Here is a 57,671-nt window from a genome sequence, read left to right on the forward strand (position 1 = left end):
CTTTTTGTTATTATTGCAATAATAACAATTACTGCTGGGTTAGGTGGAGTTATTTACTCAATTATTGCTGCTTCTTTTTATCATGATAAAAATCCGTGAGCAAATGCTATTTTGTTAGATGATAAAATTACAAAAAAGGTTAATTCACAATTGTCAAAAGCATTAGTTGATTCTAATGGGGTTGCAAAACCAGATCATTTAACTAGTTATGTTTGGTTTAATGCTGGTGAAAAAGATGGAATTGATATTTATGCTAATCTAACTAATATTCAAATTATTCAAGATATTTTTGCAAAAAATAATTGAATTGAAGATAATTTAAGTATTGTTGAAACAATGCTAAAAGGAACAGGGGCTAGTTTATCAGGAACCAAAGTAATTTATCAAAATAATCTTTTGAATTTAGTTTTGCGACCAAAAATTTTATCTTATCCATATAATGATGGTGATGATAAATATGGTTTAGTAACAATTGTCCCAGTGGATTATCAACAAGGACTCTTTACATATAAAGTTCGTTTTGCTTTGCAATTAATTGCAACTGATTTTGCTGGTTATTATATTGATTTAAAGAAAACATTTGATTATACATATGATACAACAGAGGGTGCTTATCCAGTTGCTTTAACATTAAGTCAGCTTTTAAATTTAATTAGCAACCAAAAAATTATTAATTTAGTTCAGAAATATCATATTAAATTAGATAGCGACAATGAAGTAATTTTAAATAGTCTTTTAAGTGAATATTATCCAATTGCAAAACCAGATAATAGTATTCTTATTAATGAAGAAATTGCAAACAAAGATGGTGTTCCTTTTGCACCAATTGTTAAAACACCGTCGGGAAGTGACTTAACATTAAATATTAAGTACGATTCTAAAAAATTTAGTTCATTGCACCAATTTGGTGCTAATCTTTTTAATTATCATAATAAAAATTATTCAGCAATTGCTAATATTTTTACTAAAATTGGAGTTACAATGCCAACATTTGAAAATGTTAAAAATAGTTATGATTTATATGATCGAAACAGTGAAGATACTTTTCTTGATGATGGAATGATTGACCAACGAGTAAACTCTTATCGAGGATTTATTAAGGAAATGGGGATTGATTCCGATAATATTACTGATAACTTTAATTATGTTACTAATGATAATAGCCAGTATGTTTGAGGCTCAGAACATCAAATTTTTTATAATGAAGTTAAAATTAAATTTTTAAATATTAATAACAATTTAGGAAATAATATTTATCGAAGTCCAACTAAAATTTACTATGATCAACAACGTTATACAAATACTTCAATTAATTTCCAAGCATTTGATTTATCGGCAAATGTTAAAGATGTTATTGAAAAAGTTCAATATGATGATTCTGCAGTAGAAATTGATCGTCGTTTAACAAATCAAAGTGGAATTATTAAAACTAATTTAAAAGATTATTTATTAAAGCAATTAAATAATCCCTATATTAAAATTGATAATATTGTAAAAGAGATTACTGTTGGTGTTACAAATAATGTTTCTACAATTGAAGGAACCGTTTTTGTAAAACAGTCACCTATTAATGGAACTTTGCGTGGGAATGATAATAAAGTATATCAAGATAAATTGTTAACTTTACCAAAAATTGATATTACAGTACGTTTTTCTTATGATGGTACTAACAGTAACACCTATAATTTATCTTATCAATATGATGCTGCATCTAAAGTAGTTAAAGATTGACGTGGTGTTGAAAAAAATAATCTCAGTGTTTTACAAAGTGATTTTAATTTTTTTGAAAATTATACAACCCTTGATAAAATAACAAGTTTAGAAAATGATTATCGTGAGGAAATAATTGGTGTTGCTAATATATGAGAAAATAATAATCCATTGGGAGCAGGAAATAAAGATAATAATTATCCCGTTGAATTTTCAAATCGAAATTCGTTTGCAATTAAGTTAAATCAAGTTAATGTTGGACGGAATAATAACAATAATTTACGAGTTGGAACCTATAATGCTAGTGTGACAGCAACAAAAGGATCACTAAATTATCAAGGAACATTCACAACTAATTCAATTTATGTAAAAGCAGCGCCAATTGAACATCTTACAGTACCATCATTGTTTGCAGATAGTTCATGGACACAGCAACAAGCTTATCGACAAATTAAAACTAGTATTTTAAGTCAAGCTGCAAGATATGGTTTAAATTTAACAGATAGTGATTTTAGGATTAGTGGAATTTTAGAAAATAATGTTGAAAAATTACCAACTGGGAATAAAGCAATTACCATTACTGCTGTGGGAAATGATAATGTTGTTACTGGAACAGCAGTTGTTGATTTAATTGTAAATTCAGTTAATATTAGAAAATATAATAGTGCACTTAAACTAGGCTTTCAAAAAGTAAATGATTCAATTGGTAAAACAATAAACAGTATTTTTGCACAATTACAACAAGTAGTTAATAAAGATGGTTATAACATTGTAAATTTCCGTGAATATTTTAATGTTATTATTTTGACTAAAGATAATCGTGAATTAGATGCTAATGATGTCTTTTTAGAAGAAGGTAATTATTGATATTATATTAAAGTAACAAGTTTTGGAGCAAAATATTTTGAGGGAACAATATCAAATATTTTGATTGTTTAAAAATAGGAAAAAAATAATTTAATTGCCTAAATTTAGGGAAAATGTTAAAATGTTTACACAAATTAAAATAGAATTAAATACCAAAGGGGGAACAAAATGTTTAAAAATAAGCCAACATATGGAAGTAAATTTCCAGATTTAGAGTTGCTTGATACTGAAGAAGAACGCCGAAAATATGAGGAGGAAGTTAAAGAATTATCTAAACAGGAGCAGAAACGTTTTAGTTATTTGTCACCAACTCAGCACAATGATTTTTCACAACGACGAATGTTTTGGGATAGTCCACTTGAACGAGTAGGGCGAAGTTTTATTGTTTTTGGACAGTTAGTAGCAATTGTTTTAGCTTATTTTATTGGTCAAAAGGCAATTTTAGTTGCTTTAAGTAATTATCTTGATCCAAATATTAAAGTTTTTGCTGAGATTTATGTTAAAGACCTTTTAAGTTATGGGTTCTTATTTCTTAGTTTATTATTTAGTTTATTATATTTTATTCCGATGACAATGGTCCGAACTGCGGGTGCTATTTTTGGATGAGGTATTTCTTATATTATGTTAGCAATTTTATATTTTTTATTTGTTGAAATTTTATGTGCAATTTTATTGATTCTAGGAAGTATTAAAGGAAATCCCACTGAACCAATTAATATTTGATTATTAGTTTTTATTGTTTTGGTTCTAATAATTACTTCTATTTGAATTGTTGGAGCATGCCTCTTAATTGTTAAATCAGATGATGTTAAACGAAGAATTAATTTAGAAGTTTAGGAGAAAAAAAGAAAATGATGACACTTACAGAAAGATTAGAAGAATTAACCAAACAATTACAACAAAATGTTTATGAAAAAGAAGAAATTTTTAATTTAGCAATGTTAGCCATGCTAAGTGGTGAATCAATTTTTCTTTTAGGAAAACCCGGAATTGCTAAATCGTTAGTTTCACGTCGTTTAAAGCATGCTTTTAAAAATGGTACTATTTTTGAATATTTAATGAATCGTTTTTCAACACCAGAAGAAATTTTTGGACCAATTTCAATTGAGGATTTACAAAAAGGAGTGTATAAGCGCTTAATTGATAAATATTTACCAACGGCTGAAATTGTATTTTTAGATGAAATTTGAAAAGCAGGACCATCAATTCAAAATACTTTATTAACAATTATTAATGAAAAGATTTTTCGTAATGCTGGAGTAGATATAAAAGTGCCAATGAAATTATTAATTTCAGCGTCAAATGAGTTGCCAGCAGAAGGACAAGGTCTTGAAGCTTTATATGACCGTTTTATTATTCGTTATATTGCACAAGGGTTAAAAGACGAAGAAAACTTTAATGATATGATTGCTGGAGTAACTGAATTGGATGCAAAAGTTGATGAAGCTTTACAAATTACACATGAAGAATATGATACATGACGAAAAGAAATTAATAAGATTAAAATAACACCAGTAACTTTTGATTTTATTTCTCGATTTCGAAAAGCAATGTATATTGCGACTGAAGGTGAATATTATATTTCAGATCGTCGTTGAAAGAAGATTGCTCATTTAATGAAAGCTTCAGCATTTTATAATGGTCGTGATACAGTTGATAAAGCTGATTGGTTAGTCATTCCATATTGTATTTGAGATGATGAACAACAAGAAAAAACATATAATGCTATTTTTAATGAATTTTATTTAGATGCTTTAACGTATGATGTTCGTGAAAAAAAGAATCGTTTAAGCAAAGAATTAGAAGAATTATCAGCTCAGTATGAAGATATCCAAGAAGTTAATAGTCGCAAAAGTGAATATTTGGATGTTTTTGATGGAAAATTACAAGGAACATTTCATCGAATTTTTTGAAAAAATCAACAGTATCCAATTTGTTTTATTCGTGTTGAAGATTTTATTGATGCTCGCCATAATAAGACACAACCCATATTAATTGAATTATATTATGGTGAAGATTTAGATAATATGGCAGATGTTTTGCAAACAGAGATTAGTTATGTTAATGATAGTACTTTTAAAATTATTAAAACAAATGAAGAAATTAAAATTGAAATTAAGAATTCAAAAGTGGATAATAATTCAAAACTTGAAAAAAGAATTTTAGCTGTTGAACGAGAAATTGATAGTTTAACAACTGCTTTTCTGGATGAAAAAGAACGATTATTATCTTTAAATTGCCTCTTTTTTAAAGAACGTTTTATGTTGGCAGTTAATAATGCCTTTAGTGATAATAAAATAAATTTTAATGAAAATTGGTTAGAATTAGAACAATTTTCAAATTCAGAGCAAAAAATAAATAATAGTAATTTTGAACAATTAACAAAAAATTAAATGAGTAAAACAAGGGAGGATTTAATGTGAATCCATATTTAGAGCAAAAAGCGGGAGTTCAACTAGCTAGTAAGTTAACAGCATTAAAAAATACGGATTTAGTTAATCCAAGGTTTGCTCTGATGAAAACAACGAACCGGTGATTAAGTGAAATGTTTGACCAAGCTGTTAATAATTTTTATGATCGTCAAATTGAAAATGAAATTATGAAAATTAAGTTAGATTCAAATATCGAAAAAGAAATTTATTTATTTCATTGGATTAAAGTTAATGGTTATGATGGTTTAAAAAAGAATTATGCTTCAACACAAAATTTTTTATTTAAAGTTAATTCACCATTTTATGATCGGCTAAATTATTATCGTTATGAATTTAATAAAAAACATAACAATAATCCAAATATGTTATTTCGTGATTTTATTGGAATTTGAGAATCCATTTTAATTAAAAGAATTAATGATTATCGTTTTGCAAAAATTGAAGAATTAAGAACAAAGTTTATGCAAGATTTATATAATAAAGTGGAAATTTATAATAAAGCTAATAGTTTATTAAAAACAGTATGAAATTTTTTTGGCAAAATATGAAATCCAGTAGAACTAAAAAAAGGTGTTAATATGTCAGCCGTTGATAAATTTGCAAAATTTTTGGAAACTAATCCAGCAATTATGGAAATTGCAACATTATTAGGGCGTTTTCAAGGTGAAAGTAATTTAATTGAACAACGAATTTTAGAAGAAATTGTAATGGATTATGAATGAAAATCAATTGGTTCTTCACCAGAAGAAATTATTGGAGCAACTGAATCTAAAGATTTAGAACATATGTTTCCCGCCGAATTAGTTTTATTAAAAGATCCAGTTTTAAAATATATTTTTTATAAAAAATATATTGAGGGCAAATTAACAACATTTGAATTTTTATCACAAGATAAAGTTCCCAAAGAACAAATTAAATTACGAACAATTGAAACATATGTTCCTGAAGAAAAAGGACCAATCATTTTATCAATTGATACCTCTTCTTCAATGCGAGGTAGTCCCGAACAAATTGCCAAAGCTCTTGCTTTAGCAATTGCAAAAATTGCTTTAGCAGAGCATCGCCCTTGCTACATGATTAATTTTTCTAAAAGTTTAGATGTTTATAATTTATCTTCTTTAAAAGATTCACTACCAAAATTAATTGAATTTTTGTCAAAAAGTTTTGCTGGGGATACAGATGTTGAGCCAGCATTAGAACATACTTTAACAGTAATGGAAAGTAATGAATATTTTAATGCTGATTTGTTATTAATTAGTGATTTTTTAACTTCTGATTTATCACCTGATTTAATAACAAAGATAAATTTATTAAAACAGCGTCGGAATCGCTTTCATGCTATTGTTATTGGGACAATGGGTGCAGAAAATGTAGAAACAATTTTTAATAATGCTTGAATTTATGACCCACGTGATCCATTTGCTTCAGAACAAATAATTGCTTCGTTAACAGGGCAAATTGTAAAGAAATATGATAAAGTTCCTAATGCAAAAGAAATTTTAGGACAAATGAGAACTGCAAAGGAGATTAGCAAAAATGTTAAGTAACAATACTTTTAATTATTTGTTAGAAAACCAAAAAAAATTAGATAAGCATATTTTAACAAAATTTAACTTAAATGATAATGAAACATTTGAGAAACGAATTTTGGCTTTTTTAATTGAGTTAGCAGAATTTATTAATGAACAACGTGATTTTAAATATTGAAATGTCAAACCGGCTTCAGCAAAAGATATTTTATTAGAAGAATATATTGATGGAATTCATTTTTTAATTAGTATTGGTAATAGTTTAACCGTTGACTTTAAAACATATCAATACCATAATGAATATTGTCAGGAAAATATTAATTTGACAAAACTTTATTTAGATTGTTTTGCAGTTGCTACAGAACTAATTAAAAATCAAACATCAGAAGTTTATTTTAAAGTTTTAAATCAGTATTTAATAATTGCTGAACAGTTAAAATTTACTGAAGATGATTTACTTACCGCTTATAATAAAAAAAATAAAATTAATTTTACTCGCCAAGAAAATAATTATTAAAAAAATGTTTTATAAAATGTATAGTGTAAATGCAATTAGTTATTTCCTACTCTTATTAATTAAAATAATAGCACTTAAAAATAAGTTTGCAAGTATTTTTAAATTATTTTTTTAATTTATTTAAAATTAGTATATTTGGGCACACTAAAAAATAATTTATTAAGTTTTTTTATTTAATAAATTTATTTAATATATTTATTAAATAACTGTGTTGGTGTTTCTTAATTTAAACAAGGTCTTATCTTATCATTAATTGTATTAATTATTCAATCTATTTTATCTTGTTTAATAATTCTAAAATCAGTACTTTTTGGTAATTCTCGCCTTATATCTCTATTCATTCTTTCTACAATTGGTTTTTGTGTAGGACTACCTTTATCACAAAAATATACATTTGTTTTAAGATGTTTTTCAATATCTTTTCAATTTCAAAATTCTTTTCCTTGATTAGTTATAATTCCCTTTAAATGTTTTTTTAAAAGTTTATTTTTAAAAATTTGTTTTAAAGTTTCTAATACTTCTGTTGAATTTTTTTTAATTTTTTTAAAAAGGTAAATTTAGTTAATTCTTCTGTTAATGTTAAACATGCTGATTTCTTATCTTTACCAACAATAGTATCCATTTGAAATCAACCAAAAGTACCTTTTTCATGTTTTGTTTGTTTAATAGTTTTAAAATCATTGCTTAAATTACCACGTTTATATTTTTTCCCTTTATGTATCTTTTTTTTACTATGAAAATACAAATTACGTTTATTTAAACCAAATAAACCTAAATAAATATATTTATAAAGTGTTTTAAAACACATAGGGAATTTATCATTAAATTCAATTTCATATAATTTACATATTTGTTTAGGTGTATAATGAAATTTATTAAATTTTTCATTTAATCATAATCATTGTTTAAAAGTTAAAGTAGTTTTCTTTTTACAATTTTTACGATTTTCTAAATATCGTTTATGTTCTTGCATAGGATGATATCGTTTAATATGTTTATAATGTTTTAAGTGATATTTAATAGTACTTTTACTACGACCCATATATCTTGCTATTTTTGATATATTAAGAGTGCCATTTTTTTTAAAAAAATATCAGATTCTAACGCTTCTTTTAAATTACATCTTTCAATAAAACTTAAATGTTTAAACTTTTTCATTTTTTCCTACCCTTTCTTAAAATATTTACATAATACAATAAAAAAAAGTAAATTATTGACATTAAATTTAATGATGATAAGATAATATTGGAAATCTAAAAAGGCAGAATTTTCCTACTTTTAACCTGTTTTAGAAAATTATAAAAATATAGACTTGCAAAAGTCTTTTTTTTTATGTAAAATATAGATAATAAAAAAAGAACTTGTGAGTAGAGTGCACCCCAAAAAGTAAGTAAAATAAAAAAAGATTTTGCTAAATTTTTATAGGGGGTGCATTTTTATATGGCAAAAAAAGGACAAAAATATAACAAATATACATCAGAATTTAGAACAAAAATCATTGAGGAAATTAAACAAAAAAGTTGTTGAATAGTAGCAAAACAATATAATATAAATGCAAATACAGTAGAATCTTGATGAGCAAATCATAAAAAAGGAAAATTAAACAATCCTAAAGGACCTAAAATTTCTTTTGGCAAAAGAAATTTAGAATATTATAAAACAAGGTATGAATTATTAAAAAAGCTCCATGACTTTTACAATTAAGCAAACTAAGAATTGTCTCTTTTATTAAACAAAATTTTTGTGAATATTCAATAAAATTATTACTAGAAGTAACAGGGTTAAAACGTAGTTATTGAGATAAATATAAAAATTATGACAGTAGCAAAAAAGAAAAAAAGGCAATAAATGATATTGTAAAAGTCTATGAAGAAAATTTAAAACAATTTGGTTATCGAAGAATTACTAAATATTTAAAGGAAGATTATGGTATAAAATATAATTCAAAAAAAGTTTTAAGAATTATGCGTGATAATCAAATACAACCTGAATATGTAAGAAAAATGAGAAGAAAAATGAAATATAAACAGAATAAAGAAAAAAGCTTATTGCAATATCCTGATTTAATTAATCGTAAATTCAATGATATAAAAACAAGGTTTTCAGTACTATATACTGATGTAACATATTTAATTTGAAAAGGAGAAAGATATTATCAATCAACAATTATTGATGGATATACTAAAGAAATAGTTGATGTAAAGTGATCTAAATATAATGACAATAAATTAGTAATGGATAATTTAAATGATGCAATTAATAAAATAAAATTAATAAAAAAAGATCTGAATGGAATAATAATTCACTCAGATCACGGATATCAATATACATCCACTATTTATCACGATAAATGTTTATCTAACGGTATTACAATTTCAATGGGAAAAAATTACCACTGTGCAGATAATATTGTTATAGAAAGTTTTCATTCATTACTTAAGAAAGCTACAATCCATAATAAAATATATAATTCACATGAAGAATATATACAAGATGTTATAAAATGAAATACATGATATTCAAATCGTAAAGAAAAAGATATAATTAAAAAAATAGTAAATACTTTTTTATTAGTACTTACTAAAATGGGTGCACTCTAGAGAGTTCTTTTATACATTAATACAGTTTTTTACTCTTTTATTTAATCATATTGTTTAAATAATAGCAATTTTAATATGCAAAAAAGAGTAAAAAATGGCCAAAAAATGCCAAATTGTAAAAGAAAGGTATTAGCAAGATTTAAAAAAGATAAAAATGGTGATTTAGTAAGAAAAATGCAAGGTGATTGACCAGTGCAATTATGTATTAGTCATTTTAAAGAGTTTCAAATTAAAATGAATGAAACTATTTTATATATGGAACAAAAAAATAAAGAGTATAAAGATATGATTAACACAATGATTGTAAAAAAGAATTAAATTATGGTATGATATTTTTATAAGGTTAATCTTCCTTTTATAAAAGAGTCCTACCTATAATTTGTTAAAAGTGTTAATCCTACACTCAAATAAGGAGCGAAAAATAATGGCAAATTTAGAAAAAATTAAAGAAATTTTAGAAATTGATGATGAAAAAGCGAAAGCAGTTGATGAATTATTATCTGCTCAGGCTAAACAAATTCGTGAATCAATTAAAAATCGTGAAGATGTAGTTGATAAAACAGATTTTGAAATTGTTAATACTCAATTACAAGAATTAAAAAATAAAAGTGATTTATTAGAAAATGAATTATATTTAAAAAATTTTACAGATAAAGATAAAAAGATTATTTCTTCGTTAATTAATAATGATGAATATAAAGATTTATCTAAACAAGAAAGAATAAACAAAATAGCAGAAGAATATAATATTAATTCAGTAAATGGTACTGTTGATGGTGGGTCAGTTATTGACCAAATGCTAAAAAGAAGTGAAGAAATTAAATCTAATTGTTTAGAAGAAATTAAGAAAAATGGTGCTAAAACTGACCAAGATATTATTGATTATGCTAAAAGTTTAACATGACAATAATAAGGAGGATAATAACATATGGCAAAAGTAGGTGGAAAATCAAGTATTGCATTACCAACAGTTTTTCAAGTTGGTGGTAATACTGCAACAGAAAAAGCAATTGGAGATGTTGCTGTTTTACAAATTAAAAAGATTTTAGAAGCAGATAGTGAATATATTGATGCTACTGAAATGATGATGTTAACTGCTCAACAAGTGTCAATGGCAGAAGGTTTTGAAGCAGGACAATATGTATTCCCAGAGCGTATGGTTTGGGGTAATGATTATGATAAAGATTCTGGAATGGAACAACAATCCGTAGCAGTACGAAGAGCAACTGTTATGATGGATCAAATGTTAACATTTAAATATGATGTTCCTATATTTGATGTTGTTCGTTTTATGGAATCACCAGTTGAAGTACGAACTACTACAATTGGAGAGTGAATGAGAACAATTACTCGTAATTGATATTCAAATATAAATGCAATTTATTTACAAGGTGTTGTAGATTCATGTATTGCAACAGGTCAATTTATTAAATTACCTATTCCAAAAGATACTGATACAGCACAAGAAACATTTTATAAAATTAATGATATTTCAATTAATTTAGTACAAAAAGTAAATGCTTTAATGTTTGGTACTAAAAAAGACGATTTAATGGTACATGTTGCAATGCCAGCATTTGCTCAATTTACAAAAGCATATACTAAAATTTTAGACCAAATAGGAGCAGATACATTAGCAACTGGTCAATTATGGAAAAAAGTGATTGTAAGCAATTAAACTTGTTGTACTTGTTGCTACTAATAAAATTGTTCCTATTATACTTAATAATTTTTTCATTCCAATTAACCCTCTTTCTATTAATTTCTTACATTATATATACAAGGTTAAGTTAGTTAGAATTATTATCTTTATCACTTTTGTTGTGACTTATATAAAAATTAATAAGATATTCGATTCGTTGTGAATAAGTAAAGTCATTAAATTCATTTCAAACTTTTTCTTGGTTTTCATTTAAGTAAATATTAACATTACGAATTAATTTAGAATAATATTTTCCTGTTTTTTTTGATTAAATGAATGTTTCATAATATTAACCCTTATAATTAGCAATAATAATGGCATCTCATAAATGATTACTTATTTTATCATTATTATAAAATCAACCCTTACCATATTGATAAGTTAAATTACTATCAATTCCCCAATAAATTTTATTTTCATAATACTTACTTTCATTTTCTATATTTTTAACAACTGATTTAGTATGGCGTGGTGAAACATTAGCAATATATCCTTGTGTTTCTAACGAACCTAATAATTTCAATAAATCATCTCTATCTTTTGAGCCATTGGCATTTGTATATAAACAATTTTTTATAAAAACTAAATATTCTAGTTTATGATTATTTGATAATATTTTCCCAAATGGTTTTTCATTTTTTAAATAATTTATAATAAATTTAGAATGTTTTTTTCAATCTTTATTTATAAACTCTTGTTTATCTAATAAGATATTATTTTCAAAAACAACAATAGCCGTAGTACCAGATCCAGAAGGGTCAATACCTATTTTTATCATGCGTATACATCCTCATCATTGTTAATTGCTGGTACTACATTAGAGATATCTTCTTCTTTAACTACATTATCGTTTGTGTACGCTATTTCATCATTACATGGGGTAAAATTTATATTATTTGATAATGGTTCATGGCTCATATGCCCCTGATTTTTAACGATATTACTATCATTATCAATATAAATCTTTTCATCATTAGTTGTAATAACTGCTTGATCTGATTTATATGCTTGTTGTAATTCAACTGACATAATACCTCATTTTCTTAATAATGATTTTAATACTGTTTTTAATGCCATTTCATCAAAAGTAGCAATCATAAACTTTTTATTTTTAGCATAAGTTTTAGAATATTTCATAAAATGATTTTCCATTTGTTCTCTTGTCATATATAAAGTTTTTTCAAAACCATTAACCATTTTAAAATATGCTGCATAACCTATAATTGGTAATTTTTCTTGTTCATCTTCATTTTGTATTTAATTAAAACTAGTTCCTTTTAAACGATCATAATTTATTAATTCACCATCTTTGACATCAGATACTGACATATCTAAATATTGACCGCTTCTTTGGGCTAATTGAATATAACCTTTATAACCCATTTGAAATTGTGCTTGAATAACTCATTCTTGTATTTCGCGACCATTAATAATTCTTGTTATTTTAGTATTATATGGAACTACATAAGCATATCCAAATTATTTTTCCATCGGTAAGTTTAATAATACTCCTTGATAACAAGCAGTCATAATTGTTTTTGGATCTGCTTTTTGTAACAATTCATTACTATTTGTTATTGCTATCAAATTACTTTTAAATCTTACAATTTCATTTTCATTTGAAAATTTACTTTTAATTCAATCATTTGCTACATCTTTTCTTAAAAATTCTACTATATTTGCCATTTTATTTCACTCCTTTAATTTGAATATTTATTCCTTTAATACCAATTACTTTATTTTCTGTATTTATATCTCATTATGCTTTAATTATGTTTTTAACTAACTTTTCATCAACAATTAAATATTTAATTAGTTGTTTTAATTCATATTGATTAGCATTTTCTACAAAATCATCATCAATTCCAATTATTTCAATATCTTTAACTAATAATTTTTCTTTACGAAAATTACTAGTAATAATTTTTAATTCTTGCACTTGTTTTGCTACACTTTTAATTTCTAAAAATTTTCCTTTTTTATGATTTTCAATAATTTCATTTTGTTTTTGAAATTGAATATTAATAACACTATTTTTAAAAGAATCATGATTACTTTTAATATTATTTTCTAAATTCAAAATATTTTTTCTAATAAAATTTAATTCATCTTTAAAATTTTTTATTAATTCTAATGGTTCTCTAAAAATATAATCAATTTTTGAAACTACTAATTTTAAATCTTTTAATGATTGTGATTTATATTCTCCATTTATTAATCAAGCTTGTTGTCGATATATAAATTCTGCTAATTCTTGTCCATTTTCATCAATTCATTTTTTAATTGTTAATGCTTTTAAACTTAATTCTTTAAAATCAGAACCTTTTATATAAAACGGAAATGTAATATTATTTACTGTATTTTTTACAATATCACTCATTATTTACCCTCCTTACTAGGTAATTTGTCATATTTTGAACTGTCAACTAATATTCAATCGATAGAACCTGTTAAATATGGATTTTTGTAAAAATCTTCTTTATATAATTGTTGTTGATCAATTTTTTTATCTTTTTCAGCAAGTTTTTTTAAGTGTTTCATTTTCTTCTTTTAGTTTGTCAAATTTAATTGATTCTGTTATAGTCATTTTAAAGTTCCTCCAAATTCTTTTCTTCAATTAAAGTATCAATATATTCATAAGCACTTTCTTCTGAATGACATTCTTCTAATGCTTCATTAAATAAATCTTCTTCGGTATAAACCTTACCATCTTCATCTTTTCACATATTATTCACATCTTTGTCATTTAATATTTTCATTTTCTAAATCAATAATTACTGTTGGATAATACTTTTCATTTTTAGCAGTTATTTTTGCTTCTTCAAAAGTATAAAATGAATATGTAGTTAAATATTCATTTTTAATAATTAATAAGTATCTTTTAGTCATAATTTATTCCTCCGAATTCTTTTTATTTACAATTAAATTTTCTAATTGATAAATTTTTAATCAATGTTCTTCACATAATATAATTTCTTTTTTATAACCTAAATTTCACTCTAATTTATCACCAATTTTTTCAATATAATTATTTCCAAAATAAGCATTTTTATTATTACAATTATTTTTTTGACATTTCAAAGGTTAGTTTCTCCTAATTTTGTTTTCCTAATGCTCAATGCTCATCAGTCATATCTTCAAATGATACTGGATAACTTTTAAGCATTAATTCTTGTAATTTATTTTTTTGATCGCATTTTGAACAATAACTTCAATATCTTTGTTTAAGACAAGTTTTATTTAACTTTTTCATATTTATTTAATTCCTTACTATTTTCTATTCTTGCTCTTTCATTAGCACGCTCAATTTTTTTCTTATGTAATTGCTTTTTACTTAAAAACTTTCAAGGTTTTTTATTTAACTTTTTTATATAAACCTCCTAAATTACTCCTTTAATTTTTTGGTCAATTTGTAATATTCTTCAACCATCTGATTCTAAATCTAAAATATCGTTAATTTTGTAATGTTGCATATAAGAAACAATAACATCTCATCTATTTTTAAATAAATTTAAGTACATTTTGGCTCATTCTAAACATTGCAAATCATAATGATTTTTATGATGTGAAATACGACAATTAATAGGCTGACAATTAACTCAATCAAATGATGTTGTTATTTCATTCCAAGTTTTATTAATATATTTACTTTTATATTCTGTCATTATAATTCCTCCTAGTTTTAACTCGCTGGCACTCACTCCCAAGTGAAAGTGCCAAGCGAGAATTAGTTATATAAGTATTTATCAATTTATTTACTACGCCATCCGCTTCACTGGGGGTGAGCGGTGGCGGTATGTTAATTATTTAAATGTTTAATAATACACAGTTGTTTTTTAATATTGACGCCAGACATATATATGTCTTCCTTTATCCGTGCCCATTTGTGCTTTCGCTCTGGGATTTGACGCTCAGTTTTTGAAATTAAATTTACTCGCACCCATGCAAAGGACCGAATGCTAAACGCAAATTTAATTGTTTGTGTCATCATCTCAATATTTATTGTCGTTTGATGTTAGCCTTGGACACAACACGACTATCGCTTAGTTCTAATGAACCAGCGTCGATTTGCATATTTCCTCATACACCGTTTCAGTACTCGCCTCGGCTGGCTGTGAGAATGAGTATAAACTCATGTTCTTATGGAAGCACTTAGTTATTTAAAATAACCGTCCCACTCTGCATTAAGTTGTTTTGTAAAATTTAAGTTTTAAAAACCCAGTTTCTCAATCAAAGATAATTTTTGAATTTTCTAAACGTTTATAAAACCGCTTTTGTGTTTTATCTTTTACTTTATTCAATAAATCTTTATGTTTTTCACAAGTTCATAAAACTTTATTTGATAAAAATTCTTCGGTAATGAATGATATTACTTTATAACAATCATTAACATCACATATTTTTTGTTGCTTAATTATCATTACCTCCTTTTAGGAGTTGTTTTATTTCAAATAAAAAAACAACCCTTTAATAAGAGTTGTTTTGTTCTAATTGGTTTACACTATACAAAATTATAAAACATTTTTTTAATCAGTATCAAGACTACTTTTCCGATTTTTTTTTAAATTCTTCTAATGTTTTAATAAAAATTGCTGCTGTTGGACACACCATTTGTGCTTCCACTAACTCCTTATCATTATCAATGGTATTTGCAAAACCATCATCATCCATAAAAAATGTTTCAGTTTCATCAATCATAATACAGCTACCACAAGAAATACATAAGTCAGTATTTACATATGTTCTTTTTTGATATATCACGATTTGCCATATTTATCACTCCATTATTTATTTACTATAATAATAACAAAAATTTTAATAATAATATATAATTTTAATGTAGTTTAAAAAAGTTGGAGGTTTAACATGGAAACTAGAATGGAGAAATTTGCCCAACTACGTGAAATGATTAAGAAAGAGATTGAGATTGATCAAGAAATTAATCAAACCAGTCAAGTCATTAATAGTTACATGGCGAAGTTAAACGCTATTGATGATAATTTTTTTGGTAGTGTTAAATCAGATTTTGAACAAGAATTTAGTTGAGAAAAAGTATATTTGGATAAAAACCCAGATGAACAACCATACCCATCTGATTTTAAATATGATTTGAAACAATTGCTAGAACAAGTTGTTAATACAATTAAAGCAACAATTCAAACTAATCAAAAAAATGACCAAGATGCTGGTGATGTTATGCATAATATTTTAATTGTTGAAACATTGTTAAATAAATCAACATATCAAAAATATCAAGCAATTTTAGAAAGTATTTTAGCAGAAAAAATTACTTATCATCGAGTAAGTGATAAAATTCAAGCAGAAAATAGTGATTTTAAAATTAATTCAGCTAATATTGAATTTAGTACAATTGCACATATGCGTAAAAATGATCAACGATCAACAGCAGAAATGCTAAAAGAATCAAGCGCTCTTTTAGAAGAAAAACATAATAATGTATTAGTTGTTTATCGAAAAATAAAACCAGGTTATAAAATGTTATTTAGTACTATGCTTTTGCTTGTTGTTTTATTAGTTATTTGTTTAGTTTTAATCTTTATGTTATAGAAAATAGGAGTAGATGATGAAAATAAATATTGCGATTGATGGCCCCGCTGGTAGTGGAAAATCTTCTGCTGGTTATGAATTGGCCAAAAAACTAAATTATCAGTTTATTGATACTGGGTTAACTTACCGTGCTTTTACTTATTTTTGTGTAAAAGTTGGAGTTGATTTTGCAAATCATCATCAGTTACAAGCACAATTAACAAACTTTAAGTATCAAGTGATTAATAACCGTGTTTATGTCAATGGGAAAGATATTACTGATAAGTTGCAAACTGATCTTGTTCTGGATAATATCAACAAAATTACTGGACTTGATTTTATTCGAGCAGCAATGGTTTGCCTGCAACAAAAATTAGTGATTAAAAAAGGTAATGTTGTTGTTGGACGAGATATTACTACTGTTGTTCTTCATAATGCTGAAGTGAAAATTTACTTAACAGCGAGTATTACAGCGCGAGCTAACCGCCGATGAAATCAAAATCAAGAAAACCATATTGTTCCGAATAATTTGGCAGAAATTACTGCTAAATTAAAAGAACGAGATTATGTTGACACAACCCGAGCGGTTGGACCATTAAAAATTGCTCCTGATGCAGTTATTGTGGATAGTAGTAAGTTAACATTTGAACAAACGGTAACTAAAATTTATGAAATAGTATGTAATTATAAGAAAGCAGGAAAATAAATGGCACAAAAAGGAACTGTTGCAATTGTAGGGCGTCCAAATGTTGGAAAATCAACATTATTTAATCGTGTTATTAAAAATCGCCTTGCAATTGTTGAAGATACTCCTGGTGTAACACGCGATCGAATTTATGCTTTTTCAGAATGATTAACAAGAGAATTTTTAATAATTGATACGGGGGGAATTACATTAAATAATACGGCAATGTTTGCACAAGAGATTAAAATGCAAGCAGAAATTGCAATTGCAGAAGCTGATATTATTATTTTTGTTTTATCGTACAAAGAAGGAATTACCCCAGATGATGAAATGGTTGCAAAAATACTATATCGTGCTAAAAAACCGGTTCTTTTAGTTGTTAATAAATATGATAAGCAAGAAAAAGAAAGTGAATTGTATGAATATATGACATTAGGATTTGGTGAGCCAATTGCTGTATCTGCTACTCATGGAATTGGAATTGGTGATTTATTAGACCAAGTAATTTCTCATTTAGATCAAATTCCAGTTCAACCAAAAACAGAAGGAATTCATTTTTCTTTAATCGGTAAACCAAATGTTGGAAAATCTTCTTTAACAAATGCTATTTTAGGTGAAGAACGAGTCATTGTATCACCAATTGCAGGAACAACAACAGATTCAATTGATACATCATTTAAACGGAATAATCAACTTTATACTGTGATTGATACTGCTGGAATTCGTAGAAAAGGGAAAGTTTATGAAAAATTAGAGAAATATAGTGTTCTTCGTGCTGTTAGTGCAATCGAACGAAGTGATCTTGTTTTATTAATTATTGATGGGACAGTTCCTATTACTGACCAAGATACAAATATTACTGGTATTGCATTTGAACAAAATAAACCAATTATTTTGGTAGTTAATAAGTGAGATGCGGTAATGGAAAAAGATGAACGGTCAATGAAAAAAAATGAACAAAGTATTCGTGGATATTTTAAATATCTAAATTATGCGAAAATGGTTTTTGTTTCTGCTTTAGAAAAAAAACGATTACATATTTTATTTCAAACAATTGATGAAGTTTATGTTGGTTTAACGCAGCGAGTAAAAACTAGTGTTCTAAATGAAATTTTAGTAAAAGCACAATTGTTAAATCCACCACCAGATTTTAATGGTGGGCGTTTAAAAATTTATTATGCTACTCAGCCTGAAGGTGTTGTGCCGACTTTTATTATGTTTTGTAATAATCCAAAATATCTTCATTTTTCTTATAAAAGGTTTCTTGAAAATCAACTTCGAGGATATTTTGGATTTGAGGGAGTACCAATTAAAATATTATTTAGAGAGAGAAAGTAACGAGGAAAATTATGATGAAAAAAACACAAAAAAATATTACTGTTATTGGAACAGGAGCATATGGGACAGTTTTAGCAAATGTTTTGACAGATAATGATCATAACGTTATTATGTATGGAATTGATAAGAAAGAAGTTAATGATATTAACAACGAACATTTAAATCGTCATTTTTTTGGTAATTTAAAAATTAATAAAGAAATTAAGGCCACAACAAATTTTGCTGAAGCAGTTGAAGATGCTGAATATATTATTTTAGGAATTCCTGTTGTTGCTATTAAATTAATAATTGAGAAAATCAATCAAACAGTAACAAAACCAGTTGTTATTATTAATGTTGCTAAAGGATTAGATCCTGAAACACACGAAGTTTTATCAAAATCAATTATAAAATTAATAAATCCAAAAATTTTAAAAGCATATGCAGGTATTTATGGTCCAAGCATTGCAAAAGAAGTTTTACAACGAAAACCAACGTGTATTATGGCAGTTTCACAGGATTTAGTAATTGCGCAAGAAGTTCGTGATTTGTTTAATAATGAATATTTTGTTACTTTTGCTAATACGGATGTGATTGGTAGTGAATATGCGGTTGCTTTAAAAAATGCAGTAGCAATTGCCTCAGGAATTTTTAATGGTCTTTATGAATCTGATAATGCTAAAGCATCATTAATTACAATGGGGTTAAATGAGATTCAACTTTTTGCCAAAACAAAAGGAGCTCAAATTGAAACTTTTTTTAATTTTGCAGGATTAGCTGATTTAATTTTAACAACTACCTCAAGTAAATCACGGAATTATTCGCTTGGTTTTGCAATTGCTCAAGTTGATGATGCTCAAAAAGTTTTATCAGAGCAAGTAAAAACAGTAGAAGGTGTTTTAACTTGTAAAACAATTGTGTTAGATGCGCGTGCAAATAATATTACATTACCTTTATTTGAAGTTTTATATGATATTTTATATCATAATAAACGACCAAGTGTAATTATTAATAATGTTTTTACAAAAGCAATATTATCCTAAAATTGCGGCCATTTTTATGTTATAATTACTACACGAAGTATACAAAAATAAAGAGTATGTAATTATTGATGAAATAAAAGGGCATAAAATGAATTTTAAACATTCTTTTAACAATGGTTCAGGCAACAAGTCAGAAAGTAACCAACAGCACAAACTTCTCTTAACCAGGGAAATAATTTTAATGTTTCACAACAAAATTATCAACAAAAAGGACCTAATTAAAATTATAATTCAGTAACATCTGGACAGGTCAGACAAAATATTTCGCAACAACAATATTCATCAACAAGAAATATTGGTTCACAACAATATCAACAACAAAATGGCAATAGTCAAAATTATAATCAACTTAGTACTAACCAAGGGGCTCAATCAGCGACGCAATATCAACAACAAAATGTGAATCAACAATATTTTCCTAATGTTAGTAATTGAGGACAACAAAATAACCAACAAATAAATACTATACAAGAAAATTCACAACAATTATCGGGACAAGGAACTCAACCTCAAACGATTGCTGAACGAATTACTAATATGCAAAATCGTACTTTAATTAAACCATCAGATTTCTTAAATGCCCCAATTGATCCAAATATTAAAGTTGGACTTGGCCAAAATATGAATATTGGAGTACCAGGACCACCCGATTTATTTGATGATAAGCAGCAAAAAGGAACTAATAGCAAAAAACATCAAGCAAATATTGAAAAAATTCAATGTCAATGTAAAAATTGTGCAAAGAAAATACGTCCTTGATTAACTGTTTTTATTACTATTTTAATTGTTTTAGCGATTTTAGGTGGTTGTGTAGGTGCTATTTATGGTTTTCGTCCGCAATTAAGAGATTGACTTTTGAAAGATGAAGTAGCAACTGAAAATGCAAATGCAGTTGTTTAAGAGATAATTCTTGTTTGAGAATTTAGTTTTTAAACCATATTTTTAAATATGGTTTTTTCTTTTACAATATAATTATGAGATTTTAATAGAAAGTAGGGAATTATGAATAAAATTAAATTAATTGCATTAGATATGGATGGAACTGCTTGTTCCTTTCATCAAGGGATTCACGAGCCAATATTATGCCAATTATTAAAGCACAAGAAATGGGGGTACAAGTTATTTTTGCAACAGGACGACCAGTATTAACTTCGTTATCAGAAGCTATTAAAGTAAAAATGGATTATTTTCATCAATACTTTATTGGTTTTAATGGTGCATGTATTTATGATATTAAGACACATACAATTGTTCATCAACAAACCTTGTCTGCTTCTCAAGTTAATTTTTTATTCCAATTGGCAAAAAATATCATAAAAAATTATGATGTTATATTGATGATTTAACCAAAGTTATTGTTAATTTTAATCCTGTTGTTGAAAATAATCCTGAATTAGCATTTTTTGATGGAGAGTTTATTCAATATGATTCTGCATTAACAATTTAAAATAAAAGTTATAAATGTATTGTAATGGATGTTCATAAAAACGACGATTTTATTATTGCAGCTCGTGGGCAAAATATTGAAATTGCAATTGATGCCTCAGGAACAGCAGAAATAAATGCTCCAGAGATTAGTAAATTAGCTGGTTTGAAATGAATTTCATTTCAATGGAATATTGCTTTATCAGAAATGATGGCAATTGGTGACAGTATGAATGATTATTGAATGATTAAAAATGTAGGATTGGGAATTGCAATGGAGAATAGTCAAGAATAAATCAAGGCAATAGCAAAAGAAGTAACGACAACCGTTGAAACAGGTGGTGTTGCAAAAATGATTGAAAAATATATTCTCAATAATAGAAAATAATTATATAATTGTTAAGAAAAGAGAAAAAGAGGAGAAATAATAAAATGAAAGTTAAACAACCAATTTTATTGGCAATTCTTGATGGGTGAGGGATTGCACCTGATTCAAAAGGAAATGCTGTAACACAAGGGCATATGGTCAATGTTGAAAAGCTAAAAGCAAAATATCCATGAGTCTCAGCACATGCGGCAGGAGAATGAGTTGGTTTACCAGAAGGACAAATGGGAAATTCTGAAGTTGGACATATTCATTTAGGAGCAGGTCGCATTAAATATGAATCATTAACTTTAATTAATAAAGCAATTAAAGATGGAACATTTAATCAAAATCCAGAACTTTTAGCTGCAATTAATTTTGCAAAAAAAAATAATGGTGCTTTTCATATTATGGGATTATTTTCAGATGGTGGTGTTCATTCACATTTAAACCATATTTTTGCTGCTTATAAATTAGCAGCACAAGAAGGAGAAAAAGAAATTTACTTGCATATTTTTGGTGATGGACGTGATACGAAACCAGAATGTATTAAAATTTATCTTAAACAATTTCAACAATTACAAAACGAATTAAAAGTTGGCGAAATTGCAACCATTGGTGGTCGTTATTACGCAATGGATCGTGATAAAAAATATGACCGAGTGCAGGTTGCTTATGATGTTTTAGTTTCAAGAAAAGGCTCGGAATTTAGTGACCCAATAGAATATATTGACCGTGAATATCAAGCTGGCCGTAACGATGAATTTTTAATGCCAGCATATAATATTAATACTCCAAGAGGTTATATTAAATCAGGTGATGCTGTCTTTTTTGCTAATTTTCGTCCTGATCGTGCTATTGCAATAGCTTCGGCTTTAACAAATCCTAATTTTCCGGGTAATGATGCACAAACTTATTTTATGCCAAAATTATATGATATTTATTTTGTTTCAATGATGGAATATGCAGAAACAGTTGCTTCAAAACATGTTGCTTTTAAACCAATTGAAGTTATTAATGGTTTAGGAGAATGATTAAGAAAAAAAGGTTACCGTCAATTGCGAATTGCTGAAACAGAAAAAATTGCTCATGTTACATTTTTCTTTGATGGTGGAAAAGATTATTTTAAAAATGGTCTAGCAACACAAGCCGAAATTACATTACCAGGGGCTTCAGCAGATTTAATTCCATCACCAAAAGTAGCAACTTATGATTTAAAACCAGAAATGTCAGCGTATGAAATTACTGATAAATTAATTGCTGAACTTAATCGAAATGAATTTGATGTTATTATTTTAAATTTTGCAAATTGTGATATAATTGGGCATACTGGAATCTTACCAGCCGCAATCGAAGCAGTTAAAGCTATTGATGATTGTCTTGGTAAAATTTATGCAGCAATTGAGAAAGTTAACGGAATTATGATTATTACTGCTGACCACGGAAATGCTGAAATTATGATTGATGAAACAGGGGGTCCTAATAAAAAGCATACTTCACAATTGGTTCCAATTATTATTACAAAAGAGGGGTTACAATTACGAAAAGATAATCCGGCAATTGCTGATATTGCTCCGACAATCTTAGATTTATTAGGTGAAGAAATTCCCCCTGAAATGACACAACCATCATTAATTAAATAAAAGACATTGCAAATAGAGTGCACCCATTTTAGTAAGTACTAATAAAAAGTATTTACTTTTTTTAATTATATCTTTTTCTTTACGATTTGAATATCATGTATTTCATTTTATAACATCTTGTATATATTCTTCATGTGAATTATATATTTTATTATGGATTGTAGCTTTTTTAAGTAATGAATGAAAACTTTCTATAACAATATTATCTGCACAGTGGTAATTTTTTCCCATTGAAATTGTAATACCGTTAGATAAACATTTATCGTGATAAATAGTGGATGTATATTGATATCCGTGATCTGAGTGAATTATTATTCCATTCAGATCTTTTTTTATTAATTTTATTTTATTAATTGCATCATTTAAATTATCCATTACTAATTTATTGTCATTATATTTAGATCACTTTACATCAACTATTTCTTTAGTATATCCATCAATAATTGTTGATTGATAATATCTTTCTCCTTTTCAAATTAAATATGTTACATCAGTATATAGTACTGAAAACCTTGTTTTTATATCATTGAATTTACGATTAATTAAATCAGGATATTGCAATAAGCTTTTTTATTTATTCTGTTTATATTTCATTTTTCTTCTCATTTTTCTTACATATTCAGATTGTATTTGATTATCACGCATAATTCTTAAAACTTTTTTTGAATTATATTTTATACCATAATCTTCCTTTAAATATTTAGTAATTCTTCGATAACCAAATTGTTTTAAATTTTCTTCATAGACTTTTACAATATCATTTATTGCTTTTTTATCTTTTTTGCTACTGTCATAATTTTTATATTTATCTCAATAACTACGTTTTAACCCTGTTACTTCTAGTAATAATTTTATTGAATATTCACAAAAATTTTGTTTAATAAAAGAGACAATTCTTAGTTTGCTTAATTGTAAAAGTCATGGAGCTTTTTTAATAATTCATACCTTGTTTTATAATATTCTAAATTTCTTTTGCCAAAAGAAATTTTAGGTCCTTTAGGATTGTTTAATTTTCCTTTTTTATGATTTGCTCATCAAGATTCTACTGTATTTGCATTTATATTATATTGTTTTGCTACTATTCAACAACTTTTTTGTTTAATTTCCTCAATGATTTTTGTTCTAAATTCTGATGTATATTTGTTATATTTTTGTCCTTTTTTTGCCATATAAAAATGCACCCCCTATAAAAATTTAGCAAAATCTTTTTTTATTTTACTTACTTTTTGGGGTGCACTCTACAAATGTCTTTTTTAATAGATGGATTCAAAATTCTGTACCAAATAATTTTAAATTTTAAATGGATTTTTAACTAATTTATTATATAATAAAAAGTAGGATTTAAAGGAGTAATAAAAATGACTAATAATGATAATGTTTATAATCCTAAAAGAGCATGATATGAGTTAAAACCAACATTAGTTGATCGTGCTGCTCCCTTTGATTTTAATTTAGTTAAACTTAAAAATACGGGTTATATTTTTTTAGGAACAGCTATTTTTGCTCCCTTTTTTATTAGTATTCTAATTTCATATATGTTTACACATAATGAATATGCTTTAGCAGGGATGAACTTTATTAGTTGGATTATTGTTGCAATTGGTTCATATTTTGTTATTAGTGGTGCACAAAATGAAATTATGCGGTCAGGTGCTATTGCCTTTTATTATTTTTATTTTATTCCAAATATTATTGGTTTAGTAATTGGAACCATTGTAAACCAGTTTCATCCATCTGATAGTGTTAAAACAACAATTAATTTATTAACATTAATAATTGCGGGATTGGTGACAATTTTTATTCTTTATCGGTCATCACCATTAATTTTTGAAAAAATTAAATTAACTTTAAAACAAGATTGCAAACGTCTTTTTGTTGTTTGCTCAATTAGTATTATTGCTGTTTTTTCAATTCATTTATTTTTTGTTTATTTACAATCATTAATAACAGCAACAACTTCAAACAATCAAAATAATTTAATTAAAGGACTAGATAAATGGTGAAATATTGCTTTCTTATTTATCTATACAATTTTAATTGCTCCAGTTGTTGAAGAATTAGCAACTAGACACGGAATTTTTAGTTTAAGTGGTAACAAATGACTTGGATTTGTTGCATCAACAATTTTCTTTGCTGGCATGCATGTCGCTGGAACCGGTGATTGAGAACATTTTATTGGATATATTGGAGCATCATTAACACTAGGAATGCTATTTCTTATTGTTAATGGAAATGTTACATATACCATAATTCCGCATGCTGGTTATAATTGCATTGTTGCCATTTTAATGCTTACTGCATCAAAATTTTTAGCATAATTAATTTTAAAAAAGCACTTTAGTGCTTTTTATTTTTTTGAAACAAACTTATACAGATATATATTTAATTAGTTATGTTCTAAGACAATGAATGATTTTCTAAAAAAGATTCTTTAAAGATTTATTTATAGCAATATTATTATTAATCATTATATAATCTAATACCGGTTCCAATTCCCATTCATGTTCTACCGCCGATAAATGAACCTGTAACATTTACTCAATGCTGTGTTAAAACTTGAATATAATAGAAGTATTAGAAACTTTAAAACAAATTTTTAAAAATAAACTTTTAAAAAAACATTTAAAGGGAATTATAACTGATCAAGGAAAAGAATTTTGAAATTGAAAAGATATTGAAAAACATCTTAAAACAAATGTATATTTTTGTAATAAAGGTAGTCCTACACAAAAACCAATTGTAGAAAGAATGAATAGAGATATAAGGCAAGAATTACCAAAAAGTACTGATTTTAGAATTATTAAACAAGATAAAATAGATTGAATAATTAATACAATTAATGATAAGATAAGACCTTGTTTAAATTAAGAAACACCAACACAGTTATTTAATAAATATATTAAATAAATTTATTAAATAAAAAAACTTAATAAATTATTTTTTAGTGTGCCCAAATATACTAATTTTAAATAAATTAAAAAAATAATTTAAAAATACTTGCAAACTTATTTTTAAGTGCTATTATTTTAATTAATAAGAGTAAAAAATAACTAATTGCATTTACACTATACAACTTCATAAGGGTTTAAAAATAAAAAATCCATTATCTACTCCTAAATTTATTGGTGGTTTAAAAGTTTTATGCAAATACCTATTTAATTTAAAATATATTTTACAATCACCAATCATTAAGAAAAATTATATTTATAAAGGAAATATTAAAATGTCAGAGCACGAACACGATGCTTGAAAACATTTACAGTATTTTTTAGCAAAAGGAGTTGATAAAAATGGCACAAACAAAAAGTAATTTACCTAAAAAATCAATAACTAATAAACCTAAAATAAAAAATAAAAAAGTTAATAAGTTAGAATTAACTGTTAGATTACATGAAAATCCGATTAAAACTAAGATTAAGGCACTGGTTGCTGCTGGTGTTGAAGTTGATGCTTGTTCGGCTAAATGTCAGTGAGAAGGATTAAATTACTCAACATTATCAATATATAACCCATCTATTTTAACTGAGTTTTTGAAATTAAAAAAAGATGATGAGATAAAAATTAAAGGCTCAGTATTTAATCAGTTAAATATAAAAACTAAACGCTATTTTTTGTCTTTTAGAGTAGACAGTTTTGAAATTATACAAAAAGCGATTAAAAAAAGAACAAATACAAATATTAAAAAATAGGAGGAAAAACAAAGGCATTAAAAAATGTAAAATATGTTCTTATTAATGAAAATAGTGAACCTATTAAAAATGAAGATGGTAGTTTAGATATTAAAACTGCTGAAATTATTTTAGAAAATACTGCTGAAGTTGAAGAATTTAATGCAAGTAATTTAGAAAATAATAATCAGCAAATCAACGAACTACAAACAAAAAATACTGAATTAACTTCACAAATTGAACAACAAACAATTCAATTAAAACAAATTGAAGTAATTGACTTTATTAATTCTTTAACTGATAATGAAGAATTTAAAAATGTTTTATTAAAGTCTTATGATATTACTGATGATATTGAAATCATTAAAACACAATTGCAAAGTGTTTATGATGAATTAATTAAGGTACAAACAGTTAATACTGGTGGCGTACCAAAAGTAGAAAACAAAAAAAACAATATTTTAGATACAGACAATGTATTTAATAAATAGAAAGAAGAAAGTAAATTATGGCACAAAACCCACAAAGAATTTTCGGAGATATTGCTAATCAAGCAACAAAACGAGATCGAGAAACATTTGAACAATGATATTTACAAACTTATCAACAAAAATTTAGTTGAGAAGCATTATTTGCATGAAAAGATGCAAGTAAATTTAGTTTAGCATATAAAAGAAAGAAAAATATTAAATATAATGAAGGTTCTGGTAAAGATGGGAAAGTATTTAATACTGATGATAAATTATTAAATTATTCAGAAGTAGAATTTGATGATGGAATTGTTGAATTAGATACAATTTTAACTTTTGCTCGTAAATTAGACCCTGTAGAAAGTGATTTTAACCCTAATCTTTGGGCTGCTGATATTGAACAAGCAATGGATACTGAGGTTGCTTATAAACGTAATAAAATTTTAGAAATTATTAATAAAGGAGTAGTTACAACCATTCAAGGCCAAAAAGCAGATGATACTAATGCTTTACAAATTCACGATGAAATTATGGATAAAATATATGAAAATGGATTTACCCCATCAGAAACAGTTGTCTTGGGTTCGGCTGATTTTATTCGTGGAATTCGTAATAAATTATAGTTACAACTTGGAGCAAATGATCAAATAAACAATGTAATTGAAACAAGCGGAGCAATGAAAACTGTTGAAGGAACAACATATTATATGGTTCCTAAAAAATTACCAATTATTAATAAAGATGGTTCAGAAGGAACAATTACTCTATTACCAGATGGTGTTAATGCAATTGCCTTTAAATTTAGTAAAAAATATGACCCTCTTATCTTACGCAAAAAAGACCATACTCCATTAAGAGTTGGTGCAGCTGCATTGGGTACTGGAATAGGTAATACTTTGATTATGGAAAGAGTTTTATATTTAGGTGGGGCAGTAGTTGAACCTAAGGGAATTATTAAACATATTGTTTCAAAAATTGATATTAGTAAAATTAATAAAATAGATAAACCAAATATTCATGTTACAGACTTAACAAAAGCAACAGCCGAACAGTTAAAATCACAATTTAAAGATGTTGTTTTAAAAGCAGTAAAAGCAGTAAATAGTTCTTTAACTGAAAGTGATTTTGATTGCTTTATTGAAAGTAAAGGTGAAGACTGACCAATTAATATTACAAATGATAAAACTGTTGAAGTCCAAATTGAAGGTAAAAACAACGCTACTGGTCAAACAAATCCGATTGATGTTAAAATTAAAAATTCTTAATAGTACTAAAAAATAGTACTTTTTCGTTTGATATATATGCCAATTGGAACATCTAAAACAGCCCTTATTTATGCTGTTAAAAAAATCCAACTAGATTGTCAATCCAACAACAAGAAAAAAATTTGGTTTACAGTTATTAGAATTTTTAGGAATTCAAGTTTTAGCCCTTGGTTTATCAGTTTTAACTGGTGGTATTGCTTCGGCTGTTGGACTTGGTGCGGGATTATCTAATTTTGCCGCAGCATTTATCTCGTTTGGAGTAGAAACAGCAACCGATTTTGTTGTAAATCAAATATACGATAAATTAACATCAGAAGTGACAGTAAAAAGTACTGCCTTAAATTTGCTACCAGCAATTGGTGGTATTGGAAAATTAACGCGTGCTGCTCGAACAACTAAAATTTTAAAATTAGCGAAAGAAACTAAACTACTTGAAAAATTAGGTGTAATAACTGCTAATAATTTAGAAGATGTTGTAAGACAAGTTAGAGGTAAAAAGATTTTATCTGATAAATTAATATTTAATTTTACAAAACAAGCTAATAATGAAACTTTATTATATACAATTGGAAAATTAGCCCGAAATGATTTTTATAAGGGTTTTAAAGTTTCTAAATTAGAAACAATTAATAATTTATTAAAAATTGAAAAAAATATTCAAAAAATAAGTCCTACATTAGTTCAAAAAATACCACGCATAAATGAAATAAATGCTAATAAATGATTGTCTAAATATGGATTAAATATTGATAAAATAAGCAAAATTAATACTAATGAGTGATATAACATAATGACTAATCTTCATAAAAAAGGTGTTGGTAAAAACCTGATATTAAATGCTAATTTAATACGGGGCAGTAAAATATATAATAATAAATTATTAAATATTTTTCATCAAACACCAATTAAATTAAATAAAATTTTAAATCATTTAAACCCAAATTTTGGTAGTATTCATTATTCTTAGGTTTTTAATAAAATTAAGTAATTAGAAACAAATTAAGTTTCGCTTATAATTGAATGATAACAAAATTTATAAAAAATTCAACTTTTTTTAAAAATATAATTTTTAGTTGAAAAAATAATTTATAAATTTATGAATTTTAACACACTAAAAAATACTTTTTAAAGTTATTGCTAATTTTAAAAGGTTTTTATTTTTTTATAAAGATAAAAATTGATTTTGAAATTAATTTAAATTAAATATATTAAATTCAATTTTTTCTTTATTATTTTGTATAGTGTAAATGCAATTAGTTATTTCCTACTCTTATTAATTAAAATAATAGCACTTAAAAATAAGTTTGCAAGTATTTTTAAATTATTTTTTTAATTTATTTAAAATTAGTATATTTGGGCACACTAAAAAATAATTTATTAAGTTTTTTTATTTAATAAATTTATTTAATATATTTATTAAATAACTGTGTTGGTGTTTCTCAATTTAAACAAGGTCTTATCTTATTATTAATTGTACTAATTACTCAATCTATTTTATTTTGTTTAATAATTCTAAAATCAGTACTTTTTGGTAATTCTCGCCTTATATCTCTATTCATTCTTTCTACAATTGGTTTTTGTGTAGGACTACCTTTATCACAAAAATATACATTTGTTTTAAGATGTTTTTCAATATCTTTTCAATTTCAAAATTCTTTTCCTTGATCAGTTATAATTCCCTTTAAATGTTTTTTTAAAAGTTTATTTTTAAAAATTTGTTTTAAAGTTTCTAATACTTCTGTTGAATTTTTTTCTTTTAATTTTTTAAAAAAGGTAAATTTAGTTAATTCTTCTGTTAATGTTAAACATGCTGATTTCTTTTCTTTATCAACAATAGTATCCATTTGAAATCAACCAAAAGTACCTTTTTCATGTTTTGTTTGTTTAATAGTTTTAAAATTATTGCTTAAATTACCACGTTTATATTTTTTCCCTTTATGTATCTTTTTTTTACTATGAAAATACAAATTACGTTTATTTAAACCAAATAAACCTAAATAAATATATTTATAAAGTGTTTTAAAACACATAGGGAATTTATCAATAAATTCAATTTCATATAATTTACATATTTGTTTAGGTGTATAATGAAATTTATTAAATTTTTCATCTAATTATAATAATTGTTTAAAAGTTAAAGTAGTTTTCTTTTTACAATTTTTACGATTTTCTAAATATCGTTTATGTTCTTGCATAGGATGATATCGTTTAATATGTTTATAATGTTTTAAGTGATATTTAATAGTACTTTTACTACGACCCATATATCTTGCTATTTTTGATATATTAAGAGTGCCATTTTTTTCTTAAAAACATCAGATTCTAACGCTTCTTTTAAATTACATCTTTCAATAAAACTTAAATGTTTAAACTTTTTCATTTTTTCCTACCCTTTCTTAAAATATTTACATAATACAATAAAAAAAATAAAAGTAAATTATTGACATTAAATTTAATGATGATAAGATAATATTGGAAATCTAGAAAGGCAGAATTTTCCTACTCTTAACCTGTTTTAAAAAATTACAAAAATATAGACTTGCAAAAGTCTTTTTTTATGTAAAATATAGATAATAAAAAAAGAACTTGTGAGAGTTCTTTTATACATTAATACAGTTTTAGAGTGCACCCATTTTAGTAAGTACTAATAAAAAGTATTTACTAAAATGGGTGCACTCTATTTTTACATATTCTTTTATTTTTTATTTAAAATTACTGGAATAATCAATGGATTACGACGTTTATAACGGTAAATGAAAGGAGATAATGATTGCTTAATAGCATTTTTAAGAGCGCCAAAAGTTGGTTTTTGGGTTTTTAAAACTTCATTAACTGCTTCGGTTGCTAAACAAATTGATTCATTAATAATATTTCCAGATTCTTTAACATAGAAACTTCCTCTTGAAATAATGCGTGGTGGTGTTAGTAATTGATTATTTTGCGAATCAATTGAAATAACAACAGCAATTAACCCATCTTTTGATAAAATTTCACGGTCACGAACAACAGCGGTTGTTTGCCCTGATAAATCTTTTCCATCAACATAAACAGCTTCAGCTTCAATTCTTTTACCAATTGCTGCTGTTCCATTTAATAGTTCAATTTGATCACCATTAGCACAAATAAAGACATTATCTTTTGGGACATTGACACTAATTGCTGTTTCACCATGTTGGCGAAGCATACGATAGTCACCATGCATTGGCATAAAGTATTTTGGCTTCAATAGGGTAAATAATAATTTTTGTTCTTCTTGTGAAGCATGACCAGACGTATGGATTTGATTTAAAGGACTATTTTCTTGCACAATAGCACCAGCACGAACTAGTTTATTAATAACTCGTTCAACATCAGCTTGATTGCCGGGAATTGGTGATGATGAAAAAATAACAGTATCACCAGGAATAATAGAAATATGTTGATGTTGATTATTTGCAATTCGGGATAATGCTGCCATTGGTTCACCTTGGCTTCCAGTACAAATAATTAATATTTCATTATCTTTATAGTTTTTAGCATCATTTGCTTTAATAAATGCCTTATCAGAAATTTTTAAATGTCCCATTTGACGAATAATTTTAATAATGCGATCTAAACTTCGACCAAACACTAAAATTTTTCGTCCATATTTATTTGCAATTTCAACAATATGTTGAATTCGATGAACATTTGAAGCAAAAGTTGAAATTAAAATTCGCCCCTTAGCTTTAACAAATAATTCACCAATATTTTTAATAATTTTTGTTTCAGTTTGAGTGTAACCCTCAACTTCAGCATTGGTACTATCAGCCATTAATAACATAACACCTTCTTGCCCCATATTTGCCATTCGTTCAATATCAGCACGATGTCCTAATGGTGTTCAGTCAAATTTATAATCACCAGTTGAAACAACTTTTCCATTTGGAGTAACTACTGAAATTCCAAAGGCATCAGGAATACTATGGTTAACAGCAAAAAAGTTAATTTTAAAGTTTTTTGTTTTAATAACACTCATATTATCAACTTCTTTAACAATTGTTGTTTGTTCCAATTTTGCTTCTTTTAGACGATCACGAATTAAAGCAGCAGCTAATCGTGGTGCACAAATAATTGGAATATTAACTTCCCGTAATAAATAGGGAATTCCACCAATATGATCTTCATGGCCGTGTGTAATAAATAATGCTTTTATTTTTTGTTGGTTTTCTTTTAAATAATTATAATTAGGAATAACAGCATCAACTCCAAGCATTGTTGAACTTGGAAATTTAACTCCTGCATCAAGCATAATTAACTCTTCATCATGCTCGATACAATATGTATTTTTTCCAACTTCTTCTAATCCACCTAAAGCAAACACTTTTGTTGGAATTTTATTTTTAACAACATTTTGGATTGGTTGTTTTGTTACTATACTAGTTGGTTTTGTAACTATTGCTTTGTTTTTACTTGTTTCTTTCTTTTCTTCATTCATTGAAATTATCACCTCATAATTCTAAAATTAACGCATAGTTTTTTCTTTATTAAATTGGATATTATTAAAAAGAAAAAAATTAATTTACTAGTATCCAAGAAATTATAACATAAAGATTAGTAAGATTACAAAAAAACTTTTGTTTTAAAAAAAGTTAAATATTATTTTTATAAAATAATTCAATCACTTTTTTCATTCAAGGTTCGATTTTATTAATTAAATCTGTAAATTGTACTATGAAGTGTAGCACCCTACTTAATTTTATTATAACACCAATAAAATAAATGTTCAATATAATTTATTTTAAAAAAATTTAGTATTTTTGTTTTAAATTTATGAATTTTGGCACACTGAAAAATAAAATGATTAAAATTTTTATAGGTAATTATATTAAAAATTAAACATTTGTATAAAAACTTCTTTTGAAGATAGTCAATGTAAAGATTTTTTAAGTTTAGAGTTTATTATATTAGCAACTTCTTGATAATAATTTCTTGAATAAATACTTAAATCAATTCCTTTGGAAAATCAATGTCTAAAATCACGAATTGCTCTTTCAACTTTGGGTTTTTGAGTTGGAGTACCAGCATCACAAAAATATACTTTAGCATTTGTTATTTTTTCAATTTTTTCTCAATCAGCAAATTCTTTGCTTTGATCTGTTATTATTCCTTTGCATCTATTTTTAAAAAATCTGTTAGAAAAAATTCGTTTTAATGCGTTTGTAACTTCTTTTGTTGTTTTTTCTTTTAATGGTTCAATAATTTTAAATTGGGTTAATTCTTCGATTAAAACTAAACAAACACTATTATTTTTACCAACCATAGTATCCATTTGAAATCAACCAAATTCATTTTTATCATGTTTTGCTTCTTCAATAGTTCTAAAATTTCTTATTTTTCCACGGTTATCAATTCGATTTTTTGTTTTATATTTTCTACCATGAAAATACAAATTATCTTTCTTGAAATTTAAAAATCCCAAATGAATATATTTATATAAAGTTTTAAAACATACCGGAAATTTAATACCAAACTCTTTTTCATATTTTTTTCAGATTTGTTCTGGTGAATCATGAAATTTGTTATATTTTTCATCTAGTCATTCTAAAATATTTAGCAATAATGATGATTTTTTAAAACATTTTTGTCGTTTTTGTAAATAATCTTCGTGTGCTAATTTAGCGTCATATTCATTATCTTTTAACCTTTTTATTTCTTGTCTAATTGTATTGCGATTTTTATGCAATATTTTTGCTATTTTAGATATATTGGGTTTACCATTTTTTCTTTTTAAAGAATCAAGTTCTAATAAATCTTTTAACATTAGAGTGCACCCCAAAAAGTAAGTAAAATAAAAAAAGATTTTGCTAAATTTTTATAGGGGGTGCATTTTTATATGGCAAAAAAAGGACAAAAATATAACAAATATACATCAGAATTTAGAACAAAAATCATTGAGGAAATTAAACAAAAAAGTTGTTGAATAGTAGCAAAACAATATAATATAAATGCAAATACAGTAGAATCTTGATGAGCAAATCATAAAAAAGGAAAATTAAACAATCCTAAAGGACCTAAAATTTCTTTTGGCAAAAGAAATTTAGAATATTATAAAACAAGGTATGAATTATTAAAAAAGCTCCATGACTTTTACAATTAAGCAAACTAAGAATTGTCTCTTTTATTAAACAAAATTTTTGTGAATATTCAATAAAATTATTACTAGAAGTAACAGGGTTAAAACGTAGTTATTGAGATAAATATAAAAATTATGACAGTAGCAAAAAAGATAAAAAAGCAATAAATGATATTGTAAAAGTCTATGAAGAAAATTTAAAACAATTTGGTTATCGAAGAATTACTAAATATTTAAAGGAAGATTATGGTATAAAATATAATTCAAAAAAAGTTTTAAGAATTATGCGTGATAATCAAATACAATCTGAATATGTAAGAAAAATGAGAAGAAAAATGAAATATAAACAGAATAAAGAAAAAAGCTTATTGCAATATCCTGATTTAATTAATCGTAAATTCAATGATATAAAAACAAGGTTTTCAGTACTATATACTGATGTAACATATTTAATTTGAAAAGGAGAAAGATATTATCAATCAACAATTATTGATGGATATACTAAAGAAATAGTTGATGTAAAGTGATCTAAATATAATGACAATAAATTAGTAATGGATAATTTAAATGATGCAATTAATAAAATAAAATTAATAAAAAAAGATCTAAATGGAATAATAATTCACTCAGATCACGGATATCAATATACATCCACTATTTATCACGATAAATGTTTATCTAACGGTATTACAATTTCAATGGGAAAAAATTACCACTGTGCAGATAATATTGTTATAGAAAGTTTTCATTCATTACTTAAGAAAGCTACAATCCATAATAAAATATATAATTCACATGAAGAATATATACAAGATGTTATAAAATGAAATACATGATATTCAAATCGTAAAGAAAAAGATATAATTAAAAAAAAGTAAATACTTTTTATTAGTACTTACTAAAATGGGTGCACTCTATTTTTACATATTCTTTTATTTTTTATTTAAAATTACTGGAATAATCAATGGATTACGACGTTTATAACGGTAAATGAAAGGAGATAATGATTGCTTAATAGCATTTTTAAGAGCGCCAAAAGTTGGTTTTTGGGTTTTTAAAACTTCATTAACTGCTTCGGTTGCTAAACAAATTGATTCATTAATAATATTTCCAGATTCTTTAACATAGAAACTTCCTCTTGAAATAATGCGTGGTGGTGTTAGTAATTGATTATTTTGCGAATCAATTGAAATAACAACAGCAATTAACCCATCTTTTGATAAAATTTCACGGTCACGAACAACAGCGGTTGTTTGCCCTGATAAATCTTTTCCATCAACATAAACAGCTTCAGCTTCAATTCTTTTACCAATTGCTGCTGTTCCATTTAATAGTTCAATTTGATCACCATTAGCACAAATAAAGACATTATCTTTTGGGACATTGACACTAATTGCTGTTTCACCATGTTGGCGAAGCATACGATAGTCACCATGCATTGGCATAAAGTATTTTGGCTTCAATAGGGTAAATAATAATTTTTGTTCTTCTTGTGAAGCATGACCAGACGTATGGATTTGATTTAAAGGACTATTTTCTTGCACAATAGCACCAGCACGAACTAGTTTATTAATAACTCGTTCAACATCAGCTTGATTGCCGGGAATTGGTGATGATGAAAAAATAACAGTATCACCAGGAATAATAGAAATATGTTGATGTTGATTATTTGCAATTCGGGATAATGCTGCCATTGGTTCACCTTGGCTTCCAGTACAAATAATTAATATTTCATTATCTTTATAGTTTTTAGCATCATTTGCTTTAATAAATGCCTTATCAGAAATTTTTAAATGTCCCATTTGACGAATAATTTTAATAATGCGATCTAAACTTCGACCAAACACTAAAATTTTTCGTCCATATTTATTTGCAATTTCAACAATATGTTGAATTCGATGAACATTTGAAGCAAAAGTTGAAATTAAAATTCGCCCCTTAGCTTTAACAAATAATTCACCAATATTTTTAATAATTTTTGTTTCAGTTTGAGTGTAACCCTCAACTTCAGCATTGGTACTATCAGCCATTAATAACATAACACCTTCTTGCCCCATATTTGCCATTCGTTCAATATCAGCACGATGTCCTAATGGTGTTCAGTCAAATTTATAATCACCAGTTGAAACAACTTTTCCATTTGGAGTAACTACTGAAATTCCAAAGGCATCAGGAATACTATGGTTAACAGCAAAAAAGTTAATTTTAAAGTTTTTTGTTTTAATAACACTCATATTATCAACTTCTTTAACAATTGTTGTTTGTTCCAATTTTGCTTCTTTTAGACGATCACGAATTAAAGCAGCAGCTAATCGTGGTGCACAAATAATTGGAATATTAACTTCCCGTAATAAATAGGGAATTCCACCAATATGATCTTCATGGCCGTGTGTAATAAATAATGCTTTTATTTTTTGTTGGTTTTCTTTTAAATAATTATAATTAGGAATAACAGCATCAACTCCAAGCATTGTTGAACTTGGAAATTTAACTCCTGCATCAAGCATAATTAACTCTTCATCATGCTCGATACAATATGTATTTTTTCCAACTTCTTCTAATCCACCTAAAGCAAACACTTTTGTTGGAATTTTATTTTTAACAACATTTTGGATTGGTTGTTTTGTTACTATACTAGTTGGTTTTGTAACTATTGCTTTGTTTTTACTTGTTTCTTTCTTTTCTTCATTCATTGAAATTATCACCTCATAATTCTAAAATTAACGCATAGTTTTTTCTTTATTAAATTGGATATTATTAAAAAGAAAAAAATTAATTTACTAGTATCCAAGAAATTATAACATAAAGATTAGTAAGATTACAAAAAAACTTTTGTTTTAAAAAAAGTTAAATATTATTTTTATAAAATAATTCAATCACTTTTTTCATTCAAGGTTCGGTTTTATTAATTAAATCTGTAAATTGTACTATGAAGTGTAGCACCCTACTTAATTTTATTATAACACCAATAAAATAAATGTTCAATATAATTTATTTTAAAAAAATTTAGTATTTTTGTTTTAAATTTATGAATTTTGGCACACTGAAAAATAAAATGATTAAAATTTTTATAGGTAATTATATTAAAAATTAAACATTTGTATAAAAACTTCTTTTGAAGATAGTCAATGTAAAGATTTTTTAAGTTTAGAGTTTATTATATTAGCAACTTCTTGATAATAATTTCTTGAATAAATACTTAAATCAATTCCTTTGGAAAATCAATGTCTAAAATCACGAATTGCTCTTTCAACTTTGGGTTTTTGAGTTGGAGTACCAGCATCACAAAAATATACTTTAGCATTTGTTATTTTTTCAATTTTTTCTCAATCAGCAAATTCTTTGCTTTGATCTGTTATTATTCCTTTGCATCTATTTTTAAAAAATCTGTTAGAAAAAATTCGTTTTAATGCGTTTGTAACTTCTTTTGTTGTTTTTTCTTTTAATGGTTCAATAATTTTAAATTGGGTTAATTCTTCGATTAAAACTAAACAAACACTATTATTTTTACCAACCATAGTATCCATTTGAAATCAACCAAATTCATTTTTATCATGTTTTGCTTCTTCAATAGTTCTAAAATTTCTTATTTTTCCACGGTTATCAATTCGATTTTTTGTTTTATATTTTCTACCATGAAAATACAAATTATCTTTCTTGAAATTTAAAAATCCCAAATGAATATATTTATATAAAGTTTTAAAACATACCGGAAATTTAATACCAAACTCTTTTTCATATTTTTTTCAGATTTGTTCTGGTGAATCATGAAATTTGTTATATTTTTCATCTAGTCATTCTAAAATATTTAGCAATAATGATGATTTTTTAAAACATTTTTGTCGTTTTTGTAAATAATCTTCGTGTGCTAATTTAGCGTCATATTCATTATCTTTTAACCTTTTTATTTCTTGTCTAATTGTATTGCGATTTTTATGCAATATTTTTGCTATTTTAGATATATTGGGTTTACCATTTTTTCTTTTTAAAGAATCAAGTTCTAATAAATCTTTTAAACATTAGAGTGCACCCCAAAAAGTAAGTAAAATAAAAAAAGATTTTGCTAAATTTTTATAGGGGGTGCATTTTTATATGGCAAAAAAAGGACAAAAATATAACAAATATACATCAGAATTTAGAACAAAAATCATTGAGGAAATTAAACAAAAAAGTTGTTGAATAGTAGCAAAACAATATAATATAAATGCAAATACAGTAGAATCTTGATGAGCAAATCATAAAAAAGGAAAATTAAACAATCCTAAAGGACCTAAAATTTCTTTTGGCAAAAGAAATTTAGAATATTATAAAACAAGGTATGAATTATTAAAAAAGCTCCATGACTTTTACAATTAAGCAAACTAAGAATTGTCTCTTTTATTAAACAAAATTTTTGTGAATATTCAATAAAATTATTACTAGAAGTAACAGGGTTAAAACGTAGTTATTGAGATAAATATAAAAATTATGACAGTAGCAAAAAAGATAAAAAAGCAATAAATGATATTGTAAAAGTCTATGAAGAAAATTTAAAACAATTTGGTTATCGAAGAATTACTAAATATTTAAAGGAAGATTATGGTATAAAATATAATTCAAAAAAAGTTTTAAGAATTATGCGTGATAATCAAATACAATCTGAATATGTAAGAAAAATGAGAAGAAAAATGAAATATAAACAGAATAAAGAAAAAAGCTTATTGCAATATCCTGATTTAATTAATCGTAAATTCAATGATATAAAAACAAGGTTTTCAGTACTATATTAATTTTATTATAACACCAATAAAATAAATGTTCAATATAATTTATTTTAAAAAAATTTAGTATTTTTGTTTTAAATTTATGAATTTTGGCACACTGAAAAATAAAATGATTAAAATTTTTATAGGTAATTATATTAAAAATTAAACATTTGTATAAAAACTTCTTTTGAAGATAGTCAATGTAAAGATTTTTTAAGTTTAGAGTTTATTATATTAGCAACTTCTTGATAATAATTTCTTGAATAAATACTTAAATCAATTCCTTTGGAAAATCAATGTCTAAAATCACGAATTGCTCTTTCAACTTTGGGTTTTTGAGTTGGAGTTCCAGCATCACAAAAATATACTTTAGCATTGTTATTTTTTCAATTTTTTCTCAATCAGCAAATTCTTTGCCTTGATCTGTTATTATTCCTTTGCATCTATCTTTAAAAAATCTGTTAGAAAAAATTCGTTTTAATGCGTTTGTAACTTCTTTTGTTGTTTTTTTCTTTTAATGGTTCAATAATTTTAAATTGGGTTAATTCTTCGATTAAAACTAAACAAACACTATTATTTTTACCAACCATAGTATCCATTTGAAATCAACCAAATTCATTTTTATCATGTTTTGCTTCTTCAATAGTTCTAAAATTTCTTATTTTTCCACGGTTATCAATTCGATTTTTTGTTTTATATTTTCTACCATGAAAATACAAATTATCTTTCTTGAAATTTAAAAATCCCAAATGAATATATTTATATAAAGTTTTAAAACATACCGGAAATTTAATACTAAACTCTTTTTCATATTTTTTACAGATTTGTTCTCGTGAATCATGAAATTTGTTATATTTTTCATCTAGTCATTCTAAAATATTTAGCAATAATGATGATTTTTTAAAACATTTTTGTCGTTTTTGTAAATAATCTTCGTGTGCAAATTTAGCGTCATATTCATTATCTTTTAACCTTTTTATTTCTTGTCTAATTGTATTGCGATTTTTATGCAATATTTTTGCTATTTTAGATATATTGGATTTACCATTTTTTCTTTTTAAAGAATCAAGTTCTAATAAATCTTTTAACATTAGAGTGCACCCCAAAAAGTAAGTAAAATAAAAAAAGATTTTGCTAAATTTTTATAGGGGGTGCATTTTTATATGGCAAAAAAAGGACAAAAATATAACAAATATACATCAGAATTTAGAACAAAAATCATTGAGGAAATTAAACAAAAAAGTTGTTGAATAGTAGCAAAACAATATAATATAAATGCAAATACAGTAGAATCTTGATGAGCAAATCATAAAAAAGGAAAATTAAACAATCCTAAAGGACCTAAAATTTCTTTTGGCAAAAGAAATTTAGAATATTATAAAACAAGGTATGAATTATTAAAAAAGCTCCATGACTTTTACAATTAAGCAAACTAAGAATTGTCTCTTTTATTAAACAAAATTTTTGTGAATATTCAATAAAATTATTACTAGAAGTAACAGGGTTAAAACGTAGTTATTGAGATAAATATAAAAATTATGACAGTAGCAAAAAAGATAAAAAAGCAATAAATGATATTGTAAAAGTCTATGAAGAAAATTTAAAACAATTTGGTTATCGAAGAATTACTAAATATTTAAAGGAAGATTATGGTATAAAATATAATTCAAAAAAAGTTTTAAGAATTATGCGTGATAATCAAATACAATCTGAATATGTAAGAAAAATGAGAAGAAAAATGAAATATAAACAGAATAAAGAAAAAAGCTTATTGCAATATCCTGATTTAATTAATCGTAAATTCAATGATATAAAAACAAGGTTTTCAGTACTATATACTGATGTAACATATTTAATTTGAAAAGGAGAAAGATATTATCAATCAACAATTATTGATGGATATACTAAAGAAATAGTTGATGTAAAGTGATCTAAATATAATGACAATAAATTAGTAATGGATAATTTAAATGATGCAATTAATAAAATAAAATTAATAAAAAAAGATCTGAATGGAATAATAATTCACTCAGATCACGGATATCAATATACATCCACTATTTATCACGATAAATGTTTATCTAACGGTATTACAATTTCAATGGGAAAAAATTACCACTGTGCAGATAATATTGTTATAGAAAGTTTTCATTCATTACTTAAGAAAGCTACAATCCATAATAAAATATATAATTCACATGAAGAATATATACAAGATGTTATAAAATGAAATACATGGATATTCAAATCGTAAAGAAAAAGATATAATTAAAAAAAAGTAAATACTTTTTATTAGTACTTACTAAAATGGGTGCACTCTACATTACTCTTTCTTTAAAAGTAAAATGATGCTTTGTTTTATCCATTTTAAAAAATCCTTTCTTTTATATACAAAGCTAATTATATAGTTTTTTGAGGTTTTGGGCGAGCGGTTGATTTTCTTAAATTTTTGTGATAAAATGACTTACAAGTTAAAAAAGATTTTGAGGTTCTTTCAAACAAATTTGGGAACCTTTATAAAATTCTTTGCTTAACGCTTAGAATTTTTCCCAAGTATTTTGAAAAGCACGGCAAAAGTTTTTTTAAACTTTAAGTAATTTTTCATAAAATTATGAAAATCACCGCGAGCCCAGATTGATGCTACAATAATAATCATTATAATTCATCTCCTTTCTAAAATAAATATATTAAAATACTTGACTTGCATTATATATATAATGCAAGCATATCTTAATAAAAAGTTTCAAGATTAAGAAAAGGAGAAATACAATTATGAAAAAACTGTTAAGTTTATTAAGTGTATTAACAATTAGTGGAACTGCTGTACCAACAACAATTGCTGCTAGTCCTTATCAAAAAGAAGAAAAATTAAATAGTGATATTAATTATTCAAAAACAAATAATTTAAAAATTTTAAGTAGGAGTAAAAGAGGAAACCCTATTCAATTTAAAGCAGCAAAAGGAATGGCTTATGATAATTCAAAACACATAACAAAAGAAGCTGCTGAAAAAAATTTAGGAATTTTCACAAAAGTTGCTACTGGGGCAGCTTGTGGTTTGGCTGGAACATTTGTTTCAGGACCAGTTAGCGGTGCCCTTTTAGGGGCAGCTTGTGGCGGCATTTCTTAAAATTTTAATTCAATAAAAAATTTGTGGAAATAATTAATTTTATTTCCATTTTTAATTAAATTATCAAAATTTAAAATAAAGGAGATGAAAATATAAAAAAAATATTAAGTCTTTTAGGAACAATCACTTTAGTAGCAACAAGTACAACAAATTTAGTTGCTTGTAATAAACCACAATATAGCGAAAAAGAATTAGCAGATTTAAAAGAAAAAAATAATATAAAAACAAAAAATGGTATTTTAGAATTAATATCATCACAAGAAAAACCATTTAATCAAATTGATAATAAATGATATTTTGTAGTATGGCAAAATGATGATAATGGTGATTTAAAAATTAGTAAATTTAAAAATAGTGTAAAATTGAATATTGGCGAGACATATAATATTAACGAGAGCTTACTTTTATTCAATGGAAATTTTGCTGCTAATTTAAAAATTGATTTAGAAGTTATTTTAAAAAACGGAATTCCAATTACCTGATTTTTTGATAGGGATAGCACTTTTTTAAAATCTGTTTATCGTTGAAATTTTAATACAAATATTCCTAGTTTAACTGTTGATTCTAAAACTGGTGAAATAAAAATTGAAGATGAATAAATATAAAAACTCATTTAATTAATTAAATGAGTTTTTATATTTCTAATGTAATTAATGATAGTTTTTCATTATTTCTACTAAATAATTCCAAATTGTTAATATTAATTTGTTCTTTTTCGGTAAAAATTGTAATATCATAATTTCCATAACCTCATATGCCCGATATTTCAATTTGATTTAAAATAAATAGTTTTTCATCATAAGTTATTTTAATAATATCTTCAACCAAATCTTTAGTCATATTTGCTCAAACCGCCTTAGAATAAAGTAATTTATATCATTGTGAAAAATAGTTTAAATATTCTTCTATTTTGTCATTAGAAACAATTAAATTAGTTAAATATTTTTCATATTCGCCATCTGATAATTTAATTTCAGCAGGAATAAGAGAAGGGATATTATTTGTTTTTAATTCATTTGTTAGTGATAACCAATTAAAATAATTTGCTTCTAATTGATAAATAAAATTTTCTGAAATATCTTTGTTTTTAACAGTTACTTTAATTTCATCATTATTGTTATTGATATTATTTTGATTTTTTAAATTCCAATCTGTAATTTGTCCTGTTTTAGGTGAAATAAATGGTGTATTTGGTTCTTCATTTCCATTTCAACGATAAACAGATTTTAAAAAAGTGCTATCCCTATCAAAAAATCAGGTAATTGGAATTCCGTTTTTTAAAATAACTTCTAAATCAATTTTTAAATTAGCAGCAAAATTTCCATTGAATAAAAGTAAGCTCTCGTTAATATTATATGTCTCGCCAATATTCAATTTTACATTATTTTTAAATTTACTAATTTTTAAATCACCATTATCATCATTTCGCCATACTACAAAATATCATTTATTATCAATTTTATTCAATGGTGATTCGCTTACATAAACTTGATTTCAATAATTTTTAGGTGGATTCGGTCCACCAGAAAAATTAAAATATGATGAATTTAATAATACTTGACAATCTTTAAATTCTCAATAACCATCTTCTATTTTATTAGGAGTTGAAGTTAATTCAAAATAATAAGGAGCAAATAATTTAACATCATCATTATAACCTTTATTAATTGCGTATTTACTATATGTATAGTTTGATAACATGTAAATAATTTGTTTAAATCTTTTGACAGCATTATCATTTAAAGATTTATAATTATCTAATTTTCAGTTTTCAAATAAACCGTCAATAACATCTTCTGGTTTTTGTCCTTCGAATTTTTGGCGTAATTCTGCTGCTTTATTAGTAGAATTACCTTTTTCATCGTATTTTGCTCCTTGAAATTTTCGATCATAATTATAACGATATGTTAAATAATTTAATAAAACAATATTTAATTCTTTAACATCTAATAAACCTAGTATATCTTTACCTTTAATATAGTTTTTGGCAATACTTCATGGTAAAAAACTTTCGGTAAATCAATATTGAAATACTCTTAAATTAGGGTTTGTTTCAATTGGCTTTGATAACAAAGGTACTAAACTAGCATTTTCAATATTTGATGATGAATAAGAATAAACACCATTGACATTGCCTCAACATTTTATATTTTCAAATAACATTGATTTAGGATATTTAATCTCAATACCAGTAAATACTGTATCTTCTGGTAATGATTTTTGTAAAACTAAATGAATACTATTCTGATTTTTTCACTTAAAATCAGTTATTTTAACTAAGTGGGTAGATTTAATAATATCAATGCCATCAGGTGAATAAGGGCGTTTGTATTCTTCAATGATGTAACATTCATTTTTGTTGTCTTCTGTAATTTGTTCATTAATAGATACTATTTTTAAGTCTAATGTTTCTAAAAATTCTTTGTCTTGTTTTGAAATATCATTAATTAAAATATCTTTTTCATCAATCATTACATAACTTGTGCTTTTATCTTGGACTGTGGTTTTTTGTTGAATTTGTAATTTAAAATTAAAATCACTAATTTCATAACCAGTTATTTTAATATATTCATCTTTGTCAATAAAACCTATTTTAACGCTATTTTGAGAATAGTTTAAGGTTGGTTTTTGTTTTGTCTTAACAAGATTATTAATTTTATAAATATATAAGGTTCTTGCACGGGCTTCTGTAAATAATTGTTCTAAATCAGGGTCGCTGTACTGCGATTGACTAGCAAAATCTAACGGAATACTATCAATTGAATAGTCAATTGGTTCATCATTTTCTGCTAATTGTGCTAACATTTTTTCAGATGGTTTTAACATTATTCTTGTTCTCCTTCTTCATTAGGCATATTGATAATAGTTTCGTTGTTTTTTAATTGTCTGTTTAAAGTAGCATTTACTGGTAAGCGAACATCAACAATTAACTCGTCAATATTTTTAATATTGAATGTTCTACTGTTTAAAATAGCATTATCATATTTAATTAACTTAATAATAAATTCAGTTAATTTAATTTCTCTAATATATATCATTTGTTCGTATGATGCGTTTGTTAGAATATTTACACCAGCAACTTCTGCCTGAGTTTGTTGTGCTCCCTTAGCAATGGCGGGAGCATGATGTCGATTTATTTTATAGTAATTTATTAATAATCAATCATATATTTTAGTTAATTGCTCACCTTTAAAATTACCAGCAATATAGTCTACTGGTTGAAAATTACTATCAGGGTCTCCTTCAACTAATAACAAGTCATTTTCAATAAATGATGCCAGTATTTTACTAATTTCTTGGTCAACCACACCAGTAACTCCATTAGTATTAATAGTAAATTTACCACTATTTAATAATGGATCTAACATTATTTTTTCAGCAATAATATCTAAAATACTAGCAAATTGTTTGCCATAACGAGCAGAAGGCTCAAAATTAGGGTTATTAGGAATAATTTCAATTGGAATAAAATTAAGTGGTAATATTTCTTCTTTTTGTAATGTTGTATAGTTATTTCATTTAGCATCATTAATATATAAGTCGGTAATAGTACTGTATAATTGTGTTTTTAACTTTCTAATAACTTTTACTTGTTTAGTTACATAATCAATTTCTAATTTTTCAGTAATAAAAATACTCTGGTCATTTTTAAGATAAGGGTCATAATCAAAAGTGCAAGATACTAAATTACCTAATTCATCATATTGGTCATTGTAAAAATCAATAGTAATAAAATTAAGTTTTGAATTATTAGCAAAAATAAAATATGCACCTTTACCATTCTTATTAATTTTATATTCGTTATATCAATTCTTATTGGTAAAGTCCTGCATTTTTAAAAAGCTATTAATTAATTTAGTATCTATTTTTTGATTAGTAAGTGGATTATAAATGCTAATTTCTGAATCTCGCGGATTTAAAAAATTAGCATTATCTTCACAAATTCTTTTTTCTAAAATCTCATTATGTTTTTAAACAGTAACATTTTTATAATTAGTAATCGTTGATGCTAAATTAAGATAATAACTATCAATATCATATTCTTTTTTTAATTTCTTTTTTGCTGGTAATAATCCCATTTATAACACCTCTTTATTTTGTATCTTCTTTTTTAATAACATCTTCAATACTATCTTCTTTTTGTTTTTTTGTTATGTGTTTTGATAAATCTAATTGTTTCAATAATCAAAACTATAATTCCAGCTCCGATAAGCATTGCTGAAACAATAACATATGCTGGTCAAGAAATACCTAATGTTTTTTCTCCGATAAAACAAATAATAATTCCGGCGATAAAAAACAATGATGAAACTCCAAAGATTTTCAAAAACATAATTACATCTTTAATATTTACTTTTGGCATAAAATCATCTCCTTTCTAACTTACTTTTTTTCTTTCAATATATAATTTAGTCATTTTAGCAGCAGCATTTTTTGAATATATTATAATTTTTCCATTATTTCTTAATTGTGCAATTTGATTTTCATTACCAGTAGTTGTTATTCCACTTGATATATTTCCTGTAAATCCTTTATAAGTTGATAAATAAAAACTATTTAAAAATTGATTATTAACTCATACTTTATATTTATATTTATTTTTATCTCAATCTTTTATTTGATATTCACTAACATTAGGAGTTCAATCAGTAATATCTACAATTTCTCAATCACTACTTTTAATTTGATAATGTTCATTAATATATTTTGTAGTTGGTAATGTGTCATCAGTTATTTTTAATTCTGATGTTGTACTTTTTTTAATAATTTCAAAGTTAGCAGTTATATCATTATTTTTAAATGAAGGGTCTCAAATTTCTAATTCACCTGTTTTTTGATTAAATGAAGCATTCGCTTTACCACTTTGAGTAGGCATTAATTTAATTCCAATTTGTCGTGTTCTCATATAATTAACAAACTCACCGCCACTAGTTGGATCATCAATTGCTAATTCATCATTGTAACCGTTTGTTACAGATATTTTACCTTTATTATTACCACCCTCAGTAATAACAAAATCATTATGATTTAATGTTTTCATTATAGAATCTGGATTAATAATATTAGCAGTATTAGATTTTCAAACTTTATTAGTTTTATCATAAAAAAAAGTATCATTATCAAAGGGAACATTTATTTCATTATTGTTATTTTTAACAATAGTTTTATTGTCAATCTTAGTTTTTTCTTTTTCTATTAAAGCATCAACTTTTAATTGAGTATAATATGCTTCTAAATCAATCATTGTTAAAACAATACCTTCTTCTTGAAAAGTACGAAACATTTTCTTTAAAGTTGTTAAATTAGCCAATGATTTTGCATAGGTAGGCAATAGACCTTGTTAAGTAATCATAGGGTCATTTTGCGATGAATAATTAATATCACCAACACTCATATTTGCCGAAGTAAAAAATTCAATTGGAATGCGGTTAAATGTTCAATGCTCAATCGTAATAAACACCATATTAATACAAATTTTCTTTAATAATGGATCTTTAAATGTTTCAAACTTTAGTTTTGAAAATGGATAGTTTAAGTAAGAATTAATCATATTTTGGGCTCTTAAAGCAAATGTTTTAAATCATAATTCTACATCACCTTTAAAAAACTTATTATAACGAACTGGAACTTGTGTAATTTTACCTGTCATTGGAATAAAATTATTATAATTTTCCAAAGTAACATTTTGTCATAATTTATTTAACATTTAATCATCTCCTTATCATTTACTTTTTTTAGAATATATTTTCTTTAATATAAATTTTTTACTATTTAGTAATGTTTTTGTTTTAATTGTTTTGTTTAAATCTTGTTTTGTTCTGAGTTGTTTATATGCTTGAAATACTAGTCCATTACCTAACAAACTAGTAACCGCACTATCTTCTAGCGTATTTAACAATTTATATTTATTAAAGTTATTTTTAAATTGTTCTTGCATTTTTAATATCTTAGCAATTGTCCGATATATTTTAAAACTATCTTTTACTACTTGCTGATAAACAAGTGGGGCAAAAGAAACTAAATTAAACAAACTTGTTTTTTTAAATCCCCAACCAATAAACCATTCACTGTTCATATAAAATTTAAACGGTTCAGGAGCTAAAACAAACTGTTCTGCTTTGATTAAAGTTGTCATAACGACAATAGGGGCATATTTAGGATTTTTATAATATATTGTTAAAGCAACTTCGCCCGCAACTGATAATGGAACAATTTTAACTGCTAAAAAACATCAGAACCATAAGCAAAAGGTAATAATTGACCTTTTTTAATAGCCTTAGTTTCAAATTTAGATAATATTTTTTTAGTTTTATCAGTAATTTTACTAATTACTTTTTGTTTAATAGTAATTATTTGTTTTTCAATTGGGGCTAATAATTTTTTAGTTACTTTTTGAATATAAAAATTTGGGTTTAAATGATTTAAAATTTTATTTAATTTAATTGGTGTTTGATGAAAAATATTTAATAATTTATTATTATATATTTTACTGCCCCGCATTAAATTAGCATTTAATATTAGGTTTTTACCAACACCTTTTTTATGAAGATTAATCATTATGTTATATCACTCATTAGTATTAATTTTGCTTATTTTATCAATATTTAATCCATATTCAGACAATCATTTATTAGCATTTATTTCATTTATGCGTGGTATTTTTTGAACTAATGTAGGACTTATTTTTTGAATATTTTTTTCAATTTTTAATAAATTATTAATTGTTTCTAATTTAGAAACTTTAAAACCCTTATAAAAATCATTTCGGGCTAATTTTCCAATTGTATATAATAAAGTTTCATTATTAGCTTGTTTTGTAAAATCAAATATTAATTTATCAGATAAAATCTTTTTACCTCTAACTTGTCTTACAACATCTTCTAAATTATTAGCAGTTATTACACCTAATTTTTCAAGTAGTTTAGTTTCTTTCGCTAATTTTAAAATTTTAGTTATTCGAGCAGCATGCGTTAATTTTCCAATACCACCAATTGCTGGTAGCAAATTTAAGGCAGTACTTTTTACTGTCACTTCTGATGTTAATTTATCGTATATTTGATTTACGGCAAAATCGGTTGCTGTTTCTACTCCAAACGAGATAAATGCTGCGGCAAAATTAGATAATCCCGCACCAAGACCAACAGCCGAAGCAATACCACCAGTTAAAACTGATAAACCAAGTGCTAAAACTTGAATTCCTAAAAATTCTAATAACTGTAAACCAAAATTTTTTTCTTGTTGTTGGATTGACAATCTAGTTGGATTTTTTTAACAGCATAAATAAGGGTTGTTTTAGATGTTCCAATTGGCATATATATCAAACGCAAAAGTACTATTTTTTAATACTATTAAGAATTTTTAATTTTAACATCAATCGGATTTGTTTGACCAGTAGCGTTGTTTTTACCTTCAATTTGAACTTCAACAGTTTTATCATTTGTAATATTAATTGGTCAGTCTTCACCTTTACTTTCAATAAAGTAATCAAAATCACTTTCAGTTAAAGAACTATTTACTGCTTTTACTGCTTTTAAAACAACATCTTTAAATTGTGATTTTAACTGTTCGGCTGTTGCTTTTGTTGGGTCTGTAACATGAATATTTGGTTTATCTATTTTATTAATTTTACTAATATCAATTTTTGAAACAATATGTTTAATAATTCCCTTAGGTTCAACTACTGCCCCACCTAAATATAAAACTCTTTCCATAATCAAAGTATTACCCATACCAGTACCCAATGCAGCTGCACCAACTCTTAATGGAATATGGTCTTTTTTGCGTAAGATAAGAGGGTCATATTTTTTACTAAATTTAAAGGCAATTGCATTAACACCATCTGGTAATAGAGTAATTGTTCCTTCTGAACCATCTTTATTAATAATTGGTAATTTTTTAGGAACCATATAATATGTTGTTTCTTCAACAGTTTTCATTGCTCCGCTTGTTTCAATTACATTGTTTATTTGGTCATTTGCTCCAAGTTGTAACTGTAATTTATTACGAATTCCACGAATAAAATCAGCCGAACCCAAGACAACTGTTTCTGATGGGGTAAATCCATTTTCATATATTTTATCCATAATTTCATCGTGAATTTGTAAAGCATTAGTATCATCTGCTTTTTGGCCTTGAATGGTTGTAACTACTCCTTTATTAATAATTTCTAAAATTTTATTACGTTTATAAGCAACCTCAGTATCCATTGCTTGTTCAATATCAGCAGACCAAAGATTAGAGTTAAAATCACTTTCTGCAGGGTCTAATTTACGAGCAAAAGTTAAAATTGTATCTAATTCAACAATTCCATCATCAAATTTTACTTCTGAATAATTTAATAATTTATCATCAGTATTAAATACTTTCCCATCTTTACCAGAACCTTCATTATATTTAATATTTTTCTTTCTTTTATATGCTAAACTAAATTTACTTGCATCTTTTCATGCAAATAATGCTTCTCAACTAAATTTTTGTTGATAAGTTTGTAAATATCATTGTTCAAATGTTTCTCGATCTCGTTTTGTTGCTTGATTAGCAATATCTCCGAAAATTCTTTGTGGGTTTTGTGCCATAATTTACTTCCTTCTTTCTATTTATTAAATACATTGTCTGTATCTAAAATATTGTTTTCTTTGTTTTCTACTTTTGGTACGCCACCAGTATTAACTGTTTGTACCTTAATTAATTCATCATAAACACTTTGCAATTGTGTTTTAATGATTTCAATATCATCAGTAATATCATAAGACTTTAATAAAACATTTTTAAATTCTTCATTATCAGTTAAAGAATTAATAAAGTCAATTACTTCAATTTGTTTTAATTGAATTGTTTGTTGTTCAATTTGTGAAGTTAATTCAGTATTTTTTGTTTGTAGTTCGTTGATTTGCTGATTACTATTTTCTAAATTAATTGCATTAAATTCTTCAACTTCAGCAGTATTTTCTAAAATAATTTCAGCAGTTTTAATATCTAAACTACCATCTTCATTTTTAATAGGTTCACTATTTTCATTAATAAGAACATATTTTACATTTTTTAATGCCATTGTTTTTCCTCCTATTTTTTAATATTTGTATTTGTTCTTTTTCTAATCGCTTTTTGTATAATTTCAAAACTGTCTACTCTAAAAGACAAAAAATAGCGTTTAGTTTTTATATTTAACTGATTAAATACTGAGCCTTTAATTTTTATCTCATCATCTTTTTTTAATTTCAAAAACTCAGTTAAAATAGATGGGTTATATATTGATAATGTTGAGTAATTTAATCCTTCTCACTGACATTTAGCCGAACAAGCATCAACTTCAACACCACCAGCAACCAGTGCCTTAATCTTAGTTTTAATCGGATTTTCATGTAATCTAACAGTTAATTCTAACTTATTAACTTTTTTATTTTTTATTTTAGGTTTATTAGTTATTGATTTTTTAGGTAAATTACTTTTTGTTTGTGCCATTTTTATCAACTCCTTTTGCTAAAAAATACTGTAAATGTTTTCAAGCATCGTGTTCGTGCTCTGACATTTTAATATTTCCTTTATAAATATAATTTTTCTTAATGACTGGTGATTGTAAAATATATTTTAAATTAAATAGATATTTGCATAAAACTTTTAAACCACTAATAAATTTAGGAGTAGATAATGGATTTTTTATTTTTAAACCCTTATGAAGTTGATAATCTTCAATTATTACAATAACTTTATTTAAATAAGAACAAATTTTATTTTTAAACTCATTTAATATTAAATACATATTATTTATTGCTTCTTCTTCATTTTTGGAATTAAAAGTAATATTATTAATTATTTTCTTTTGCAAAACATTATAAATAATAATACCAGTTTGTCCAATTCCAGCAGGGTCAATTGCAATAATATATTTTAATTTATTTGTTTTATTTTTTTGTCAATTTGTAATATTTTTCATCCATCGGATGCTAAATCTAAAATATCGTTAATTTTATAATATTGCATATATGAAACAATAACATCTCACTTGTCTTTAAATAAATTTAAGTACATTTTGGCTCATTCTAAACATTGCAAATCATAATGCTTTTTATGATGTGAAATACGACAATTAATAGGTTGACAATTAACTCAATCAAATGATGTTGTTATTTCATTTCAAGTTTTATTAATATACTTACTTTTATATTCTGTCATTTATCTATACTCCTTAATTCTTTTTATTTGTTGCTCAAATTTCATCATTAATATCATTTACTGTTACCAGATAAGCTCGTATCATTAATTCTTGTAATTTATTTTTAATTTTTTTATTTCATTTTTTCATCAAATATTTTCCTTTCTGTAAAAAAACATAATATTCCTTTATTGGTTAATATTTTGATATTTAGTAAATAATTTATTTTAATATTTAATTACTTCGCCGCCCGCTCCACTTTGAAGGTGAGCGGGGGCGGATAGGATATTTTGATAGAGTTTACCCCCATACGAAAATAAACAAAAAACAGTTTACCCAGTTATTAATTACGCTTCATCCATCCCTACACAACTTTATATAAAGAAAATAACCTTTTGGAGTTCCAACCCTCTTGTTTTTTTAGTGTCCGATATTGTTTTTTTCGGTTTAACAACACTCTTTTTATGAAAACAAGCCAAAAAACACATGCTCTGACATTTCGCAAGTGATTAATCTTGCCGAGAATTAAAGAAATAAATAGGAGTAGTAAATCCAATCGCTTTCACACTTTCTTTAAGGCTTCGTGCCATAGATGAGTTATCCATCTTTATGCATCAAAATATTAAGTTTTAAAGATTGAATTTTGGATTAATCGTTAGATAGTATCTTTTTTTATCTCATTATCTTTTTTAATTCTTTGTTTATTAAATATATTTTTTAGTAATTATATTTAACAATTAACTAACAACTAAATAAAACAATTATTCAAAATTTTTTAAGAAAAGAAAGGATGGATTTTTCTGAAAAAACATATTTTATTAAGTGTAAAAGATACTATCTAACGATTAATCCAATAAATATAAGTATTTTTTACAAAATAAAAAACACTTTATTCTTTTTCAATAAAGTGCTACATTTGCATTTACAATTTACAATCTAATAAAGTTTTCCTTCTAAATGCCCTTGTTCATGTTGAAAAACAATTGCTTCAAGACCATGGGCAGTAATTGTTACTTATTGTTGTTTTAAATAATCATAACCTTCAACAATAATCTCAAAACTACGGGGAACAAAACCTTCTTGGTTATTCCTAACACTAAAACAACCTTCACCTTTTTCACGACAAACTATTTGCTCACTTTTTTCAATAATTTTAGGATTAATCATTGCATGTTCAATTATTTTTTTATTTTCTGTTTCGTCATCTGTCTCTTCAATTCGAATATAATACATTTTAAGATTATGTTCAATTTGAGGAGCGGCTAAACCAACAGCTGGTTTAATCTTATTGGCATTATTTTTTTTGGGGAGTATGCGAATATCTTACAAAATCAATTATTTTTTGTATTACAAGTTCATTTTCGGGTGTTAAGGATACAGACACATCAATTGATGGTTGTCGAATTGATGGAGTGTCATTTAATACTAATCAGTCATGAGTTGGTACTTCATTTTGTAACATTAAAAATCACCTCTGATGGGATTTTATCATAAGAATTAAAATAAGAAAATATAATTAGTATTTAAAATTAAATAAAAACTGGTATTACCAGTTTTTATTTTTTATAAAATAATTCAATCACTTTTTTTTGTTCAAGGTGCTTTTTTATTAATTAAATCATAATATAATTTACCTTCTAAATGTGCTTGTTCATGTTGAAAAACAATTGCTTCATAACTACGGGCAGTAATTGTTACTTGTTGTTGTTTTAAATAATCATAACCTTCAATAATAATTCGAAAACTACGAGGGACAAAACCTTCTTTATCACCATTAACGCTTAAACAACCTTCGCCTTTTTCTATACAAGCTTTTTGTTCACTTTTTCCAATAATTTTAGGATTAATCATTGCATGTTCAATTATTTTTTTATTTTCTGTTTCGTCATCTGTCTCTTCAATTCGAATATAATACATTTTAAGATTATGTTCAATTTGAGGAGCGGCTAAACCAACAGCTGGTCTAATTGTATGACCACTATTTTTTTGCGGATCTTGGGAATATCTTACAAAATCAATTAATTTTTGCATTACAAGTTCATTTTCAGGTGCTAATGGTAAAGAGACATCAATTGATGGTTGTCGAATTGACGGTGTATCATCAAATACTAGTCAGTCTTTAGTTGGTATTTCATTTTGCAACACTAAAAATCACCTCTTAAAAAATTATAACATATTCAGCAATTATTAAAGAAAATTCTAAAGTTTTAGTATAATAAAAAAAAGAAAGAGAAGGGTTAAGAAGATGCGCGTAATTAGTGGAAAATATAAGGGTTATCAAATTAAAACATTAGATGGAATGAATACCCGGCCAATGACGGCACGTGTTAAAGAAGATACATTTAATATTTTAGATAATTATTTTATTTATGAAAATAAAATTGGATTAGATATTTTTGCTGGAAGTGGTCAATTAGGAATTGAAGGGTTATCACGGGGGTTACAACAATGTTATTTTAATGATTCGCACCAAGGTGCCTCCAAAATTATTGAAACTAATTTAAATAACTTAAAAATAAATAATGCAAAGGTATTAAATTATGATTATAAAGTTTTATTAAATTGAATGATACAACAGAAAGTATTAATTGATATTTTATTTTTAGACCCACCTTTTAAGCAAATTGAGTATTATTATGATATTATTACTATAATATTGAATAACAATATTATCAATAACTATGGAACAATAGTTTGTGAATCAAATCAAATGTTGTCATTTGATCAATTTAATTTAGTTATGTTACGTTGTAAAACATATAAAAAAAAGTATTTGTATATATTAAGATTAGAAAAAGGAGAACGTTAATGTGCAGAAAGAGGGTTTTTTAATTATTTTTTCTGGCCCATCAGGAGTCGGAAAAGGGACAATATGCCAAGAACTTTTTAAATATGAGGAGTTGAATTTGGCTTATTCAGTTTCAATGACAACAAGAACAAAAAGGCAGGATGAAGTTGAAGGGGCAAATTATTTTTTTGTTGACCGACCAACATTTGAAGCTGCAATTAAAAATGATAAATTATTAGAATATGCTGAATTTGTCGGTAATTATTATGGTACGCCAAAATCATATTGTATTGAACAAATTAATAATGGAAAAAATGTTTTATTAGAAATTGAAGTACAAGGTGCAACACAAGTGTTACAGAAAGTAACTGATGCAGTTTCAATTTTTTTAATTCCACCAAGTTTAGAGGAATTAGAAAAACGAATTCGAGGCCGAAAAAGTGAACCCGAAGAAGTATTACAAGCACGATTAGCAAAAGCAGCTGATGAACTTCCATTGCAAAGTAATTATAATTATGTTGTGGTAAATAACACTGTAGAACAAGCAGTTGCAGAAATTAAAACAATTTTAGAACAAGAAATTGCTAATCGTTCGTAAGTTTAAAGGATTAAGAAATGCAAGCAAGAGAAATAGCATGAAATATCTTATGAAAAATTTTTGCAAAAAATAAGTGTAGTAATCATTTATTATCAAATATTGTAGAACAAAATGATGATTTTACTGACCAAAATAAAACTTTAATTTATCGAATTGTTTATGGTACTTTAAAAAATAAATTGTATTTAGAATATATTGCTAATCAATTTATTGAATCTGTAAATTGTACTATGAAGTGTAGCACTCTACTTAATTTTATTATAACACCAATAAAATAAATGTTCAATATAATTTATTTTAAAAAAATTTAGTAGTTTTGTTTTAAATTTATGAATTTTGGCACACTGAAAAATAAAATGATTAAAATTTTTATAGGTAATTATATTAAAAATTAAACATTTGTATAAAAACTTCTTTTGAAGATAGTCAATGTAAAGATTTTTTAAGTTTAGAGTTTATTATATTAGCAACTTCTTGATAATAATTTCTTGAATAAATACTTAAATCAATTCCTTTGGAAAATCAATGTCTAAAATCGCGAATTGCTCTTTCAACTTTGGGTTTTTGAGTTGGAGTTCCAGCATCACAAAAATATACTTTAGCATTTGTTATTTTTTCAATTTTTTCTCAATCAGCAAATTCTTTGCCTTGATCTGTTATTATTCCTTTGCATTTATCTTTAAAAAATCTGTTAGAAAAAATTCGTTTTAATGCGTTTGTAACTTCTTTTGTTGTTTTTTCTTTTAATGGTTCAATGATTTTAAATTGCGTTAATTCTTCGATTAAAACTAAACAAACACTATTATTTTTACCAACCATAGTGTCCATTTGAAATCAACCAAATTCATATTTATCATGTTTTGCTTCTTCAATAGTTCTAAAATTTCTTATTTTACCGCGATTATCAATCCTATTTTTTGTTTTATATTTTTTGAAATTTAAAAATCCCAAATGAATATATTTATATAAAGTTTTAAAACATACTGGAAATTTAATACCAAACTCTTTTTCATATTTTTTACAGATTTGTTCTGGTGAATCATGAAATTTGTTATATTTTTCATCTAGTCATTCTAAAATATTTAGCAATAATGATGATTTTTAAAAACATTTTTGTCGTTTTTGTAAATAATCTTCGTGTGCTAATTTAGCGTCATATTCATTATCTTTTAACCTTTTTATTTCTCGTCTAATTGTATTGCGATTTTTATGCAATATTTTTACTATTTTAGATATATTGGGTTTACCATTTTTTCTTTTTAAAGAATCAAGTTCTAATAAATCTTTTAACATTAGAGTGCACCCATTTTAGTAAGTACTAATAAAAAAAGTATTTACTATTTTTTTAATTATATCTTTTTCTTTACGATTTGAATATCA

The 57,671-nt window shown here is 25.3% G+C and carries 69 protein-coding genes and 7 pseudogenes (2 of these 76 running past the window's edge); 36 read left to right on the forward strand and 40 right to left on the reverse strand.

What is annotated here, in order from left to right:
- From AACL22_RS10980 to AACL22_RS11000, 5 genes are all read left to right on the forward strand, one after another.
- Positions 1-2,649: the 3' portion of a hypothetical protein gene (locus tag AACL22_RS10980; RefSeq protein WP_338992137.1), read on the forward strand. 87 nt of this gene lie to the left of the window's left edge; the window shows 2,649 of its 2,736 coding nt (coding positions 88-2,736); its start codon lies off the left edge, out of view; the stop codon is at positions 2,647-2,649.
- Between the two features lie 96 nt (positions 2,650-2,745).
- Positions 2,746-3,414, forward strand: coding sequence for a hypothetical protein (locus AACL22_RS10985; protein WP_338992139.1), 669 nt, complete (start codon positions 2,746-2,748; stop codon positions 3,412-3,414).
- Between the two features lie 14 nt (positions 3,415-3,428).
- Positions 3,429-4,970, forward strand: coding sequence for an AAA family ATPase (locus AACL22_RS10990; RefSeq protein ID WP_338992141.1), 1,542 nt, complete (start codon positions 3,429-3,431; stop codon positions 4,968-4,970).
- Positions 4,971-4,996: 26 nt separating this feature from the next.
- Positions 4,997-6,556 (forward strand): VWA domain-containing protein, encoded by a 1,560-nt coding sequence (locus AACL22_RS10995; protein ID WP_338992142.1) that lies wholly within the window; start codon positions 4,997-4,999, stop codon positions 6,554-6,556.
- Positions 6,546-7,055, forward strand: coding sequence for a dUTP diphosphatase (locus AACL22_RS11000; RefSeq protein WP_338992144.1), 510 nt, complete (start codon positions 6,546-6,548; stop codon positions 7,053-7,055). The genes AACL22_RS10995 and AACL22_RS11000 overlap by 11 nt, the downstream gene beginning before the upstream one ends.
- A gap of 169 nt (positions 7,056-7,224) precedes the next feature.
- Here the strand turns inward: AACL22_RS11000 and AACL22_RS13930 are convergent.
- Positions 7,225-8,213, reverse strand: a pseudogene (locus tag AACL22_RS13930) (IS30 family transposase).
- A 282-nt stretch (positions 8,214-8,495) separates the two neighbouring features.
- On the opposite strand from AACL22_RS13930, the gene AACL22_RS11010 reads away from it, so the two are divergent.
- The 5 genes from AACL22_RS11010 to AACL22_RS11030 all read left to right on the forward strand — a co-directional run bounded on the left by AACL22_RS11010 (position 8,496) and on the right by AACL22_RS11030 (position 11,333).
- The gene (locus tag AACL22_RS11010; RefSeq protein ID WP_338988671.1) at positions 8,496-8,759 is read left to right on the forward strand and encodes a hypothetical protein; all 264 of its coding nucleotides are present in this window, start codon (positions 8,496-8,498) and stop codon (positions 8,757-8,759) included.
- 140 nt (positions 8,760-8,899) lie between these two features.
- A complete protein-coding gene (locus tag AACL22_RS11015; RefSeq protein WP_338993080.1) occupies positions 8,900-9,655 on the forward strand; it encodes an IS3 family transposase in 756 nt (251 codons plus the stop codon).
- 75 nt (positions 9,656-9,730) lie between these two features.
- Complete coding sequence (locus tag AACL22_RS11020; protein ID WP_338992148.1) at positions 9,731-9,973, forward strand: hypothetical protein; 243 nt, start codon at positions 9,731-9,733, stop codon at positions 9,971-9,973.
- 106 nt (positions 9,974-10,079) lie between these two features.
- Positions 10,080-10,565 carry a hypothetical protein gene (locus AACL22_RS11025; protein WP_338992150.1) on the forward strand — a complete coding sequence of 162 codons (486 nt, stop codon included), beginning with the start codon at positions 10,080-10,082 and terminating at the stop codon, positions 10,563-10,565.
- 18 nt (positions 10,566-10,583) lie between these two features.
- Positions 10,584-11,333 (forward strand): hypothetical protein, encoded by a 750-nt coding sequence (locus AACL22_RS11030; RefSeq protein WP_338992152.1) that lies wholly within the window; start codon positions 10,584-10,586, stop codon positions 11,331-11,333.
- Here the strand turns inward: AACL22_RS11030 and AACL22_RS11035 are convergent.
- The 13 genes and pseudogenes from AACL22_RS11035 to AACL22_RS11095 all read right to left on the reverse strand — a co-directional run bounded on the left by AACL22_RS11035 (position 11,304) and on the right by AACL22_RS11095 (position 16,055).
- The gene (locus AACL22_RS11035; protein ID WP_338992153.1) at positions 11,304-11,393 is read right to left on the reverse strand and encodes a lipoprotein; all 90 of its coding nucleotides are present in this window, start codon (positions 11,391-11,393) and stop codon (positions 11,304-11,306) included. The two genes, AACL22_RS11030 and AACL22_RS11035, sit on opposite strands and share 30 nt — an antisense overlap.
- Before the next feature lie 253 nt (positions 11,394-11,646).
- The gene (locus tag AACL22_RS11040) at positions 11,647-12,135 is read right to left on the reverse strand and encodes a hypothetical protein (RefSeq protein WP_338992155.1); all 489 of its coding nucleotides are present in this window, start codon (positions 12,133-12,135) and stop codon (positions 11,647-11,649) included.
- Positions 12,129-12,821 (reverse strand): annotated as a pseudogene (locus AACL22_RS11045) (recombinase RecT); the annotation flags it as partial. The pseudogene AACL22_RS11045 and the gene AACL22_RS11040, both read right to left, overlap by 7 nt.
- Before the next feature lie 15 nt (positions 12,822-12,836).
- Complete coding sequence (locus AACL22_RS11050) at positions 12,837-13,043, reverse strand: hypothetical protein (protein WP_338992158.1); 207 nt, start codon at positions 13,041-13,043, stop codon at positions 12,837-12,839.
- 73 nt (positions 13,044-13,116) lie between these two features.
- On the reverse strand, positions 13,117-13,737 hold the full coding sequence (locus AACL22_RS11055; protein WP_338992161.1) for a hypothetical protein: 621 nt from the start codon (positions 13,735-13,737) through the stop codon (positions 13,117-13,119).
- Positions 13,737-13,898 (reverse strand): hypothetical protein, encoded by a 162-nt coding sequence (locus tag AACL22_RS11060; protein WP_338992163.1) that lies wholly within the window; start codon positions 13,896-13,898, stop codon positions 13,737-13,739. The genes AACL22_RS11055 and AACL22_RS11060 overlap by 1 nt, the downstream gene beginning before the upstream one ends.
- Before the next feature lie 47 nt (positions 13,899-13,945).
- Positions 13,946-14,083, reverse strand: a complete 138-nt coding sequence (locus AACL22_RS11065; protein ID WP_338990629.1) for a hypothetical protein — start codon at positions 14,081-14,083, stop codon at positions 13,946-13,948.
- A gap of 1 nt (position 14,084) precedes the next feature.
- A complete protein-coding gene (locus AACL22_RS11070) occupies positions 14,085-14,246 on the reverse strand; it encodes a hypothetical protein (RefSeq protein ID WP_338992165.1) in 162 nt (53 codons plus the stop codon).
- A 3-nt stretch (positions 14,247-14,249) separates the two neighbouring features.
- Positions 14,250-14,438 carry a hypothetical protein gene (locus AACL22_RS11075; protein WP_338992168.1) on the reverse strand — a complete coding sequence of 63 codons (189 nt, stop codon included), beginning with the start codon at positions 14,436-14,438 and terminating at the stop codon, positions 14,250-14,252.
- A 13-nt stretch (positions 14,439-14,451) separates the two neighbouring features.
- A complete protein-coding gene (locus tag AACL22_RS11080; RefSeq protein ID WP_338990049.1) occupies positions 14,452-14,610 on the reverse strand; it encodes a hypothetical protein in 159 nt (52 codons plus the stop codon).
- A gap of 127 nt (positions 14,611-14,737) precedes the next feature.
- The gene (locus AACL22_RS11085; protein WP_338992170.1) at positions 14,738-15,022 is read right to left on the reverse strand and encodes a hypothetical protein; all 285 of its coding nucleotides are present in this window, start codon (positions 15,020-15,022) and stop codon (positions 14,738-14,740) included.
- Positions 15,023-15,541: 519 nt separating this feature from the next.
- Positions 15,542-15,778, reverse strand: coding sequence for a hypothetical protein (locus AACL22_RS11090; protein WP_338989369.1), 237 nt, complete (start codon positions 15,776-15,778; stop codon positions 15,542-15,544).
- A gap of 121 nt (positions 15,779-15,899) precedes the next feature.
- Positions 15,900-16,055, reverse strand: coding sequence for a hypothetical protein (locus tag AACL22_RS11095; protein WP_338992173.1), 156 nt, complete (start codon positions 16,053-16,055; stop codon positions 15,900-15,902).
- A 168-nt stretch (positions 16,056-16,223) separates the two neighbouring features.
- Between AACL22_RS11095 and AACL22_RS11100 the strand changes: the two genes are divergently transcribed.
- From AACL22_RS11100 to gpmI, 8 genes are all read left to right on the forward strand, one after another.
- The gene (locus tag AACL22_RS11100) at positions 16,224-16,925 is read left to right on the forward strand and encodes a hypothetical protein (protein ID WP_338992175.1); all 702 of its coding nucleotides are present in this window, start codon (positions 16,224-16,226) and stop codon (positions 16,923-16,925) included.
- A 13-nt stretch (positions 16,926-16,938) separates the two neighbouring features.
- Positions 16,939-17,610: a (d)CMP kinase gene (gene cmk, locus AACL22_RS11105; RefSeq protein ID WP_338992178.1), complete on the forward strand. Its 672-nt coding sequence runs from the start codon at positions 16,939-16,941 to the stop codon at positions 17,608-17,610.
- Positions 17,611-18,927, forward strand: coding sequence for a ribosome biogenesis GTPase Der (gene der, locus AACL22_RS11110; protein WP_338992180.1), 1,317 nt, complete (start codon positions 17,611-17,613; stop codon positions 18,925-18,927). It begins immediately after the preceding gene.
- An 11-nt stretch (positions 18,928-18,938) separates the two neighbouring features.
- On the forward strand, positions 18,939-19,949 hold the full coding sequence (locus AACL22_RS11115) for an NAD(P)H-dependent glycerol-3-phosphate dehydrogenase (RefSeq protein ID WP_338992183.1): 1,011 nt from the start codon (positions 18,939-18,941) through the stop codon (positions 19,947-19,949).
- A 399-nt stretch (positions 19,950-20,348) separates the two neighbouring features.
- On the forward strand, positions 20,349-20,849 hold the full coding sequence (locus tag AACL22_RS11120; protein WP_338992185.1) for a hypothetical protein: 501 nt from the start codon (positions 20,349-20,351) through the stop codon (positions 20,847-20,849).
- Between the two features lie 182 nt (positions 20,850-21,031).
- Positions 21,032-21,295 (forward strand): HAD hydrolase family protein, encoded by a 264-nt coding sequence (locus AACL22_RS11125; RefSeq protein ID WP_338992188.1) that lies wholly within the window; start codon positions 21,032-21,034, stop codon positions 21,293-21,295.
- Positions 21,296-21,420: 125 nt separating this feature from the next.
- Positions 21,421-21,669 (forward strand): HAD family hydrolase, encoded by a 249-nt coding sequence (locus AACL22_RS11130; protein ID WP_338992191.1) that lies wholly within the window; start codon positions 21,421-21,423, stop codon positions 21,667-21,669.
- A 137-nt stretch (positions 21,670-21,806) separates the two neighbouring features.
- Positions 21,807-23,381 carry a 2,3-bisphosphoglycerate-independent phosphoglycerate mutase gene (gene gpmI, locus AACL22_RS11135; protein WP_338992194.1) on the forward strand — a complete coding sequence of 525 codons (1,575 nt, stop codon included), beginning with the start codon at positions 21,807-21,809 and terminating at the stop codon, positions 23,379-23,381.
- Here gpmI and AACL22_RS11140 read toward each other — a convergent pair.
- From AACL22_RS11140 to AACL22_RS11145, 3 genes are read right to left on the reverse strand one after another with little or no spacing between them, the layout of a single operon-like run.
- On the reverse strand, positions 23,370-23,942 hold the full coding sequence (locus AACL22_RS11140; protein ID WP_338992195.1) for a DDE-type integrase/transposase/recombinase: 573 nt from the start codon (positions 23,940-23,942) through the stop codon (positions 23,370-23,372). The two genes, gpmI and AACL22_RS11140, sit on opposite strands and share 12 nt — an antisense overlap.
- A gap of 9 nt (positions 23,943-23,951) precedes the next feature.
- Positions 23,952-24,320 (reverse strand): IS3 family transposase, encoded by a 369-nt coding sequence (locus tag AACL22_RS13935; protein WP_422397513.1) that lies wholly within the window; start codon positions 24,318-24,320, stop codon positions 23,952-23,954.
- Positions 24,287-24,550 (reverse strand): hypothetical protein, encoded by a 264-nt coding sequence (locus AACL22_RS11145; RefSeq protein ID WP_338988671.1) that lies wholly within the window; start codon positions 24,548-24,550, stop codon positions 24,287-24,289. Before AACL22_RS11145 ends, AACL22_RS13935 begins: the two co-directional genes overlap by 34 nt.
- Before the next feature lie 189 nt (positions 24,551-24,739).
- Between AACL22_RS11145 and AACL22_RS11150 the strand changes: the two genes are divergently transcribed.
- The 6 genes from AACL22_RS11150 to AACL22_RS11175 all read left to right on the forward strand — a co-directional run bounded on the left by AACL22_RS11150 (position 24,740) and on the right by AACL22_RS11175 (position 29,751).
- On the forward strand, positions 24,740-25,699 hold the full coding sequence (locus AACL22_RS11150; RefSeq protein WP_338992198.1) for a CPBP family intramembrane glutamic endopeptidase: 960 nt from the start codon (positions 24,740-24,742) through the stop codon (positions 25,697-25,699).
- 238 nt (positions 25,700-25,937) lie between these two features.
- Positions 25,938-26,249 (forward strand): IS30 family transposase, encoded by a 312-nt coding sequence (locus tag AACL22_RS11155; protein WP_338992201.1) that lies wholly within the window; start codon positions 25,938-25,940, stop codon positions 26,247-26,249.
- Between the two features lie 422 nt (positions 26,250-26,671).
- Positions 26,672-27,070: a hypothetical protein gene (locus AACL22_RS11160; RefSeq protein ID WP_338992204.1), complete on the forward strand. Its 399-nt coding sequence runs from the start codon at positions 26,672-26,674 to the stop codon at positions 27,068-27,070.
- 487 nt (positions 27,071-27,557) lie between these two features.
- Positions 27,558-28,142: a hypothetical protein gene (locus AACL22_RS11165; RefSeq protein WP_338992207.1), complete on the forward strand. Its 585-nt coding sequence runs from the start codon at positions 27,558-27,560 to the stop codon at positions 28,140-28,142.
- A 54-nt stretch (positions 28,143-28,196) separates the two neighbouring features.
- Entirely contained in the window at positions 28,197-28,784 is a 588-nt protein-coding gene (locus AACL22_RS11170) for a hypothetical protein (protein WP_338992210.1), read from the forward strand.
- Positions 28,785-29,100: 316 nt separating this feature from the next.
- The gene (locus AACL22_RS11175) at positions 29,101-29,751 is read left to right on the forward strand and encodes a hypothetical protein (RefSeq protein ID WP_338992213.1); all 651 of its coding nucleotides are present in this window, start codon (positions 29,101-29,103) and stop codon (positions 29,749-29,751) included.
- A gap of 433 nt (positions 29,752-30,184) precedes the next feature.
- Here the strand turns inward: AACL22_RS11175 and AACL22_RS11180 are convergent.
- The 3 genes and pseudogenes from AACL22_RS11180 to AACL22_RS11195 form a co-directional block, all read right to left on the reverse strand.
- Positions 30,185-31,164 (reverse strand): annotated as a pseudogene (locus tag AACL22_RS11180) (IS30 family transposase).
- A 315-nt stretch (positions 31,165-31,479) separates the two neighbouring features.
- Positions 31,480-33,240, reverse strand: a complete 1,761-nt coding sequence (locus tag AACL22_RS11190; RefSeq protein WP_338992218.1) for a ribonuclease J — start codon at positions 33,238-33,240, stop codon at positions 31,480-31,482.
- 390 nt (positions 33,241-33,630) lie between these two features.
- Positions 33,631-34,566 carry an IS30 family transposase gene (locus AACL22_RS11195; protein ID WP_338992221.1) on the reverse strand — a complete coding sequence of 312 codons (936 nt, stop codon included), beginning with the start codon at positions 34,564-34,566 and terminating at the stop codon, positions 33,631-33,633.
- 72 nt (positions 34,567-34,638) lie between these two features.
- On the opposite strand from AACL22_RS11195, the gene AACL22_RS11200 reads away from it, so the two are divergent.
- Entirely contained in the window at positions 34,639-34,902 is a 264-nt protein-coding gene (locus AACL22_RS11200) for a hypothetical protein (RefSeq protein ID WP_338988671.1), read from the forward strand.
- A 140-nt stretch (positions 34,903-35,042) separates the two neighbouring features.
- Positions 35,043-35,756 carry an IS3 family transposase gene (locus tag AACL22_RS11205; protein WP_338992935.1) on the forward strand — a complete coding sequence of 238 codons (714 nt, stop codon included), beginning with the start codon at positions 35,043-35,045 and terminating at the stop codon, positions 35,754-35,756.
- A 54-nt stretch (positions 35,757-35,810) separates the two neighbouring features.
- On the opposite strand, the gene AACL22_RS11210 is transcribed toward AACL22_RS11205, so the two are convergent.
- Together AACL22_RS11210 and AACL22_RS11215 are read right to left on the reverse strand one after the other, a co-directional pair.
- Positions 35,811-37,571, reverse strand: a complete 1,761-nt coding sequence (locus AACL22_RS11210; protein WP_338992218.1) for a ribonuclease J — start codon at positions 37,569-37,571, stop codon at positions 35,811-35,813.
- A 390-nt stretch (positions 37,572-37,961) separates the two neighbouring features.
- Positions 37,962-38,894 carry an IS30 family transposase gene (locus AACL22_RS11215; protein WP_422397515.1) on the reverse strand — a complete coding sequence of 311 codons (933 nt, stop codon included), beginning with the start codon at positions 38,892-38,894 and terminating at the stop codon, positions 37,962-37,964.
- A gap of 76 nt (positions 38,895-38,970) precedes the next feature.
- On the opposite strand from AACL22_RS11215, the gene AACL22_RS11220 reads away from it, so the two are divergent.
- Positions 38,971-39,234: a hypothetical protein gene (locus AACL22_RS11220; protein ID WP_338988671.1), complete on the forward strand. Its 264-nt coding sequence runs from the start codon at positions 38,971-38,973 to the stop codon at positions 39,232-39,234.
- Positions 39,235-39,374: 140 nt separating this feature from the next.
- Positions 39,375-39,647: an IS3 family transposase gene (locus AACL22_RS11225; protein ID WP_338993084.1), complete on the forward strand. Its 273-nt coding sequence runs from the start codon at positions 39,375-39,377 to the stop codon at positions 39,645-39,647.
- Between the two features lie 131 nt (positions 39,648-39,778).
- Here AACL22_RS11225 and AACL22_RS11235 read toward each other — a convergent pair.
- Positions 39,779-40,714, reverse strand: a pseudogene (locus AACL22_RS11235) (IS30 family transposase).
- A gap of 72 nt (positions 40,715-40,786) precedes the next feature.
- Between AACL22_RS11235 and AACL22_RS11240 the strand changes: the two are divergent.
- The 5 genes and pseudogenes from AACL22_RS11240 to AACL22_RS11255 all read left to right on the forward strand — a co-directional run bounded on the left by AACL22_RS11240 (position 40,787) and on the right by AACL22_RS11255 (position 43,351).
- Positions 40,787-41,050, forward strand: coding sequence for a hypothetical protein (locus AACL22_RS11240; RefSeq protein ID WP_338988671.1), 264 nt, complete (start codon positions 40,787-40,789; stop codon positions 41,048-41,050).
- 140 nt (positions 41,051-41,190) lie between these two features.
- Positions 41,191-41,877 (forward strand): IS3 family transposase, encoded by a 687-nt coding sequence (locus AACL22_RS11245; RefSeq protein ID WP_338993086.1) that lies wholly within the window; start codon positions 41,191-41,193, stop codon positions 41,875-41,877.
- Between the two features lie 518 nt (positions 41,878-42,395).
- Positions 42,396-42,752: a hypothetical protein gene (locus AACL22_RS11250; protein ID WP_338992236.1), complete on the forward strand. Its 357-nt coding sequence runs from the start codon at positions 42,396-42,398 to the stop codon at positions 42,750-42,752.
- Between the two features lie 101 nt (positions 42,753-42,853).
- Positions 42,854-42,910: pseudogene (locus AACL22_RS13940) on the forward strand (hypothetical protein); the annotation flags it as partial.
- Between the two features lie 204 nt (positions 42,911-43,114).
- Entirely contained in the window at positions 43,115-43,351 is a 237-nt protein-coding gene (locus AACL22_RS11255; protein WP_338992238.1) for a hypothetical protein, read from the forward strand.
- Positions 43,352-43,385: 34 nt separating this feature from the next.
- Here AACL22_RS11255 and AACL22_RS11260 read toward each other — a convergent pair whose 3' ends face one another.
- The 15 genes and pseudogenes from AACL22_RS11260 to def form a co-directional block, all read right to left on the reverse strand.
- Positions 43,386-45,578, reverse strand: coding sequence for a hypothetical protein (locus AACL22_RS11260; RefSeq protein WP_338992240.1), 2,193 nt, complete (start codon positions 45,576-45,578; stop codon positions 43,386-43,388).
- Positions 45,578-46,585 (reverse strand): hypothetical protein, encoded by a 1,008-nt coding sequence (locus AACL22_RS11265; RefSeq protein WP_338992243.1) that lies wholly within the window; start codon positions 46,583-46,585, stop codon positions 45,578-45,580. The genes AACL22_RS11260 and AACL22_RS11265 overlap by 1 nt, the downstream gene beginning before the upstream one ends.
- 296 nt (positions 46,586-46,881) lie before the next feature.
- Positions 46,882-47,115, reverse strand: coding sequence for a hypothetical protein (locus AACL22_RS11270; RefSeq protein ID WP_338992246.1), 234 nt, complete (start codon positions 47,113-47,115; stop codon positions 46,882-46,884).
- A 15-nt stretch (positions 47,116-47,130) separates the two neighbouring features.
- Positions 47,131-48,084, reverse strand: coding sequence for a hypothetical protein (locus AACL22_RS11275; protein WP_338992248.1), 954 nt, complete (start codon positions 48,082-48,084; stop codon positions 47,131-47,133).
- 9 nt (positions 48,085-48,093) lie between these two features.
- Positions 48,094-48,459 (reverse strand): hypothetical protein, encoded by a 366-nt coding sequence (locus AACL22_RS11280; protein WP_338992251.1) that lies wholly within the window; start codon positions 48,457-48,459, stop codon positions 48,094-48,096.
- A 12-nt stretch (positions 48,460-48,471) separates the two neighbouring features.
- Complete coding sequence (locus AACL22_RS11285; protein WP_338992252.1) at positions 48,472-48,888, reverse strand: hypothetical protein; 417 nt, start codon at positions 48,886-48,888, stop codon at positions 48,472-48,474.
- A gap of 86 nt (positions 48,889-48,974) precedes the next feature.
- Complete coding sequence (locus tag AACL22_RS11290) at positions 48,975-50,006, reverse strand: hypothetical protein (protein WP_338992254.1); 1,032 nt, start codon at positions 50,004-50,006, stop codon at positions 48,975-48,977.
- 95 nt (positions 50,007-50,101) lie between these two features.
- Complete coding sequence (locus AACL22_RS11295) at positions 50,102-51,328, reverse strand: hypothetical protein (RefSeq protein WP_338992257.1); 1,227 nt, start codon at positions 51,326-51,328, stop codon at positions 50,102-50,104.
- A 17-nt stretch (positions 51,329-51,345) separates the two neighbouring features.
- Positions 51,346-51,804, reverse strand: a complete 459-nt coding sequence (locus AACL22_RS11300; protein ID WP_338990294.1) for a hypothetical protein — start codon at positions 51,802-51,804, stop codon at positions 51,346-51,348.
- 11 nt (positions 51,805-51,815) lie between these two features.
- Positions 51,816-52,214 carry a hypothetical protein gene (locus AACL22_RS11305; protein ID WP_338991212.1) on the reverse strand — a complete coding sequence of 133 codons (399 nt, stop codon included), beginning with the start codon at positions 52,212-52,214 and terminating at the stop codon, positions 51,816-51,818.
- On the reverse strand, positions 52,195-52,686 hold the full coding sequence (locus AACL22_RS11310) for a hypothetical protein (protein WP_338992260.1): 492 nt from the start codon (positions 52,684-52,686) through the stop codon (positions 52,195-52,197). Before AACL22_RS11310 ends, AACL22_RS11305 begins: the two co-directional genes overlap by 20 nt.
- Positions 52,641-52,925 (reverse strand): hypothetical protein, encoded by a 285-nt coding sequence (locus tag AACL22_RS11315; protein ID WP_338988664.1) that lies wholly within the window; start codon positions 52,923-52,925, stop codon positions 52,641-52,643. Before AACL22_RS11315 ends, AACL22_RS11310 begins: the two co-directional genes overlap by 46 nt.
- Before the next feature lie 916 nt (positions 52,926-53,841).
- A pseudogene (locus tag AACL22_RS11320) lies at positions 53,842-54,138 on the reverse strand (peptide deformylase).
- Positions 54,139-54,199: 61 nt separating this feature from the next.
- Entirely contained in the window at positions 54,200-54,367 is a 168-nt protein-coding gene (locus AACL22_RS11325) for a hypothetical protein (protein WP_338992262.1), read from the reverse strand.
- 101 nt (positions 54,368-54,468) lie between these two features.
- Positions 54,469-55,050: a peptide deformylase gene (gene def, locus AACL22_RS11330; RefSeq protein WP_338992264.1), complete on the reverse strand. Its 582-nt coding sequence runs from the start codon at positions 55,048-55,050 to the stop codon at positions 54,469-54,471.
- A gap of 70 nt (positions 55,051-55,120) precedes the next feature.
- On the opposite strand from def, the gene rsmD reads away from it, so the two are divergent.
- From rsmD to AACL22_RS11345, 3 genes are read left to right on the forward strand one after another with little or no spacing between them, the layout of a single operon-like run.
- The gene (rsmD, locus tag AACL22_RS11335; protein ID WP_338993088.1) at positions 55,121-55,714 is read left to right on the forward strand and encodes a 16S rRNA (guanine(966)-N(2))-methyltransferase RsmD; all 594 of its coding nucleotides are present in this window, start codon (positions 55,121-55,123) and stop codon (positions 55,712-55,714) included.
- 1 nt (position 55,715) lies between these two features.
- Positions 55,716-56,291, forward strand: a complete 576-nt coding sequence (gene gmk / locus AACL22_RS11340; protein ID WP_338992267.1) for a guanylate kinase — start codon at positions 55,716-55,718, stop codon at positions 56,289-56,291.
- A gap of 17 nt (positions 56,292-56,308) precedes the next feature.
- Complete coding sequence (locus AACL22_RS11345) at positions 56,309-56,569, forward strand: transcription antitermination factor NusB (RefSeq protein ID WP_338992269.1); 261 nt, start codon at positions 56,309-56,311, stop codon at positions 56,567-56,569.
- A gap of 106 nt (positions 56,570-56,675) precedes the next feature.
- Here AACL22_RS11345 and AACL22_RS11350 read toward each other — a convergent pair.
- Both AACL22_RS11350 and AACL22_RS11360 read right to left on the reverse strand, forming a co-directional pair.
- Positions 56,676-57,584 (reverse strand): annotated as a pseudogene (locus tag AACL22_RS11350) (IS30 family transposase).
- 15 nt (positions 57,585-57,599) lie between these two features.
- A protein-coding gene (locus AACL22_RS11360) for an integrase core domain-containing protein (RefSeq protein ID WP_338992277.1) crosses the window boundary here: on the reverse strand, positions 57,600-57,671 show its end. The gene runs 303 nt beyond the window's last position; only the last 72 of its 375 coding nucleotides appear in the window; its start codon lies beyond the right edge, outside the window; its stop codon occupies positions 57,600-57,602.

Origin of the sequence: Spiroplasma endosymbiont of Seladonia tumulorum (assembly GCF_964020235.1) — a bacterium.
In the GTDB taxonomy this organism is placed as follows: domain Bacteria; phylum Bacillota_I; class Bacilli_A; order Mycoplasmatales; family Mycoplasmataceae; genus Spiroplasma.